The 54,760-nt window shown below is 74.7% G+C and carries 54 protein-coding genes (1 of these 54 cut by a window edge); 23 read left to right on the forward strand and 31 right to left on the reverse strand.

Annotated features, from left to right (window positions below):
- On the forward strand, positions 1–1,751 hold a 1,751-nt coding region (locus AC1UE5_RS13600), incomplete at its 5' end, for a helix-turn-helix transcriptional regulator (RefSeq protein ID WP_482924253.1).
- 54 nt (positions 1,752–1,805) lie between these two features.
- A complete protein-coding gene (locus AC1UE5_RS13605; protein WP_482924255.1) occupies positions 1,806–2,585 on the forward strand; it encodes an FAD-binding oxidoreductase in 780 nt (259 codons plus the stop codon).
- On the opposite strand, the gene AC1UE5_RS13610 is transcribed toward AC1UE5_RS13605, so the two are convergent.
- A complete protein-coding gene (locus AC1UE5_RS13610; protein WP_482924257.1) occupies positions 2,582–3,625 on the reverse strand; it encodes an alpha/beta fold hydrolase in 1,044 nt (347 codons plus the stop codon). The genes AC1UE5_RS13605 and AC1UE5_RS13610 overlap by 4 nt on opposite strands.
- A gap of 97 nt (positions 3,626–3,722) precedes the next feature.
- On the opposite strand from AC1UE5_RS13610, the gene AC1UE5_RS13615 reads away from it, so the two are divergent.
- From AC1UE5_RS13615 to AC1UE5_RS13625, 3 genes are all read left to right on the forward strand, one after another.
- Positions 3,723–5,102: an FAD-binding oxidoreductase gene (locus tag AC1UE5_RS13615; protein WP_482924259.1), complete on the forward strand. Its 1,380-nt coding sequence runs from the start codon at positions 3,723–3,725 to the stop codon at positions 5,100–5,102.
- An 89-nt stretch (positions 5,103–5,191) separates the two neighbouring features.
- Positions 5,192–5,860, forward strand: a complete 669-nt coding sequence (locus AC1UE5_RS13620; RefSeq protein WP_482924261.1) for a response regulator transcription factor — start codon at positions 5,192–5,194, stop codon at positions 5,858–5,860.
- Positions 5,857–7,275, forward strand: coding sequence for a sensor histidine kinase (locus tag AC1UE5_RS13625; RefSeq protein WP_482924263.1), 1,419 nt, complete (start codon positions 5,857–5,859; stop codon positions 7,273–7,275). The genes AC1UE5_RS13620 and AC1UE5_RS13625 overlap by 4 nt, the downstream gene beginning before the upstream one ends.
- A 6-nt stretch (positions 7,276–7,281) precedes the next feature.
- Here the strand turns inward: AC1UE5_RS13625 and AC1UE5_RS13630 are convergent, their stop codons facing one another.
- Together AC1UE5_RS13630 and AC1UE5_RS13635 are read right to left on the reverse strand one after the other, a co-directional pair.
- On the reverse strand, positions 7,282–7,743 hold the full coding sequence (locus AC1UE5_RS13630) for an SPW repeat protein (protein WP_482924266.1): 462 nt from the start codon (positions 7,741–7,743) through the stop codon (positions 7,282–7,284).
- 83 nt (positions 7,744–7,826) lie between these two features.
- Positions 7,827–8,240, reverse strand: a complete 414-nt coding sequence (locus AC1UE5_RS13635) for a nuclear transport factor 2 family protein (RefSeq protein ID WP_482924268.1) — start codon at positions 8,238–8,240, stop codon at positions 7,827–7,829.
- Between the two features lie 78 nt (positions 8,241–8,318).
- Between AC1UE5_RS13635 and AC1UE5_RS13640 the strand changes: the two genes are divergently transcribed.
- Positions 8,319–9,083 (forward strand): class I SAM-dependent DNA methyltransferase, encoded by a 765-nt coding sequence (locus tag AC1UE5_RS13640; protein WP_482924270.1) that lies wholly within the window; start codon positions 8,319–8,321, stop codon positions 9,081–9,083.
- On the opposite strand, the gene AC1UE5_RS13645 is transcribed toward AC1UE5_RS13640, so the two are convergent.
- Complete coding sequence (locus AC1UE5_RS13645; protein ID WP_482924272.1) at positions 9,080–9,835, reverse strand: ArsR/SmtB family transcription factor; 756 nt, start codon at positions 9,833–9,835, stop codon at positions 9,080–9,082. The two genes, AC1UE5_RS13640 and AC1UE5_RS13645, sit on opposite strands and share 4 nt — an antisense overlap.
- Positions 9,836–10,193: 358 nt before the next feature.
- On the opposite strand from AC1UE5_RS13645, the gene AC1UE5_RS13650 reads away from it, so the two are divergent.
- Positions 10,194–10,592 carry an RNA polymerase sigma factor gene (locus AC1UE5_RS13650; protein WP_482925040.1) on the forward strand — a complete coding sequence of 133 codons (399 nt, stop codon included), beginning with the start codon at positions 10,194–10,196 and terminating at the stop codon, positions 10,590–10,592.
- A 56-nt stretch (positions 10,593–10,648) separates the two neighbouring features.
- Here the strand turns inward: AC1UE5_RS13650 and AC1UE5_RS13655 are convergent, their stop codons facing one another.
- From AC1UE5_RS13655 to AC1UE5_RS13665, 3 genes are read right to left on the reverse strand one after another with little or no spacing between them, the layout of a single operon-like run.
- Complete coding sequence (locus AC1UE5_RS13655) at positions 10,649–12,181, reverse strand: RNA polymerase sigma factor (RefSeq protein ID WP_482924275.1); 1,533 nt, start codon at positions 12,179–12,181, stop codon at positions 10,649–10,651.
- A complete protein-coding gene (locus AC1UE5_RS13660) occupies positions 12,159–13,247 on the reverse strand; it encodes a hypothetical protein (RefSeq protein ID WP_482924277.1) in 1,089 nt (362 codons plus the stop codon). The genes AC1UE5_RS13655 and AC1UE5_RS13660 overlap by 23 nt, the downstream gene beginning before the upstream one ends.
- A gap of 47 nt (positions 13,248–13,294) precedes the next feature.
- Positions 13,295–13,696: an FHA domain-containing protein gene (locus AC1UE5_RS13665; protein WP_482924279.1), complete on the reverse strand. Its 402-nt coding sequence runs from the start codon at positions 13,694–13,696 to the stop codon at positions 13,295–13,297.
- 151 nt (positions 13,697–13,847) lie between these two features.
- On the opposite strand from AC1UE5_RS13665, the gene AC1UE5_RS13670 reads away from it, so the two are divergent.
- Complete coding sequence (locus tag AC1UE5_RS13670) at positions 13,848–14,075, forward strand: hypothetical protein (RefSeq protein ID WP_482924282.1); 228 nt, start codon at positions 13,848–13,850, stop codon at positions 14,073–14,075.
- Here AC1UE5_RS13670 and AC1UE5_RS13675 read toward each other — a convergent pair.
- Genes AC1UE5_RS13675 through AC1UE5_RS13685 form a run of 3 tightly spaced genes read right to left on the reverse strand, consistent with a single transcriptional unit; the run spans position 14,072 to position 15,657 of the window.
- Positions 14,072–14,365, reverse strand: a complete 294-nt coding sequence (locus AC1UE5_RS13675) for a hypothetical protein (RefSeq protein WP_482924284.1) — start codon at positions 14,363–14,365, stop codon at positions 14,072–14,074. The genes AC1UE5_RS13670 and AC1UE5_RS13675 overlap by 4 nt on opposite strands.
- The gene (locus AC1UE5_RS13680) at positions 14,362–14,814 is read right to left on the reverse strand and encodes a MarR family winged helix-turn-helix transcriptional regulator (protein ID WP_482924287.1); all 453 of its coding nucleotides are present in this window, start codon (positions 14,812–14,814) and stop codon (positions 14,362–14,364) included. The genes AC1UE5_RS13675 and AC1UE5_RS13680 overlap by 4 nt, the downstream gene beginning before the upstream one ends.
- Positions 14,815–14,862: 48 nt before the next feature.
- Positions 14,863–15,657, reverse strand: coding sequence for an HAD-IIA family hydrolase (locus AC1UE5_RS13685; protein ID WP_482924289.1), 795 nt, complete (start codon positions 15,655–15,657; stop codon positions 14,863–14,865).
- Positions 15,658–15,770: 113 nt separating this feature from the next.
- Here AC1UE5_RS13685 and AC1UE5_RS13690 point away from each other — a divergent pair, with 113 nt between their 5' ends.
- The 4 genes from AC1UE5_RS13690 to AC1UE5_RS13705 are packed head-to-tail and all read left to right on the forward strand — an operon-like array spanning position 15,771 to position 19,372.
- Entirely contained in the window at positions 15,771–16,595 is an 825-nt protein-coding gene (locus tag AC1UE5_RS13690) for a hypothetical protein (RefSeq protein WP_482924291.1), read from the forward strand.
- Positions 16,596–16,856, forward strand: a complete 261-nt coding sequence (locus AC1UE5_RS13695) for a GW dipeptide domain-containing protein (protein WP_482924294.1) — start codon at positions 16,596–16,598, stop codon at positions 16,854–16,856.
- Positions 16,846–18,300 carry a sigma-70 family RNA polymerase sigma factor gene (locus tag AC1UE5_RS13700; RefSeq protein ID WP_482924296.1) on the forward strand — a complete coding sequence of 485 codons (1,455 nt, stop codon included), beginning with the start codon at positions 16,846–16,848 and terminating at the stop codon, positions 18,298–18,300. Before AC1UE5_RS13695 ends, AC1UE5_RS13700 begins: the two co-directional genes overlap by 11 nt.
- A 40-nt stretch (positions 18,301–18,340) precedes the next feature.
- The gene (locus AC1UE5_RS13705) at positions 18,341–19,372 is read left to right on the forward strand and encodes a GGDEF domain-containing protein (RefSeq protein WP_482924298.1); all 1,032 of its coding nucleotides are present in this window, start codon (positions 18,341–18,343) and stop codon (positions 19,370–19,372) included.
- Here the strand turns inward: AC1UE5_RS13705 and AC1UE5_RS13710 are convergent.
- Positions 19,369–21,087 (reverse strand): S8 family peptidase, encoded by a 1,719-nt coding sequence (locus AC1UE5_RS13710; protein ID WP_482924300.1) that lies wholly within the window; start codon positions 21,085–21,087, stop codon positions 19,369–19,371. The genes AC1UE5_RS13705 and AC1UE5_RS13710 overlap by 4 nt on opposite strands.
- 180 nt (positions 21,088–21,267) lie before the next feature.
- Between AC1UE5_RS13710 and AC1UE5_RS13715 the strand changes: the two genes are divergently transcribed.
- Positions 21,268–21,684 carry a hypothetical protein gene (locus tag AC1UE5_RS13715; protein ID WP_482924302.1) on the forward strand — a complete coding sequence of 139 codons (417 nt, stop codon included), beginning with the start codon at positions 21,268–21,270 and terminating at the stop codon, positions 21,682–21,684.
- A 4-nt stretch (positions 21,685–21,688) separates the two neighbouring features.
- On the opposite strand, the gene AC1UE5_RS13720 is transcribed toward AC1UE5_RS13715, so the two are convergent.
- A complete protein-coding gene (locus AC1UE5_RS13720) occupies positions 21,689–22,270 on the reverse strand; it encodes a DoxX family protein (protein ID WP_482924304.1) in 582 nt (193 codons plus the stop codon).
- Between the two features lie 234 nt (positions 22,271–22,504).
- Here AC1UE5_RS13720 and AC1UE5_RS13725 point away from each other — a divergent pair, with 234 nt between their 5' ends.
- On the forward strand, positions 22,505–23,851 hold the full coding sequence (locus AC1UE5_RS13725) for an HYR domain-containing protein (protein WP_482924306.1): 1,347 nt from the start codon (positions 22,505–22,507) through the stop codon (positions 23,849–23,851).
- Between the two features lie 53 nt (positions 23,852–23,904).
- Here the strand turns inward: AC1UE5_RS13725 and AC1UE5_RS13730 are convergent, their stop codons facing one another.
- The 8 genes from AC1UE5_RS13730 to AC1UE5_RS13765 form a co-directional block, all read right to left on the reverse strand.
- Entirely contained in the window at positions 23,905–25,365 is a 1,461-nt protein-coding gene (locus AC1UE5_RS13730; RefSeq protein ID WP_482924307.1) for an MlaD family protein, read from the reverse strand.
- A complete protein-coding gene (locus tag AC1UE5_RS13735) occupies positions 25,366–26,787 on the reverse strand; it encodes an MlaD family protein (RefSeq protein ID WP_482924309.1) in 1,422 nt (473 codons plus the stop codon).
- On the reverse strand, positions 26,784–28,322 hold the full coding sequence (locus AC1UE5_RS13740; RefSeq protein ID WP_482924311.1) for an MlaD family protein: 1,539 nt from the start codon (positions 28,320–28,322) through the stop codon (positions 26,784–26,786). The genes AC1UE5_RS13735 and AC1UE5_RS13740 overlap by 4 nt, the downstream gene beginning before the upstream one ends.
- Positions 28,319–29,863, reverse strand: coding sequence for an MlaD family protein (locus AC1UE5_RS13745; protein ID WP_482924313.1), 1,545 nt, complete (start codon positions 29,861–29,863; stop codon positions 28,319–28,321). Before AC1UE5_RS13745 ends, AC1UE5_RS13740 begins: the two co-directional genes overlap by 4 nt.
- Positions 29,860–31,518, reverse strand: coding sequence for an MlaD family protein (locus AC1UE5_RS13750; protein ID WP_482924316.1), 1,659 nt, complete (start codon positions 31,516–31,518; stop codon positions 29,860–29,862). The genes AC1UE5_RS13745 and AC1UE5_RS13750 overlap by 4 nt, the downstream gene beginning before the upstream one ends.
- Positions 31,515–32,897: an MlaD family protein gene (locus AC1UE5_RS13755; RefSeq protein WP_482924318.1), complete on the reverse strand. Its 1,383-nt coding sequence runs from the start codon at positions 32,895–32,897 to the stop codon at positions 31,515–31,517. Before AC1UE5_RS13755 ends, AC1UE5_RS13750 begins: the two co-directional genes overlap by 4 nt.
- 85 nt (positions 32,898–32,982) lie before the next feature.
- On the reverse strand, positions 32,983–33,858 hold the full coding sequence (locus AC1UE5_RS13760) for an EamA family transporter (protein ID WP_482924320.1): 876 nt from the start codon (positions 33,856–33,858) through the stop codon (positions 32,983–32,985).
- A 154-nt stretch (positions 33,859–34,012) separates the two neighbouring features.
- A complete protein-coding gene (locus AC1UE5_RS13765; protein WP_482924322.1) occupies positions 34,013–35,281 on the reverse strand; it encodes a hypothetical protein in 1,269 nt (422 codons plus the stop codon).
- 292 nt (positions 35,282–35,573) lie between these two features.
- On the opposite strand from AC1UE5_RS13765, the gene AC1UE5_RS13770 reads away from it, so the two are divergent.
- Together AC1UE5_RS13770 and AC1UE5_RS13775 are read left to right on the forward strand one after the other, a co-directional pair.
- Positions 35,574–36,371, forward strand: coding sequence for a hypothetical protein (locus tag AC1UE5_RS13770; protein WP_482924324.1), 798 nt, complete (start codon positions 35,574–35,576; stop codon positions 36,369–36,371).
- A 148-nt stretch (positions 36,372–36,519) separates the two neighbouring features.
- The gene (locus AC1UE5_RS13775) at positions 36,520–37,122 is read left to right on the forward strand and encodes a hypothetical protein (protein WP_482924326.1); all 603 of its coding nucleotides are present in this window, start codon (positions 36,520–36,522) and stop codon (positions 37,120–37,122) included.
- A 9-nt stretch (positions 37,123–37,131) separates the two neighbouring features.
- Here AC1UE5_RS13775 and AC1UE5_RS13780 read toward each other — a convergent pair whose 3' ends face one another.
- Together AC1UE5_RS13780 and AC1UE5_RS13785 are read right to left on the reverse strand one after the other, a co-directional pair.
- Positions 37,132–37,908, reverse strand: a complete 777-nt coding sequence (locus tag AC1UE5_RS13780) for a L,D-transpeptidase family protein (protein WP_482924328.1) — start codon at positions 37,906–37,908, stop codon at positions 37,132–37,134.
- Between the two features lie 22 nt (positions 37,909–37,930).
- Complete coding sequence (locus AC1UE5_RS13785; protein WP_482924330.1) at positions 37,931–38,566, reverse strand: hypothetical protein; 636 nt, start codon at positions 38,564–38,566, stop codon at positions 37,931–37,933.
- Positions 38,567–38,879: 313 nt separating this feature from the next.
- Here AC1UE5_RS13785 and AC1UE5_RS13790 point away from each other — a divergent pair, with 313 nt between their 5' ends.
- Complete coding sequence (locus AC1UE5_RS13790) at positions 38,880–40,097, forward strand: helix-turn-helix domain-containing protein (RefSeq protein WP_482924332.1); 1,218 nt, start codon at positions 38,880–38,882, stop codon at positions 40,095–40,097.
- A gap of 9 nt (positions 40,098–40,106) precedes the next feature.
- Here the strand turns inward: AC1UE5_RS13790 and AC1UE5_RS13795 are convergent, their stop codons facing one another.
- Positions 40,107–41,495: a hypothetical protein gene (locus AC1UE5_RS13795; RefSeq protein WP_482924334.1), complete on the reverse strand. Its 1,389-nt coding sequence runs from the start codon at positions 41,493–41,495 to the stop codon at positions 40,107–40,109.
- Positions 41,496–41,656: 161 nt separating this feature from the next.
- Here AC1UE5_RS13795 and AC1UE5_RS13800 point away from each other — a divergent pair, with 161 nt between their 5' ends.
- The 5 genes from AC1UE5_RS13800 to AC1UE5_RS13820 are packed head-to-tail and all read left to right on the forward strand — an operon-like array spanning position 41,657 to position 46,712.
- The gene (locus AC1UE5_RS13800; protein ID WP_482924336.1) at positions 41,657–42,106 is read left to right on the forward strand and encodes a MarR family winged helix-turn-helix transcriptional regulator; all 450 of its coding nucleotides are present in this window, start codon (positions 41,657–41,659) and stop codon (positions 42,104–42,106) included.
- Positions 42,107–42,147: 41 nt separating this feature from the next.
- Positions 42,148–43,614: a DHA2 family efflux MFS transporter permease subunit gene (locus tag AC1UE5_RS13805; RefSeq protein WP_482925042.1), complete on the forward strand. Its 1,467-nt coding sequence runs from the start codon at positions 42,148–42,150 to the stop codon at positions 43,612–43,614.
- An 18-nt stretch (positions 43,615–43,632) separates the two neighbouring features.
- Entirely contained in the window at positions 43,633–44,664 is a 1,032-nt protein-coding gene (locus tag AC1UE5_RS13810; protein ID WP_482924339.1) for a lysylphosphatidylglycerol synthase transmembrane domain-containing protein, read from the forward strand.
- Positions 44,665–44,697: 33 nt separating this feature from the next.
- Positions 44,698–46,389 carry a sodium:solute symporter family protein gene (locus AC1UE5_RS13815; RefSeq protein WP_482924341.1) on the forward strand — a complete coding sequence of 564 codons (1,692 nt, stop codon included), beginning with the start codon at positions 44,698–44,700 and terminating at the stop codon, positions 46,387–46,389.
- Positions 46,389–46,712 (forward strand): hypothetical protein, encoded by a 324-nt coding sequence (locus AC1UE5_RS13820; protein WP_482924343.1) that lies wholly within the window; start codon positions 46,389–46,391, stop codon positions 46,710–46,712. Before AC1UE5_RS13815 ends, AC1UE5_RS13820 begins: the two co-directional genes overlap by 1 nt.
- Here AC1UE5_RS13820 and AC1UE5_RS13825 read toward each other — a convergent pair.
- The 8 genes from AC1UE5_RS13825 to AC1UE5_RS13860 all read right to left on the reverse strand — a co-directional run bounded on the left by AC1UE5_RS13825 (position 46,709) and on the right by AC1UE5_RS13860 (position 54,442).
- Complete coding sequence (locus AC1UE5_RS13825) at positions 46,709–47,740, reverse strand: galactokinase (protein WP_482924345.1); 1,032 nt, start codon at positions 47,738–47,740, stop codon at positions 46,709–46,711. The genes AC1UE5_RS13820 and AC1UE5_RS13825 overlap by 4 nt on opposite strands.
- Positions 47,737–49,035 (reverse strand): UTP--glucose-1-phosphate uridylyltransferase, encoded by a 1,299-nt coding sequence (locus AC1UE5_RS13830; RefSeq protein WP_482924347.1) that lies wholly within the window; start codon positions 49,033–49,035, stop codon positions 47,737–47,739. Before AC1UE5_RS13830 ends, AC1UE5_RS13825 begins: the two co-directional genes overlap by 4 nt.
- Positions 49,032–49,826, reverse strand: a complete 795-nt coding sequence (locus AC1UE5_RS13835; protein ID WP_482924349.1) for a class I SAM-dependent methyltransferase — start codon at positions 49,824–49,826, stop codon at positions 49,032–49,034. The genes AC1UE5_RS13830 and AC1UE5_RS13835 overlap by 4 nt, the downstream gene beginning before the upstream one ends.
- Positions 49,827–49,851: 25 nt before the next feature.
- A complete protein-coding gene (locus tag AC1UE5_RS13840; RefSeq protein ID WP_482924351.1) occupies positions 49,852–51,264 on the reverse strand; it encodes a calcium-binding protein in 1,413 nt (470 codons plus the stop codon).
- Positions 51,265–51,368: 104 nt separating this feature from the next.
- Positions 51,369–51,677, reverse strand: coding sequence for a hypothetical protein (locus AC1UE5_RS13845; protein WP_482924354.1), 309 nt, complete (start codon positions 51,675–51,677; stop codon positions 51,369–51,371).
- A 71-nt stretch (positions 51,678–51,748) separates the two neighbouring features.
- Positions 51,749–52,459: an NAD-dependent epimerase/dehydratase family protein gene (locus tag AC1UE5_RS13850; RefSeq protein ID WP_482924356.1), complete on the reverse strand. Its 711-nt coding sequence runs from the start codon at positions 52,457–52,459 to the stop codon at positions 51,749–51,751.
- Positions 52,460–52,490: 31 nt separating this feature from the next.
- Positions 52,491–52,976 (reverse strand): hypothetical protein, encoded by a 486-nt coding sequence (locus AC1UE5_RS13855; RefSeq protein ID WP_482924358.1) that lies wholly within the window; start codon positions 52,974–52,976, stop codon positions 52,491–52,493.
- Between the two features lie 17 nt (positions 52,977–52,993).
- A complete protein-coding gene (locus tag AC1UE5_RS13860; RefSeq protein ID WP_482924360.1) occupies positions 52,994–54,442 on the reverse strand; it encodes a phytoene desaturase family protein in 1,449 nt (482 codons plus the stop codon).
- Positions 54,443–54,550: 108 nt separating this feature from the next.
- Between AC1UE5_RS13860 and infA the strand changes: the two genes are divergently transcribed.
- On the forward strand, positions 54,551–54,760 hold the 5' portion of the coding sequence (gene infA / locus AC1UE5_RS13865) for a translation initiation factor IF-1 (protein WP_482925044.1). The gene runs 9 nt beyond the window's last position; 210 of the gene's 219 nt are visible here — the first part of the coding sequence; the start codon lies at positions 54,551–54,553; its stop codon lies beyond the right edge, outside the window.

Raw genomic sequence — 54,760 nt, forward strand, 5'->3', positions numbered from 1 at the left:
AGGCGCTCGATGCCGATGACCTGCGCCGGCTGGGGCACTTCGCCGCCGCCGCGAGCGTCCCCGACGAGGGGGTTGCGGCTTCGTTTGTCGCGCTTGCCGGCGGCGCCCGCCGGCGCGGCGGCCACCCGTCCGCCGCCCGCGCCGAGCGCCGCGCCGCCGACCTCACGCCCGACCCCGACGTCCGCGCCCGCCGCCTGCTCGCCGCCGCCGACGACCTCGAACGGGCGGGCATCGTCGACGAGGCCCGCCGCGTCATCGACGAGGCGGCCGCGCTCGCCTGCGGGGGCGACACCGCCGCGCAGGTCCGCGGCCGGCTCGGCGCGCACCGGCTGGCGGCGGGCGACCCGCTCACCGCCCGCCGCGAGCTGCGCGCCGCGGCCGAGACGCTGCGCGCGAGCGCCCCGCCGGACGCCGCGCGCTTCCTGCTCCAGAGCGCGTGGAGCAGCATGCTCATCGGCGACCTCGACGGCTGGCGCGCGGGTGCGGCCGAGGCGCGCGAGGTGCTCGCCGACGGCAGCGACCCGCAGACCGCGCGCACCGCGATGGCCATGCACGCGTCCGCGCTGGTCGCGGCCGGGGACGTCGCGACCGCCGACCCGCTGCTGCGCGACGTCGAGGGCAAGCTGCTCGACGTCGCGCGCCGCCGCGTCCCGATCACCGGCGCCATCGAGGTCTACGGGATGATGGTGCGGACGCTGATCTGGCTGGAGCGGTGGATCACCGCCGACCGCCTGCTCGCGCTGCTCACCGAGGACGCGCGCGAGCTGGGCGCCGCCGGCTCGCTCCCCTACCTGCTCGGCGTCCGCGCGGAGCTCGATCTGCGGCTCGGGCGCTGGGACTCGTCCTCCGCCGCCGCGGACGAGTCGGTCGCGCTGGCCGATGCCGTCGGCGACGAGCACTTCCGCACCGACGGCCTCGGCGTGCGCGCGCTCGGCGCCGCGATGCGCGGGGACGCCGACGCGGCCCGTGCCGACGCCCAGGCCGCGCTGGAGGTCGGCGAGCGCGCCGCCCCGCGCCTGGCGGTCGACCCGCACCGCGCGCTCGGCCTCGTCGCGCTGGGCGACGGCCGGCCGGACGAGGCGGTCGAGCACCTGGAGGCCGCCGCGCGCATCCACGACGCCGCCGGGTTCACCGAGCCGGGCAGCCGCGCGCTGGAGGCCGACCTGATCGAGGCGCTGGTGCGCGTCGGCCGCACCGACGAGGCCGCGCGCCGGCTCGACGCGTGGGAGGAGGCCGGCGCGCGCACCGGCCGCAACCTCGCCAACGCGACCGCCGCGCGGCTCAGGCTGCTCACCGCGCCCGACGCCGAGCTCGACGCGCGCGCCGCCGTCGCGCTGGCCGCGCACGAGGCGCTGCCGATGCCGTTCGAGCGCGCCCGCACGCTGTTCGTCCAGGGCGAGCGCCTGCGCCGCGCGCGGCGCAAGACCGACGCGCGCCAGCCGCTGCGCGAGGCGCTCCAGGCGTTCGACCAGCTCCCCGCGCCCGCGTGGGCGGCCAAGGCGCGGACCGAGCTGCGCGCGACCGGCGGCATGGTCCCGCCGCGCGAGCGGCCCGGCTCCTCCGAGCTGACCGCGCACGAGCTGCAGGTCGCGCTGATGGTCGCCGAGGGCCGCACGAACCGCGAGGTCGCCGCCGCGCTCTTCCTCGCCCCGAAGACGATCGAGCACCACCTCAGCGCGATCTTCCGCAAGCTCGGCATCCGCCGCCGCACCGAGCTGGCCCACGCGCTGGCCGATACGGGCCACCGCTGAAGCTGGCCGGTTCGGGGGAAGTCGCGGGCGCGCCGAGCAGCGAAGCTCGGCACCATGGCCACCGAACCCGCACCGCCCGCCGCGCCGGCCCGCTGCCACGACACCGCCGACGTGGTCGCCGCCCTCGCCCGCGCGCGCACCGAGCACCGGCCCGCCGCGCTCGACCTCAGCCCGATGCGCGGGGTGACCGTCGACGCCGAGGCGCGCATCGCCTGGGTCCAGGCCGGTGCCCGCTGGGGCGACGTCGCGCGCGCGACGGAGCGCCATGGGCTGGCCGTGCCCGGCGGCGTCGTGTCGTTCGCGCCCGGCGGCCTGCTCGACAACCTCGTCGGGGCGGAGGTCGTCACCGCCGACGGCCGCGTCCTGCGCGCCACCGCCGGCGAGCACGCCGACTTCTTCGCGGTCGTGCGGGCGGGCGGCAGCGTGACGTCCTGGGCGGTGACCGCGCGCGCGTACCGGCTCTGCCCGGCCGAGCGCGCCGTGCTGAAGCTCAACGTCATGTACGCGATCGAGGACGCCGACGCGGTCATGCGCGGCTGGCGCGCGCTCGCCGTCCAGGCGCCGGCGGAGCTGACGGTGGAGTACGGCGTGTGGACGATCCCCCACGCGTCCGAGCTGCCGGAGGAGCTGCGCGGCCGGCCGACCGCGCTCATCGCCGGCACGTGGGACGGCCCGGTGCAGGACGGCTACGACGCGATCCGGCCCTACCGGACGCTCGCGCAGCCCGTGCTCGACCTGACCGGCCCGGGCGACGACCGCCTCGCGCGCGTCCGCGCGGTGTGCGACCCGGTCGACCTGCGCCGCGTGCGGCGCGGCGCCCCGAGCCCCTTCTAGAGCAGCTGCAGCCGCGCGGCCTCGGTGACCGCCGCCGTCCGCGTCGGCTGGCCGAGCTTGAGGCGGATGTTCGCGACGTGGCGGTGGACCGTGTGCGGGCTGAGCACGAGCGCCTCCGCGATCTGCTTGTCGCTCAGGCCGCGGGCGACCAGGCGCAGGATCTCGCGCTCGCGCAGGCTGAGCGGGTCGTCCCCGTCGCGCGGCTCGGCCGACGCCCCGGCCGCCGTGTCGCCGCCGCCGAGGAACGCCGCGACCGCGTGCAGGAGCGACGCGTGGTCGCCCTCCCACGGCAGGTGGTCGATCCCCTGGAGCGGCACGAACCGGGCGCCCCGCAGGCGCTGCGCGACCTCGATGCCGCACTCGTAGGGCACCGTGCGGTCGCCGCGCCGGTGGACCACGACCGCGGGCACGTCCAGGCCTGCGAGCTGCTCGCGCACGTTGAACTCGTAGACCAGCGCGAGCAGCTGCGCGGCGGTCTCGGGCGACGCCGCCTCACGCTGGAAGTCGGCGAACTCGCGCCGCCGGTCCGGCCCGCTCTCGGGGAGGAACAGCTCGGCCAGCATCCGCGAGCCCAGCCCCCAGTGGGCGCGGACGATCTGCACCATCGAGCGGCGCACCTCCGGCGGCGCGAGGCCGTCGCCGTGCGCGTACGTGCCGTACAACGACAGGCTCGCGACGCGTTCGGGATGCGCGTGCGCGAACGCCGACCCGATCGCCCCGCCGCACGACATGCCGAGCAGGTCGACGCGGTCGAGGTCGAGCGCGTCGAGCACCGCGCCGAGCGTGCGGACCTCCGCGTCCAGCGACCGGCGCTCGGGCGGCAGCTCCCGCTCCGACAGGCCCGTGCCGATCCGGTCGTAGCGGACGACGGTGCGGGTACGGGCGAGCGCCTCGATGAACCGGCGGAAGTGCTGGCTGCGCCAGTCGACCTCGACGTGGCTGACCCACCAGGCGGGGAGCACGAGCGGCGGGCCGCTGCCGGCGGTGGCGATCGCGACCCGCGCGCCGTCGGCGTCGCAGAAGCGGATGTGCTGATCCATGCAATCCCGACCCTAAGGGACGGGCACCCCCCTGGTGCAAGGGAACTGGGCGGACCCCCGATGCCCCGGGGCTCCGCGGCGGCGCAGGATGCGAGCCATGCTCTCTCCTGACACGATCGCGGCCGACGTCGAGGCGCTCGCCGCCCGCCTCACCGGCGACGTCTTCTCCCCCTCCTCCGCCGGCTACGACGAGGCGCGCGCTGGCTTCGTCCTGGCCACCGACCTGCGCCCCGCGCTCGTCGCGCAGCCCGAGACGGCGGCGGACGTGGTCGCGCTCGTGGACTTCGCCCGCGCCACCGGCCTGAAGGTCGTCCCGCAGGGCACCGGCCACAATGCGCACCCGCTGGGCGACCTCTCCGACGCGATCCTCGTCAAGACGAACCGGATGCGGAACGTCACGGTCGACGCGACCAACCGCGTCGCGCGCGCCGAGGCCGGCGCGTGGTGGATCGACGTCACGACCGCCGCGGCCGAGCACGGTCTCGTCGCGCTGTCGGGCTCCTCCCCCGACGTCGGGGTCGTCGGCTACACGCTGGGCGGCGGGTCGAGCTGGATGGTCCGCAAGCACGGGTTCGGCGCGAACAACGTCCACGCGATCGAGATCGTCACCGCCGACGGCGTGCTGCGCCGCATCGACGCGGACACCGACACCGACCTGTTCTGGGCCGTGCGGGGCGGCGGCGGGTCGTTCGGGGTCGTCACCGCGATCGAGCTCGACCTGTTCTCCGAGCCCGACATCTACGCCGGCTTCATGCTCTTCCCGGTCGAGCGCGCGTCCGAGGTGCTGCGGACGTGGCGCGAGCTGACGCGGACGCTGCCCGAGGAGGCGACGTCGATCGGCTCCATCCTCCACGTGCCGCCGCTGCCGGACGTCCCGGAGTTCCTCCGCGGCCGCTCGTTCGCGCGCGTCGAGCTGGTCTACACGGGCAGCGAGGCCGATGGCGCCGCGCTCGTCGCGCCGCTGCGCGCGCTCGGGCCGGAGATCGACCAGTTCGGGATGACCGACGGCATCGGCCTCAGCCGCCTGCACATGGATCCGGAGGGCGCGGTCCCGGCCGCGCTCAGCGACCACATGATCCTCGCCGACACGCTCGACGACGACGCCATCGACATGATCGTGGCGGTCGCCGGCGCGACGCCGTCGCCGCTCGTCATGTTCGAGCTGCGCCACGCCGGCGGCGCCGCGGCCCGATCGGGCGACGGCCACGGCGCACTCGACGCGGTCGCCGGCGAGTTCCTCACGTACGGCGTCGGCATGCCGGTCGTGCCGGAGCTCGAGGCCGCGATCCCCGCCGTCCTCGGCCGCATCCGCGACGCGCTCGCGCCGTACGACACGCAGCGCTCGTTCATGAACTTCACCGAGCAGGCCGTCGACACGCGGCAGATGTTCACGGCCGAGACCTACGCGCGCCTCGCCCGCATCCGCGCGCAGGTCGACCCGCAGCGCCTCTTCGTGGCCAACCACCAGGTCGGCTGAGCGACTCGCGGGGCTCGGCGGCTCCCTTCTCAGCCACCTCCCAGGAACTCTTCAGCGATCTTTAGCACCCTCACGCCAGCATGCCTGGCATGAGGGTGCTGGTCGTCGACGACGAGCCCGCCCTGCGCAGCGCCCTGGATCGCGCGCTGCGCATGGACGGCTACGAGATCTCCCTGGCCGCAGACGGCCAGGACGCGCTGGACGAGATCGCCGCCCAGCGCCCGGACGCGGTCGTCCTCGACGTCGCGATGCCCGGCATGGACGGCCTCGAGGTGTGCCGCCGCATCCGCCAGGGCGGCGACCGCACGCCGGTGCTGATGCTGACCGCGCGCGACGCGATCGACGACCGCGTGGCGGGGCTCGACGCGGGCGCGGACGACTACCTGGTCAAGCCGTTCGCGCTCAAGGAGCTGCTCGCCCGCCTGCGCGCGCTGCTGCGGCGGGCCGACGGCGGGGCGGAGGAGCTGGCGTACGGCGACCTGCGGATGCGCGTGACGTCGCACGAGGTCACGCGCGCGGGCCGGCGGATCGAGCTGACGCGCACCGAGTTCTCGCTCCTGCGGCTCTTCCTGGAGCATCCCGAGCAGGTGCTCACGCGGTCGCAGATCTTCGAGCGCGTCTGGGGCTACGACTTCGGCGCGACGTCCAACACGCTCGGCGTCTACGTCGGCTACCTGCGGCGCAAGGTCGAGGGCGACGGCGAGGCGCGCCTGCTGCACACCGTCCGCGGGGTCGGGTACATCCTCAGGCGACCGTGAGCCTGCGCCGCCGCCTGGTCCTGCTGACCGCCGGCACGGTCGGGGTGACCGTGCTGCTCGCGTCCGTGCTGTGCTGGTTCGCGATCAAGGGCCAGCTGCGTGGGGCCATCGACGACACGTTGCTCGAGCAGGGCGAGGCCGCGCAGGAGCGGATCGGGCAGCCGCGGCCGGCGGAGACGTTCGACCGGGCGCTGCGCGAGGGCGCGCTCCGGCTGCCGCCGCCGCGGCCGGGCGAAGGCGCGGGGCTCTTCCAGGTCCTCGACGCGGACGGCACGCCGAGCCGGCCGGTCGACGCCGAGCTGGCGCTCCCGGTCACCGAGGCGGATCTCGCGGTGGTGCGTGGGGACGCCACGCGCGCGCTCACCGACCGCCACGTCGACGGCGAGCACCTGCGCGTGCTGACCGTGCCGCTCGAGCGCGCGTCCAGGTCGTCGTACGGCCCGGCCGCGGTGCAGATCGCGCGGTCGCTGGAGAGCGCCGACTCGACCCTCGCGCGGCTGCGGCTCGTCCTGATCGCGCTGTGCCTGGCAGGCACCGCGTTCGCGCTGGCGGTGAGCCGGCTGGTCGCGCGGAGCGTCCTGCGGCCGGTGAGCGCGCTGACCGACGCGGCCGAGCACATCAGCGAGACCGAGGATCTCGGCCGCCGCATCGCCGCGACCGGCGACGACGAGGTCGGGCGGATGGCGCAGCGGTTCGACGCGATGCTCGACCGCCTGCAGTCCTCGCGCGACCAGCTCGCCGCGTCGGTCGCGTCGCAGCGTCAGCTCGTGGCCGACGCGTCGCACGAGCTCCGCACGCCGGTGACGTCGCTGCGCACGAACATCGAGGTGCTGATCGAGGGCGGCGTGCCCGAGGGCTCCGACGAGCGGGCGCGGCTGCTCGCCGACGTGCGCGAGCAGACCGAGGAGCTGGGCGCGCTCGTCGCGGACGTGATCGAGCTGGCCCGCGGCGACCAGCCGCTCGGCGCCGAGGCCGACGACGTGCGGCTCGATGAGATCGTGGGCGAGGCGGTCGACCGCGCCCGCCGCCACTGGCCCGCCGTCGGCTTCGACGTCGGCGTGCGGCCGGTGGTGGTGCGCGGCGCGTCGGACCGGCTGGGCCGCGCGGTCTCCAACCTGCTGGAGAACGCGGCGGGCCATTCGCCCGCCGGCGGCCGCGTCGAGGTGTCGTTGACGCGCGACGGCGTGCTGGAGGTGCGCGACCACGGCCCGGGCGTCGCCGACGCCGACAAGCCGCTCGTGTTCGACCGGTTCTACCGCGGCGAGACCGCCCGCTCGCGCCCGGGCTCCGGGCTCGGGCTGGCGATCGTCAAGCAGGCGGCCGAGGCGCACGGCGGGACGGTCGAGGTCGCCGACGCGCCGGGGGGCGGGGCGCTCTTCCGCCTCCGCCTCCCGGCCGCGGCGACGACGGCGTGAGCCGCGTCAGCGGACGTCGGTGGGAGTGCGATCGCGCGCCGTGGGCGCGACCCGCTCGCCGGTGCGCATCTCGCGCGCCGGCCCGGCGGCGTTCGCGGTCCCCCGCGGCGTCTCGCGGTGGCGCTGGGTCATCAGACCCGAGCCGATCAGGCCGAGGCCGACGACCACGTGCGGAAGCCACGCGTTCGCGCCCTCGTCGCTGAACCCGAGCACGAACGGCGAGGCCGCCAGGACGACGCCGGCGAGGACGTCCATCCCGAGGTGCGCAGGAAGCGGCAGGACGTTGGCGAGGCTCAGCTCGTAGTCGGTGATGAGGCTCTGCCCGATGATGAGCAGGCCGATGACGATCGGGACCACCGTCGCCTCGGTGATGTCGCTGAACCCGAAGATCCAGGGCGCGGCGATCAGGGCGAGGCCCACGGGGTAGTCGAGCATGCCGTGCATGCGGCTGGTGATGGGTCGGCTCATGACGACGGCATCCCCGCCGCCGACATCCGGCACCCGGCCGTGCCGGGGCCACCGTTGGTTTCGCACCGGCGAGTGACGCTCCGTCAGATCGCGTGCGACCGCGCCTGGCTGAGGTCGGAGAACGTCACCGTGTAGCGGATCGTCTGCGCCTGGATGCGTCCGTCCTCGATGAGGAACGTGTCCACGCCGTCCGCGATCTGCATCTCCTTGCCCGCGCACCGCCACTCCAGCAGCACGACGCGCTCGTCGGTCACGATCGAGGTGTACTCGTAGCCGTCCGTGTGGTGCACGGCCTCGTAGAGCAGGCGCGCGGACTCGCGGACCCCGCCGTGGCCCCGGTGGCAGCCGGTCGGGGTGAGCACGACCACGTCCTCGGCGTAGTTGCGCGCCAGGTCGCCGTCCAGGTCGCCGCGCTCGCGGCAGGCGAGGTGGTCGTCCAGCACGGCGCGGCAATCCCGCGCCACGCCGCTGCGTCCGTCCGCGCGGGTGGTGCTCATGCGCCAAGGGCTACCCACTTCGCGCGGCCCTGACAGGAGGTGCTGAAACGCGGTACGTCGCCGGCGGGTCCGCTCCGCATGGACACCTACGCCCCGCTCGCTGCCGCCTACGGCACGCTCACCGCCGCCTACGCCTACGACCGCTGGCTCGCCGTCATCGAGGCGCACGCCCACGAGGCCGGGATGAGCGGCAACCGCCTGCTCGACGTCGCCTGCGGCAGCGGCTCGAGCTTTCTGCCGCTGCTGGACCGCTACGACGTGACCGCGTGCGACCTCTCAGACGCGATGCTCGCCGAGGCCCGTGCCCGCGCGGGCGACCGCGTGACGCTCTTCCGGCACGACATGCGCACGCTGCCGGTCGTCGGGGAGTTCGACCTGATCCTGTGCCTCGACGACTCGCTCAACCACCTCCTCGAGCCGGACGGCGTGCGCGCCACGCTCGCGGGCATCGCGGCGAACCTCGCGGACGGCGGGGTCGCGGTGTTCGACGTCAACACGCTGCACACGCTGCGCACCGCCTTCAGCAGCGTCGCGGTGATGGAGAGCGAGGACCGGGACGAGCTCGTGCTGTGGCGCGGGCAGGGCCCGGCGGACCTCGCGCCGGGCGGCGTCACGAGCATCCGCATCGAGGTGCTGCGCTCACGCGGTGACGGCGGCCTCTACCGCCGCGACGCCTGCACGATCACCGAGCGCCACCACCCGGTCGAGGAGCTCACCGCGATGCTCGAAGGGGCCGGGCTCCGCCTCTTCCGCTGTCTCGGCCAGTCGCCGGGCGTGCGGATGTCGCCGGAGGTCGACGAGCTCGCGCACACCAAGGCGCTGTTCGTCGTGCGGCGGGCCTAGACGTCCTGGACGGGGCGGAGCGGGATCACCGGCGCGCTCGGGGCCTGCTTCGCACCGCGTGCGAGCAGCCGCATTCGCTCGGCGAGGTGCTCGACCCGCTCCCAGTCGATCGGGTCGTCCGTGACGATCGCGCCGTCCAGCTCGTCGAGCAGCCCGTCGGCGAGACGGCGCGGCTCATCGGCGGGCTGCGCCCGGGCGACACGCGGCTCGATCTCGGTCTGCTCGCTGGTGAAGAGCATCAGCGCCCCGGTCGCCTGGAACGTGTCGCCGGTCGGGGCCGGCTCCTCGGCGAGCTCGCCCAGCTCGTGGAACAGCCGGGCGAAGAGCTTGGTCAGATGCCGCCAGCCCGCCTCGTCGACGATGAGGTTCGTCCGGGTGAGGTGGATGTCCTCGCGGTCGAAGCCGCCGCGGTCGACCGCGGCCGTGGCGCGCGCGCCGAGGTTCGTGACCGTGAAGGCTGCCGCCGCGCGCTTGCTCGCGACGGGCAGCTCCCCCCACGCCTGGTCCCACAGCACGGGAACCATGAGCAGCTCGTAGGTGACCGTGCCGTCCGGGTGCTCCTGCTGCCCGACGTAGTTGAGCTTGCAGAGCTCGTCGAGGTGATGCTGAGCGACGGGCTCGGGGACGTCGAGCTCGCTCGCCAGGCCGATGAGCGTGCGGGGACCGTCCCCAAGCGCGGCGACGAGCCGGATGCGGATCGGGTGGGCGACCGCGCTTGCGTACTCGACCGCGATGCTCGTCAGCTCGGGCATTCCGCGCATGCTCGCTTGTCGGCAATCTCCGCGCAAGTCGTGCGAGGTCGTGAAACACAACCGGGCGCGGGCGGGTCTTCCTCTTCACACACTGCCTTGGGTCCAGGAGAGGAGGGAAGAGGGATGCACACCGTCTACACGCCGGTCTACACGCCGTAGTCCCATCACGCGGGCCCGGACACCTCGCACGAAACGTCCGGGCCCGCACCGTGCTTCGCAAATTGCGGCTTTCCATGCCTGCCACGACGCACCACGGCTTGCGCCCAAACTTCCCCAAACGTGACCATTCCTAGATGGATCTACGACGCCGTCATGGCACGAGGCACACCAGATCTGCCTCATCGAGACGCGCCGGCTGCTGGGCCGGGGCATGGATGCGGAGGACGCCGCCCAGGAGGCCCTGCTGCGGGCCTGGCGCTTCCTCCCCTCCGAGGGGTTCGGCGAGCGGGGCTGGCGCCCCTGGCTCGTCACCATCGCGCGCCGGGAGGCGCTCCGCCAGCGCGAGCGGCGCGACCGGACGCCGACGATCGACCCGGAGGACGTCGGCGCCGCGGCGGTCCCGGCGCCGCCGCCTGACCCGACCACGCGGCTCGCGCTGCGCGAGCTGAGCCCCGACGACCGGGTCGTGATGTACCTGCGCTACGTCGAGGACCTCGCCTACAGCGACATCGCCGCCCGGCTGGCGACGACGCCGGGCGCGGTGCGGCTGCGCGCGCACCGGGCGCGCGGGCGGCTGCGCGAGCGGCTCGAGGTGTAGCCGCCGCCGGGCCGGGGCCGCGCCGGAGGAGCGCGGCCCCGGTCCCCGGCCGCGGTTCAGGCCGTCGGCTCGTCGGGGACGGTCGGCGTCGGGGTGGTCGGCGCCGGTTCGGGCTCCGGCGCCGGCTCCGGCTCGGCGGTGGTGGGAGCCGTCGGCGCGGGCGTGGTCGTCGTCGTGGTCTGCGACGGCGTCGGCGTCGGCGTGGGAGCCGGCGTCGCCGCGGGCTCCGCCGGCGCCGCCTGCTCCTCGCCCGGCGGGCACCACGGGCGGCGGGTCCGCGCGCCGTCCGCGGGGTGGCCGTAGACATGGCGGTCGCCGCGCCCGGTCGGCGGCGTCCAACCGTCGTCGGTCTCGGCGAGCACCGCGTCCCCGTCCGCGTCGTCGCGCCACGCGTCGGCGTCCTCGTCGTCGCCGTCGTGCCAGCCGGCGGCGTCGTCCTCGTCCGCGCGGTCGCGGTCGCGGCTGCTCGCGGGCGTGTCCGGTGACGACCCGCTGCCGTCGCCGCCCGGGTCGGCGTCCTCGCGCGCGTCCGTCGCCGCCGCGCGCCGCGTCGTCGCCCGCACCGTCTCCGCGCCGGCTGCCACCGAGGCCGCCGCACCGGCCGTCTCCGTAGCGCCTGCCGCAGTCGCCGCCGGTGCCTCCGCCGCAGCGCGGCCTGCCCGGCCGGGCTCGTCGTCCGCATCCACCGCCGCGCGCTGCTCGGCCGGCGAGCGCCGCTCCTCGCGCGGCCGGTCGACGACCACCTGCTCCACCGACCCGGCCGCCGCGACCGTCGCGAGCGCCGCCGCCGCGGCCTTGGCGAACGAGGTCCCGCCGACGGCCGCCGCGCCGCCCGCGCCCGCCCCGGCGCCGGCACCCGCGCCCAGCACGGTCTGCAGCACCGCCGCGGCGGTCAACGGCGACGCCGGCAGGAGCAGCGCGAGCCGCCCCGAGCGCCGCCGGATCTCGCGCGCGAACGTCCGGCAGTCGTCGCACCCGCGCAGGTGCATGCGCACGCCGCGCCGCGACGAGCCGTCCGACAGCGTCCGCTGCACCGCGACGCACGTCAGGTCCCGCGCCGCCCGCTGCTCGTGCAGCGCGCTGCGCGCCGCGAACACGGCCTGCCGCGCCGCCAGCGGCGTCGTGTCGAGCGCCACCGCGATCTCGCCGTACTCCAGCCCCGACAGCTCCCGCAGCACGAGCGCCGAGCGCTGGTGCGTCGTCAGCGCCTGCAGGTCGGCCACGAGCGCGCCGAGCGCCTCCCGCTCGGCGACCGCGTCCGCCACGTCGCGCACGGCGACGTCGTCGTCCTGCAGCGCGACCGCGGCCACCGACCCGCGCCGGCGCAGCAGCGACACCGCCTCGTTGTGCGCGATGCGGAACAGCCACGGCCGCACCGGCCCGCTGCACCCACCCCGCCGCAGCGCGAGCAGCGCCTTCAACGCCGCGCTCTGCAGGGCGTCGAGCGCGTCGTGCTCGTTCCCCGTGATCGAGCGGCAGTACCGCAGCAGCGCCGGGTGGTGCCGGTGGTAGAGGACGGTGAACGCCCGGTCGTCCCCGGCGGCCGCCTGCCGCGCGAGGCGGTCGTCAGCCCGCGTACGTGACAGCAAGGCGATAGCTCCCGCTCCCGGACCGGCGCTTGACGGTCACCGTCACCTTCTCCGCGTCGTCGACGCACGCAGCGCCGTAGGTCAGCCGGTCCTGGGCGCCGCGCGTCGACGTCGCGCCCTGCTGCTTGCCGTTGCTCCGCACCACGAGGTCGAAGTCCGCCCCGCGGGGCCCGCTGAGCCGGAACGCGAGGGCCCCGTCGAGCCGCAGCGTCACGGTGTGCGAGCGGCTCGTCCGCGCCCCGTTCAGCTGCCCCCTGAACGTCCGCTTGCGCGGGGTCGTCCACGGCGTCGCGACGTCCTTGCGCGCCGCGACCTCGGACAGCGCGGTCGGCATGAGCAGGCGGGTGAAGCTCCACGCGACGCTCGGGTACTTGAGCTGCGCGTACTGCTCGGCCCACGCCTCGCCCGGGTTCGCCGTGTACGCCTCGCCCTCGTCGCCCGGCGCGAGCCGCCCGTCGAGCGTGTACGTGCAGACGTTGGTCTGCGACGCCCACTGCTTGGGCCCGAAGTCGAGCGCCGAGAACGGCGCGTTGGAGCGGTGGTTGGCGACGTGGTGCCCGTACTCGTGCGCGACGACGTACGAGGTCGTCACGCCCTGCGCGTTCTCCGGCAGCTCGTCGCCGGGGACGACCATCAGGTCCTGCGTCGGCAGGTAGCAGGCGAGCACGCCGCTGTCGCTCGCCGCCCCGCAGTTCGCCGCGACCTCGGCCGACGGGACGATCCGCATCGTCAGCTCGCCGAGCTCCCCGCCGTGGGCGAGCCCGCCGACGAAGTCGACGTACGTCTGCGCGACCGCGTCGTCGGCGACGTACGCGTCGGAGAGCTGGACGCCGACGGTGTGCCCGTCGCTCGTCTTGTACGCGCGTGCGGTGTCGCTCGCCGCGGCCGCGCGGGCATTCAGCGCGCGGGACGGCTGGTCGACGACCGCGTCCTCGAACGTCGCCCCCGCCGCGGGGGCCTCGTCGACGAGCGGCAGGGCGGAGCGGGAGGCGGCGGACGCGGGGGCAGGGACGACCACCGCGAGCGCGGCGACGGCGCCGGCGGCGAGAAGGGCGGAGCGTGGCATCACCTTCCACCACGTTCCGCAGGCCGCCGGCGTTAGATGAACGTCGGCTAAGAGTCGCGCGCGTCGAGGAACCGGAGCCTGATGGCCCCCAGCTCCACGAGGTCGCCGTGCTGGAGCGGCGCCTCGCGGATGCGATCGCCGTTGAGCCACGTGCCGTTCATGGAGCGGTCGTCCAGCAGGACGAACACCCCCTCGCGCTGGACAACCAGCGCGTGACGGCGGGAGACCGTCGGGTCGTCCAGGTGCACGTCGGCACTGAGGCTGCGGCCGAGCCGCGTCACCGCCCCGGTCAGCGGCAGGTGGACCACCTCGTCGCCGCTCTCGATCGCCAGGTAGCACCCGGGAGCGGGCGTGGAGCCGGACGCCGCAGCCTTGCGGCGGTCGCGCTCGTTCAGGCGTGGGAGGCTTCCGGTCTCCTGGCCTGTCGTCGTCCGAAGCTCACCGATCACGGCGCGAACCTTCCCCTTTCAACCTGAAGATGCCCTCAAGGAACTCTCAGCGAACGCCGAGAAGAGCCTTGGAGATCCGTGGGTTCCCCCAGAAGTCGGGGGATATCCCCCATGCGAGGGACTCCGCCGATTCGGGAGGATCGTCAACATGATGAGCGAGCAGAGCCACCCCACCGAGACCGCCGCGGAGGCGCTGCTCCGCCTCGCCGACCTGCGCTTCGAGCGCGCGATCGCCGGCCCGGCCGGCCTCCTGGACGACCCCGAGTACCTCGCCGACCTCGACGAGGACATCGCGGCGTCCGAGAAGACGTACATCGGCCTGGCCGTCACGGAGATCGCGGCTCTTCGCGCCGAGCTGGGCTCGCCGCTCCTCGGCTAGAGCACGCCCTCGACCTGCCGCCACCACGCGCGCTCGGCGGCGGTGACGGCCGCGGCCGCGCGGCGCGCGACGAACATCTGCAGCAGGAGCAGCGGGTGGCCGACGGCGAACGACTTGCCGCCGAGCACCGCGTAGCGGCCGTTGGCGAGCCGGACGACCGCGCCCTGCCCGTCCGGGCGGGTCAGCAGGCGCTCGGCGACCGCGACGCCGTCGACGTGGGTGGCGTCGGCCGGGAGCGTCGTCGCGGTCCAGGGGCCGGAGCGGAACGGGGGGATGAGGTGGCGCTTCACAGGTCCTCCATGGCGTCGGCGAGGCGCTGCAGCAGGCGGGTCGCCTGCGCGCGCTCCTCGTCGGTGAGCAACTGCGCGACGCGCTGGCGCATCGCGCGCACCTCGCGCTCCTTGGTGGTGAGCGCGTGGCGGCCGTCGTCCGTCAGGGCGACCAGCACGCAGCGCCGGTCCTCGGCGCTGGGCTGCCGCTCGACGAGCCCGGCCTTCGCGAGGCCGTCGAGCGTGCGGGTCGCCGTGGGGGCGCTGATGCCCGCGGCGGACGCGAGCTCGCTGACCTTGTGCGGGCGCTCGGTCAGCGGCTCGATGAGCTGGAACTGCGGGAGGGACAGGCAGGTCCCACCGGCCCCCGACCGGGTGCGCGCGCTCCGCGCGGCGCGGAAGAAGCTCTCCCACGCGTCGCTGAACGCGGTCTCCGAATCGGGGGTGACGGTGCGGGTGCTGGGGGGCACGCGGAGAAGTTTAGCGCGCTAACTGTTCGCGCCGCAACTACTCGCGTGCTAACTGTCGCGGTGCACCACCAGCTCGTCGACCAGGTCGGCGACCGAGTCGACGATGCGCGAGGGGCGGAAGGGGAAGCGCTCTGCGCCCTCGCGGTCCATCACGCCGGTGAGGACGAGGATCGCCTCCAGCCCCGCCTCGAGGCCCGCGACGATGTCGGTGTCCATCCGGTCGCCGATCATCGCGGTCGTCTCGGAATGCGCGTCGATCGCGTTGAGCGCCGACCGCATCATCAGCGGGTTGGGCTTGCCGACGTAGTAGGGCTCGACACCGGTCGCGCGGGTGATGAGCGCCGCCACGCTGCCGGTCGCGGGCAGCGGCCCCTCGCGGGACGGGCCGGTCGGGTCGGGGTTCGTGGCGATGAAGCGCGCGCCGCTGGAGATCAGCCGGATGGCGCTCGTGATGCGCTCGAACGAGTACGTCCGCGTCTCACCCAGCACGACGTAGTCCGGGTCGCGGTCGGTCATCGTGTAGCCCGACTCGTGCAGCGCCGTCGTCAGGCCCGCCTCGCCGATGACGAACGCGGTGCCGCCGGGCCGCTGGTCCTCGAGGAACTTCGCGGTCGCCAGCGCGCTCGTCCAGATCGACTCCTCCGGCACGTCGAGCCCGCTCGCGCGCAGCCGCGCCGACAGGTCGCGCCGCGTGTAGATCGAGTTGTTCGTCAGCACCAGGTGGGGAGCGCCGATCTCCCGCAGCCGCCCGAGGAAGGCGTCTGCTCCGGGGATCGCGTGCTCCTCGTGGACGAGCACGCCGTCCATGTCCATCAGCCAGGAGAGGGTCTCGCGCCGTGCCATGTCGGCCGCAACGATAGGGCCTCGCCCGATGTGCTCCGGAGGAAAGTCGAGGACCTTGGGTCCCAGAACCGGTCTTGTCGTGGGCAAGCCCCGTTCTCCACCCAGGAGCCCCGATGATCCGACCAGTCCTCACCGTCCTCGCCACCGCCGCGATCGCCGCCACCGCGGCCGTCCCGGCCGCCGCCGCCCCGCCCGCCGGGAAGATCGAGCACACCGTCACGACGACCGAGGTCACCGGCACACCGGTGAAGGGCCTCGTCCCGCGCCACCAGCGTGAGGAGACGTGGCTGACGGCCGGCGCGTTCCGCCAGCTGGTGACCGACGTGAAGACCGGCGCGGTCGTCGCCGAGACCGCCGTCGACGCGACCTGGTGGCTGACGTTCAAGGGCGACGACAACGAGATCTGGAAGTCGCCGCTCGACCCGCGCCTGCGCGAGCTGCCCGTCCAGACGCGCGTCGACCAGGGCGCCGAGCTGCGGCGCTCGGTCGAGCAGGGCCGCCGCAGGGTGACCGGCGAGACGACGTACGGCGGCAAGCCGGCGCTCGTGCTCGAGCTGGTCGACACGCAGCGGCCCGACGCCGACGACCTGCGCTCCACCGACATCGTCGACCCGGCGACGTACGCCCCGTACGAGACCGTGACCAGCGGCGCCGACAGGTACGGCGCGCGGGCCGGCAAGCCGTTCCGCTCGGTGACCCGCTGGGTGTCGACCGAGGTGCTCGACCTCGCCGGCAACGAGCGGCTGCTGCGCTTCGGCGACCACCCGGGCGCGACGCTCGTCGACGAGGAGGAGCGGCAGCGGCGCGCCGACGCGGCGGCGGCGCGGGCGAAGGCCGCGCGCCAGGCCAAGGCGCGCAAGGCGAAGGCCCGCAAGGCCGCGAAGGCCAGGGCCCGGGCCAAGGCCAAGCGCGCCGCGCAGCAGCGCACCCGCGCCTAGGTGCGCCGCCGGCTCGTCACCTCGGCGCTGGCGGCGGGGCTCCTCGCCGCCTGCGCGCCGCCGGCCGCGGCCGCGACCGTCGAGCGCGTGTGCCGCCCGGCCGCGGTGCTCGACAGCCCGCGCGGGCTGCCGATCGGCGTGCTGTACGACGGCACCCGCGTGCTCGTCCTGCGCCGCGACCGCAGCCGCAGGTGGGTGCGCGTGCGGTCGAGCGGGCCGATCGTCGGCTGGATCCAGGAGCGGGCGCTCCGTGGCTGCTGACGCGCGCGTTACCGGCCGGCGCGGCGACGCCGACGCCGACCTCGTGGCCCGCATCCGCGCCGGCGACGAGGCTGCGTTCGCCCTCCTCCACGCGCGGTACGCGCGGCGGCTGGAGCGGTACGCGGCGCGCATCCTCGGCGGCCACCGCCACCACGCCGAGGACGTCGTGCAGGAGGCGCTGCTGCGCGCCCATCGCGCGCTGCGCCGCGACCACCGCCCGATCCAGCTCGGCCCGTGGCTCTTCCGGCTCGTCCGCAACTGCTGCCTGGACGAGCTCAGCCGCGCGAAGCTCACCGCGGTCCCCCTGCTCGACGACGGCGATCCGGCGGCCGGTGTCGCGCCCGCGCCCGACCTCGTGCTGGAGGAGCGCGACGCCGTGCACGCGCTGCTCGCCGACATCGCCGCGCTGCCGGCCGACCAGCGCCACGCGCTCCTGCGGCGGGAGCTGGACGGCGCCGGCCACCCCGAGCTGGCCGCGGAGCTCGGCATCACGCCGCGTGCGAGCAAGGCGCTCGTGCACCGCGCGCGGCTCAACGTCGTCAAGCGCCGCGACGCGCGCGACGCGAGCTGCACCCTCGTGCAGGCGGACCTGCTCGCCGCCCACGACGCGCGCCGCCGGGCCGCCGCCGCGACCTACCGCCACCTGCTCGGGTGCCGCGACTGCCGCGCCTTCCGCGAGCAGCTGCGCGCCGTCCGCCGCGGCGCGTCGGCGCTCGTCCCGCCGCTCGGGCTCGGGATCGTGCTCGGCGTCCTCGGCCTCAAGGCCGGCGGCGCCGGGAAGGCCGCGGCGGGCACCGCGACGGCGGCGCTCGCCACGTCCGCGCTCGTCGCCGCACCGCTCGTGTTCGGCCCCGGCGACCCGGCGCCGGTCGACGTCCGCTCGCGCGCGGTGCCCGGCGGCGCGCTTGCCGCGGGCGACCCGCTCCCGCGCGGGACGGCCATGGTCACGCGCGCGATCACGCTCGCCCCCGGCGGCCGGCCGCCCCGCGCCGTCACGGTCACCTGCCCGGCCGGCACGCGGGTCGCGGGCATGGTGCCGCCGCGCGGCGTGCGGCTGAGCGTCGGCTACGCACCCGGCACGACGGTGGGGGCCGACACGACGGCGCGGCTGGTGTTCGCGGCGCCGGCGCCGGTCGCGCAGGGCGGGACGGTCGTCGTCGGGACGCTGTGCCGCCGGCTCGACGCGCGCGGCTCGGTGCTCGCGCCGGACGGTGTCGCCCGCGCGGCCGCGGCCCGCCCCTGGACGAAGGCCTGCGCGCCGCACGCGTACCTGCTGGCGGCGCCGCGGACGGGCGCGCGGACGACCGGCTCCGCCAGAACCCAGCAACCTGTCCAACTTCTGCGCGCCAGGAGCGCGTGGGCGGAAGTCCGCACGGACACAGGGGAGCGCGGGTGGGTGCGCAGCGCGGTGCTGTGCCCGTCAGCGGTGGTCAAAGCTCCATAACCCTCAACTTCCGGACGGAACGCGCCGATGCACAGCGTGCATGAGCGCGCACGCCCTGCCCCGCCCCCACGACGACGAGGCCGTCGTGATGGCCCGCACGTCCGGGTGGCTGTGGCTGTGCGCGTGCGCGGTGAGCCTGCTGGCGCTGCTCCTCCCCGGCGCCGACCAGGAGCACGTCGCGATCATGGTGGCGCTGATGGTGCCGATCGGCATCCACGGCGTGCTCTGCCTCGTCGGCGTCGGCTGGACGCACGTCTCGAAGGACGTCCACGGCGTCACGGCGGCGGTCCTGTACCCGGTCGTGGGGCTCGCGATCTTCGCGACCGGCGACACCGACTCGTTCGTCCGCCCGCTGCTGAGCCTGATCGCGATCTACCTCGGCTACTTCTTCGGGCCGCGCTGGCGCTGGTTCCTCACCGCCGAGCTGATCGTCGTCGCCGGCACGCCGCTCTACCTCGACCCGCAGGGCGCGATCGACGACCACTACGACACGTGGCTGTTCGCGTTCGCCGCCGCGACGATCGCCACGACGTTCGCGGTCGCGAAGCTCAAGGAGCGCCTGGTCCTCGCCGAGCGCCGCCAGCACACGATCGCCCACCGCGACGCGCTGACCGGGCTGGCGAACCGCCGCGCCTACGACGCGGCGCTCGCGGACGGGGTCGCCGCCGGGCGCCCGTTCGCGCTCTTGTTCATCGACCTCGACGACTTCAAGGGCGTCAACGACCGCCACGGCCACGTCAACGGCGACCGCGTCCTGCGCGAGGTCGCGGTGCAGACCGCGGGCGTCGTGCGCGAGGACGACATGCTCGCCCGTATCGGTGGGGACGAGCTGGCGGTGATCGCGCCCGGGGCCCGCGCGTGGGGCGCGGACCGGATGGCCAGCGGCCTGACCCAGGCGGTCGCGCATGTCTCGCGCGGGCCGGGCGACGGCCCGATGCGCGCGACCGTCGCCGCCGTCCTGTACCCGGACGACGGCGACACGGTCGAGCAGCTGGTCACCGCGGCCGACACCGCCCTGCACGAGCGCAAGCGCGCACGCACGGCGGCCGCCGCGGCGCCGGTCGGCTACTAGCGGAGCGACACCGCCCGCAGCGCGTTCACGAGGCCGTCGCCGAAGAAGCCGTTGCGCTCCGGCGTGCCCTCGCAGGTGGCGGTGTACGTGGCCGGCAGGTTCGGGTAGACGAACGTGCGCGGCTCCGGGCACGGCGTGTCGACGGCGGTCCCGGTCAGGACCCGCTCGACGAACCGCGGCGCGAGGCCCTTGCCGCCGTCGCGCTGCCGCTGGCCGTACTGGCTCACGATCAGCGCCGCGACGCCCGCCGCGTGCGGCGAGGCCATCGACGTGCCCTGGAGGTACTGGTAGTAGCCCGACCCGTCCTGGACGACGAACGGCGTGTTCGGCGTGCCGTCGGGGTTGAGCTCGCCGTTGGCCTCGGCCAGCGCCTTCGGGTACGGCGCGAGGATGCCGGCCTCGGCCAGCGCGGCCGGCGCGGCCGGGTGGTCGCGCGTGTCGCCGCCCGGCGCGGCGACGTCCGCCTGCTCGATGCCGTAGCTCGAGTAGTACGCCTTGCGGCCGCTCGGGCCGACCGACGTGACGGCGACGACGCCCTCGCCCTCCGCGGGGAGCGTGAGGCACGAGTTGTCGACGTCGCGCGGGTACTCGGCGCCCGGCGGGTAGTCGGGCGAGGCCTCGTTCTCGGACGGGTCGCCGAGGTCGATGTACTGGTTGCCGGCGGCCGCGATCAGCGTCACGCCGCGGTCACGCGCGTAGCGCAGCGCCCGCTGCGTGGCCTCGATGATCGTCCGCTGCTCGAGCTGGTCCTCCGGCGTGTCCGCCGGGTTGCTCGTGCAGTTGAACAGCCACGGGTCGATGTAGAACGACATGTTCACGACGTCGATGCCGTTGTCGGCGGCGTACGTGAGCGCGTCGACCGTCGGCTGCAGGAAGAAGTAGCCCGAGTCCTGGCCGGCGCGCAGGTTGACGAGCTCGACCTTCGGGGCGACGCCGCCGATGCCCTGGCCGTTGAGCGGCGAGCCGATCGTGCCCGCGACGTGCGTGCCGTGGCCGTCCTCGTCGACGTTCGCCGGGTCCTCGCACGAGCCGTCCGGATCCTCGGCGCACGGGCCGTCGACCAGCGGGTCGTCGGTGGTGAAGTTGCGGCTGAGGCCGGCGTTGAAGTTCGGCGCGATGTCCGGGTGCGAGCCGTCGACGCCGGTGTCGATGATGCCGACCCGCACGGCGCGGTCGCCCTGCTGCTTGCGGTAGGAGCCGTCGGCGTCCGCGTCGATCATCGCCATGTCCCACTGCCGGTCGGCGAGGGGGTCGGGGACGACATCCCGCCCACCCCCGCCGCCGCCGTGGCCCGGGCCGCCATCGCCATGCCCCGGCCGGCCGCCGCGCCCGCGCTGCTGCTTGCGCGCGGCGTCCTGGCGCTCGAGCTCCTCCTCCTTCGGGCGCTGCGACGGCGCCTGGCCGATCGAGCGCTCGCTGGCCGCGCCGCGGACGGCGTCGGACTCGGCCACGGTCTCCGTGAACTCCGCGTTCGTCGAGGTCACCCGCGCGACGCCGACGGCGCCGTTCTCCTCGACGAGCGTGCCGCCGGCCTTGGCGATCGCGTCGCGGGCGGCCGCAGCGTCGGCGCCCTCCGCGTAGAGCACCACGTACGTGCGCTGCTCTGCCTGCTCGGCGCCGTCCCCGGCCGCGATGGTCTGCGACGCCGTGGCCAGCGCGACGACCCCCAGCAGGGACCCGGCGGCGAGCAGCCGCCTCCGAAGGCGTTCGGACATCCGATCCTCCCAGATCGTTGGAACTTGATCTGCGGGGTCCGGCGGGTTTCCCCTGCCACACCGGACCGCGCGAAGGCGGGAACGCTACACCTTTCTGGCGGCAGCCGACTCCCATTGGTCAGCTCGCTGATCCAACTGGCGCGTTCACCGTCCCGGGCGCGGTTGTGCGATAACCCCTGCGTGGCCGAGCGCGATGCGGGACGGGTGCGCATGACGCGGCGCGAGCGCCGGTTGGCGGCGCTGTTCGCAGCCGGCGTCGTCGTGTTCGCCGTGGTGACGGTCGTCGGCCTGGCGCGCACCTCGGAGCCCGACCAGCACCTGAGCACCGGGATCGCCGCGGGGGTGATCGTCATCGCGGCGGCGACGGGGCTCGCCGCCTACGCGCTGCTCGCGCACGCGATCGTGTCGTCGCGGGAGGAGCAGGCGCGGCTCGACGAGCTGGAGCGGCGGGCGCGGGAGGAGGGCGCGCGGCGGCGGGCCGAGGCGGCGGCCGCGGCAGCGAAGGCCGCGGCGCAGAAAGCGGCGGCCGAGCGCAAGCCGCGTGACGCCTCCGCGCCGCCCCCGCCCGAGCCCGACCCGCCGCCCGCAGCCGAGTGACGCCTCAGGCGGTGCCGTTGCCCGCCGCGACGGTCGACTGCTCCTGCGCCTGGCCGGCGTCGTCGTCCAGCCCGCGCGCGCCCTGCGGCTCGGGCGGCGCCGACTCGGCCAGCGGGCCGTCGGTCGCCAGGTAGGAGCCCGCGACGCCGGCGGCGAGCGCGAGCAGCGCCCACTTCGCGCCCTTGAAGTTCGGGAACAGCGCGGCGTCGACCGACAGCTTGCCCGGCCCCTTGTCCGCCAGCGCCATGGCCGCCGCGATCAGGACCGCGTTGTACTCGTAGCCGCCCTCCGTCACCCACGGGCCCTTGCTCGCGTGGACCTTGCGGATGGCGGTCGTCATCGTGCTCGTGACGAGCGTCGCGGCGACCGGCGTCAGCGCGCCGGCGGTGAGCAGCACGCCCGCGCCGAGCTCGGCCGCTCCTGCCGCGGTCGCGTGCCGCTTGCCCGGCCGCAGGCCGAGCGACTCGAAGAAGCCGGCGGTGCCCTCCAGGCCGTGGCCGCCGAACGCGCCGAACAGCTTCTGCGCCCCGTGCCCGATGAAGAACGGCCCGACCGTGCCGCGAACGGCGAGTGCTCCGATGCCCATGTCCGTGTTGCCTCCAGTGAAGTCCGTGTGGGGCCAAGGGTGCTCGTTGCCCGCGCAACCGAAACGCCGAGGGCAGCCTCGCGGTTGATCCCGCCACGCGACCCGCTGTCGTCCGGAGGTGAACCCCGGCGTCCCGCTCAGGGGGTCGCCGTGGGCACTTCCCGGACGCCGTGGCCCCGGGTGCGCGCCGACGATGCGCGGCGTTGTGCACGCCCCCACGGAAGGACCCGTCGCATGCCCCTGACCCTCGCCCGCCGCGCCCTCGCCGGCGGCGCCGTCTCGCTCGCCGCGCTGTCGCTCGCCGCCCCCGCGGACGCCGCCTACACCCCGGGCATCCCCGGCCACATCGGCGTTGCCGCGCACTTCAGCACCGCGAAGACCGCGTACCCGACCAGCAACCCCGAGGCGCCGACGTACGCGTCCGACCGCAAGCTCGGCACCGACGCCGTCTCCACCAGCACGCCGAACTGGCCGCCGCTCCCCTCGCCCGGTCCGCCGCCGGGCACCGCCTGCCCCGGCGGGTGCGCCGCGTCGGACGCCACCGCGTTCGCCTCCGCCCAGGCCGGCGGCGTCCTGCAGACGTACGGCCGCTCGACCGCCGCCACCTCGGGCCTGTTCCGCGCCAGCGGGCTGTCGGAGACCGACGCCTACCTGGACGACACGATCACGGTGAACCAGGCGACCACGGTCGTGCTGCGCGGCCGCATCCGGGCGCGGATCGACGCCGGCCGCGACCGCGACCGCGCCGGCGCGATGACCTGGGTCCGCATGGGGATCCGCGTCGGCCACTGCGACGGCGAGAACTGCATGCCCGAGGGCCGCGGCATCTGGGAGACCTTCGACTCGCGCGGGACGGTCGACAGGACGTTCGAGGTGCCGATCGAGATCCCCGAGGGCACGTCGCCGGTCAACGCGCGGCTCGAGAGCCACGCCAACAGCTGGGCGAGCGAGGACACCAAGCAGGAGGGCTCGGCCAACGCGCACGCCAAGGCCGACGCGACCGAGACGAACAGCGACGTCGACAAGCTCGAGTTCGAGATCGTGGTGCCCGACGACGTCGTCGTGACGTCCGGCTCGGGCAAGCTCCCGGTCGTCGGCGGCCGCGACCCCGAGCCGACCGACACGACGCCGCCGGTGATCAACGTCCCGGCGCCGATCACGACCGACGCGACCGGCCCGGCCGGCGCGACCGTCCGCTACAGCGCCACCGCCGTCGACGAGACGAGCGAGGCGAAGCTCGCGTGCACGCCCGCGTCCGGCACCCGCTTCGCCGCGGGCACGACGACCGTGACCTGCACCGCGACCGACGCCGCCGGCAACACGGCCACGAAGACGTTCCCGGTCACGGTCCGCTCCGCCGCCGACCTCCTCGCGGCCCTCCGCACGCAGGTGGAGTCGCTCCCGCGCTCCGCCCGCAACGCGCTCCTCCCGCTCATCCCCGCGGGCACACGCCCGACCTGCGGCCGCATGCTCCTCTTCGGCGCCCGCACCCTCACCCTCGTCCCGCGCCAGCTCGACCTCTTCCGCGCCCTGCGCCTGGTCGAGTCCGCCACCCGCGTCGCGCGCGCGGCCGGCTGCTGACGCACCGCGATGTCACCCCACCCTCGCCCGCGCGGCGAGGGTGCGGGTGCGCATCACTGGCCGTCGGGACGCTTGGTGAGGCCGCCGCGGGCGGCTTCGGTGACGTGGGGGTAGCGGGAGGTGGTGCCGCCGGAGGTGACCGGGCCCTGGACCCAGCAGCCCGGGCCACCGCTGGAGGGCTCCTTGGGGCCGTTCGTGTTCTTGCAGTCCCAGGCGGGCGGGGTGAGGTACTTGCCCGCGTTGTCGTTGCCGAACAGGAGCGCGTCGGGGGCGAAGTACGCGTTGCCGCGGTTGTCGGCGCTGCGCTGGGTGGCCGGGAGCGACTGGGAGCCGAGCATGATCATCTGCGGGAGCGCGTGGCCGTTGGTCTGCTCCTGGCCCGCCGGCGGGGTGACCTTCATGCCCGCCGCGTTCGCGCCGATCGAGATGAAGTTCGTGAACGTCGCCTGGTAGAGCTCGAGGAACTCGAGCACCGGGTTGAGCTGCTGCAGCAGCGGCCCGACCTTCTCGAGCGTCGGGTCCAGGCCCTGCAGGACGCGGGTCAGCGCGGGCAGGCCCTCGTCGCCCGCGCGGATCAGCGCGGGCAGGTCCGCGAAGAGCTTCTCGGTGTCCGGCGCGACGCCGGCCAGCGACCGGAGCGTCGGCTGCGCGTCCTCCAGCACCGGCTCGACGTCCTTCAGCAGCGGCTCGGTGTCCTTCGCGAACCGCTCCATCCGCGTCAGCGTCTGCCGCGACTCGTCGAGGAAGGTCGGGAAGATCCGGATCGACTCGCTCAGCGCCTCGCGCCGCGAGGACAGCGTCGTCAGCACCTGGTCGCTGCGCGTGATCGTCCGCTGCAGCGCCCCCGCGTCGCGGTTGAGCGCGTCGAACGTCGTCCCCGTGTCCTGCACCACCGCGCGCAGCGTGTCGCGCCGCCGGTTCAGCACGTCGACCAGCGTCTGCGCCCCGTCGGTGAACCGCGGCAGGTTGCCCAGCGCGTCGCTCAGGTCCTCCTCGCGCCCCGCGGTCGCGTCGGACGACACCGCCTGCCACTTCTGCAGCGCCTTCCGCGTCGGCTCGTCGAACGTCGTCAGCAGCTCGTCGAACTCGACGGCCTCCTGGACCTGCCCGTCCTTCAGCCGCCCGCCCTCCGGCAGCTCGCGCCCGCGCCGCGTCCCGAACGTCAGCTCCACGTACGTCTCGCCGAGCAGCGTCTTCTGCCGCAGCAGCGCCCGCGCGTCGGTCCGCACCGGCGCGACCTGCTCCTCCAGCTCGATCGTCGCCAGCGTCCGCCGGCCGTCCGGCGCCAGCTCGCGCTTGACGACCTTGCCGACGTTGACGCCCGCCACCCGCACGTCGGCCTGGTTGGCCAGCGTCGCGGCATCGGGGAACGCGACCTGGAAGCGGTAGCCCTTGGGCTGCAGCGGCACCGAGCCGCCGAACGCCAGCCAGAGGTAGAGCAGCAGCCCGAAGCACGACAGCGCGAACCCGGCGATGATCGCCAGCCGCAAGGGGGAGATCGCCTTCTTCGGCACCTACTTCCCCTCCTTCTTCGCGCTCGCCGGCAGCGTGCCGAGCGGGAACAGGTCCTGGATCGGCTTGGGCAGCGCCCCGATCAGCGCCTCCAGGTCGATCGACGTCGTGTCCGGGTTGCCGCAGAGGTTGGCGAGGATCGGCGACAGGTTGAGCCCGAACTCCGCCAGCGGGTTGTCGTTGACCAGCGACGTCAGCGTCCCGCAGGTGCCGGTCAGGAAGATCGGCCGCATCGGCCCGTTGGCGTCCTCGACGTTCTGCAGGTTCACGCCCTGGTGGAACAGCCACCCGAGCCAGAACAGGAAGCCCTCCTCGCGCCCCGACACGCCCGGGCCCTGCGCGCCGTCGGGGTTCGAGGCGAGCATGTTGAAGAACCGGTTCGCGACCTTGCCCGAGCGCGTCACCTCGGGGATCGCCGCGGACAGGTCGGTCGCCGCCGGGCCCAGGTCCGCCACCAGCGGACGCGCCGCCCGCGCGAACGGCCGCAGCTCGCTCGACACGACCGGCCGCGTCTTCTTCGCGAACGGCTCGAGCTTCTCGTTCGCGTCGTCGAGCGCCTGCACCGCCGGCACGAGCTCCCGCGACAGCGGCCGCAGCTCCCGCGCGAACGGCCGCACGGCCTGCAGCGTCTGCGTCGCCTTGCGCAGCGTCGGCGGCAGCTCGCGCAGCGACTCCTGCAGCCGCTCGTCCTCGGACGCGAACGCGGTGAACGTCGCCGCCGACGTGTCGACCAGCTCGGCCAGGTCGTCCGGGTCGCGCGCCAGCTCCTCGTTGAGCGACGCGATCGACGTCACCAGCCGCCGCAGCGCCCGGTGCTCCTGACCGACCGCGCTGTTGACGCGCCGCAGGTCCGCCGCGGTCGGCTCGAAGCGCCGGAACACCTCGGCCAGGTCGCTGCCGCGGTCCTTCAGGCCGGTCCCAGCCCCCTCCGCCAGCAGCACGAGGTAGTCACGCGTGCGCTCGTCCAGCGTCCCCAGGATCTCGTCGAGGTCGACGTCGGTCGTCGTGTTGCGGACGGGGATCGTGAAGTCCTCCCCGGCCGCCTTCGCCGTCCGCGACCCCGGCAGGATCTGGATGTACATGTCCTTCAGCGCCGTCCGCGGGCGCAGCATCGCCCGCGCGTCGGTCCGGATCAGGCCCTCGTTGCCCTGCTCGATGTCGAGCGCCACCCGCGCGCGCCCGTCGATCAGCTCGACGCCCGAGATGAGCCCGATCTTCACGCCCGCGACCTGCACGCTCTGCCCCTGGCCCGGCGTGACGGCCTGCGCGTTCTCCAGGTCGACGTACATCCGGACCGGGTCGTCCTCCCACGGGAAGCGCAGGTTCTGCTGCCCGAGGATGTAGCCGGAGACGAGCGCGGCGAGCACGATCAGCCCGAAGATCGTCGCGACGGGGCGCCAGAACTTGCGCAGGATGCGCCTCATCGCGACGACCCCCGTGCGGCCTGCTTGGCGGTCGCGTCCCGGTCGACGACCTTGGTCTTGTCGCCCTGCAGCAGGTTCTGGATCTGCGTCAGCGCGAGCGCCACCGACCGCGCCTTCTCGGAGCGCGCGTCAGCCGCCTTCGACCGCGACTGCGTGGACTTCGGCGGGATGCCCGGCTTGGTCTCCAGGTTCGGCAGCTCCTGCGTCTCGCACGGCGTGTCCGGCCGGTAGGGCGGGATCGAGCGGTCCGGCGGCGGGTTGACGCCGACGACCGGCTGCAGCGCGGTGCCGAACAGCCCGTTGCCGAGGTCGAACGTCTCCGCCCCGCCCTGGCCCATGACCTTGAACCACTGGCCGTTGGCGTCGAACGAGCGCGACTCGCCGGCCAGGCCCGGGAGGAACTTGCCGGCCTCCTGGTAGATCGGGCCGGACGCCGGGAACGCCTTGTCGGGCACGGTCAGCTTGCCGAACGGGACGAGGACCTCGCTCGTGCACGACGCCAGCGGGCGGATCTGCTCGAGCAGCGGCACCGTCTCCTTGGACAGCTGCGCGAGCGGCGGCGTCGCGGTGCGCAGGTCGGCGGCCAGGCCGCGCAGCTCGTCCTGCGAGACCAGCCCGCGCAGCTCCTTCACCAGCGGCGTCATCGCGCGCGCCGCCGGGCCGGTCGAGCGCACGCCCGGACGCGCCTCGCGCGCCAGCCGCCGCACGGCCGGGAACGACGCGTTGAGGTCGGCCAGCGCCGGGAGCGCCTGCCGCAGCGTGCCGGGCAGCTCGTCGATCGTCTCGCGCAGGTCGCCCTCGCTCTCCGCGAACGCCGCCATCGTGCGGTCGAAGTCCTGGACGAGGGTCTGCAGCCGCTCCGGGTTGCGGTCCAGCCCGCCGGCGACGTCGCCGGTCTTGTCGACGAGCTTGGCGAGGTCGCCCGGCGTCTCGCCGAGCATCGCGTCCGCCACGACCGCCGACCACCGGTACGCGCCCGGCTGGTCGTCGAGCGAGCGGTTGAACGCCTGCGGCGCCCCCGCCTTCTCGGCCTCGCCCAGCTCGTGGAACGTCGTCTTGAGGTGCTCGCGCACGTCCTGCCGCAGCGCCTTGAGCACCTGGTCGAGCTGCACCGGCGTGCTCGTGCGCGTGACGGGGATCGTGTCGCCGTCCTCCATCTCCTCGCCGCTCGGTGTGCCGGGCGAGAGGTCGACGAAGAAGTTGCCCTCCAGGAAGATGCGCGGCCGGATCGTCGCGCGCGCGTCGTCCTTGATCGGCTTGCCCTTGTCGAGGATCGACATCGTCACCGTCGCGGTGCGCGCGCCCGGCTTGGTGTGCTCGACCTTGCGCACCTCCCCGACCTCGACGCCCGCGATGCGGACCGGCGAGCCCGGGCGCATCCCGCTCGTGTCGCGGAACGCCGCCTTGATCTCGTACGGCTCGTTGACGTACGGGATGTCCTTGGTGAAGCCGAAGTAGACGGCCACCGCGATGACGATCAGCAGCAGCGCGCCCGCCTGCGCCCGTCCCAGCCCACGCCGCTTGCCCGGCCTCATCGGCCCGCCACCTTCGGAGCGAGCCCGGTCGGCTCGGCGCTGAACGTCTGGCCCTCGGGCACCTTGGACCGGCCGGTGTAGGTCGGGCCCTGGTTGCCCGGCGTGCGCGGCGAGACCGCGATGTCGAGCTCGGGGTGGAAGCCCTCCGGCGCGAGCCGCCGCGGGAAGCCGCGCTGGCCGGTCTCGCAGTCGGCGTTGCCGTTCTCGTCGACCGCGCGGCCGTACGGCTGCGCGTGCAGGTTGACGCTGTCGCCGAGCGTGCCGATGCCCGGCAGCGTCGGGAGGTTCTCGCCGCCGTTGGCCGGCGCGGTCGCCCCGAACGACGCCGGCCCGTTGGGCTGCAGCGGGTTCGACATCTTCACCTGGATGCGCTGGACGGTGCCGGAGTCGACCTCCTCGGCCATGTGGTCGGAGAGGTACGTCCACCAGTAGTTCCAGTAGTTGCAGACCGTGACGTGCGGGCCGACCCAGCGCAGCGTGTGGTTGAGCGTGTTCGTCGTCGTCGCGAGGCCGTCGAGCGTGAGGTTCGTCGTCGGCGACTTGGAGAGATCGCGCAGCGCGGTGAACGTCGTGCCGAGCTTCTCCGACAGCGGCGGCGTGTCGGGCAGCACCGCCGTGCCGGCCTTCAGCGCGCGGCTGGTCGGCGCGACCGAGCGGCGCAGCTCGGACGCGGTGCCGGCGATCTCGTCGGAGAGGTTCGCGAAGCGACGCAGGAACGGACGCTGGCCGACGAGCGCGGGCGTGCCCTCGCGCAGCGTGCGCGGCGACTGCGCGATCGTCTGGTCGAGCGCCTCCGGGTCGGCCGAGATCGCGTCGAAGACGTCGGCGCCCGCGGTGAACCCGTGCGACAGCTCGCGCGCGACCGGGAGCGTGATCGCGGCGGTGTCCTGCAGCTCCTCGAAGAAGCGGACGAGCTGCGTCCCCGGGTCCGACAGCGTGCGCATCACCGGCTGCACGTCCTCGAGCAGCGGGTCGAGCTTGAGCAGCGTGCGGTTGAGGTCCTTGCCGCGGCTCGCCAGGCCCGCGCCGTACGTGCCGAGGTTCTCCGCGACGTCGCGCCGCGTGTCCTCGGTGAACGTGTCGAAGAGGTCGTCGAGCTCCGGCCGCGCGGCGCCCTCGGTCGCGCGCAGCGTCGCGCCCTCGGGCAGCAGCCGGTTCGACCTGCCGGGCGTGATCTCGACGTACTTGAGGCCGAGCGTCGACCGCGGCCGGATGACGACCTTGGAGTCCGCCGGGAGCGGCCCGACGCTCTCCTCCAGCGCGAGCGTCAGCTGCGCGCCGGCCTTGCCGCCCTTGACGCGGATCGTCTTCATCTCCTTGACCTGGCCGACCCGGTAGCCGCCCTGCATCACGTCGTTGCCGGGCACGAGCCGCGCGGCGTTCGGGACCTCGACGTCGATCTGGTACGTCGGGACGAACGGCAGGCCGCTGTTCGCGTTGTAGGCGAGGAAGACCGCCACGACGACCACGAGCAGGGTCACCGCCCCGACGAGGACCGGGTTGGCCACGATGCTGGATGCCGCGCGCCGCCGTCCGCTCATGGCCCGAGGAGGTAGTCGAGGAGGCCCTGCGCCGCTTCCGGGTCGGCAGGCTGCTGCTGCTCGGGCGCCGGCTTCTGGCCGGGGAGCAGGTCGCGCAGGCCCTCGAGCACGTCGTCCAGCGGCGACGCGGGGGCCTGCGGGGCGGGGGTCTGCGGCGCGGGCGCGGGGGCCGGCGTCGTCTGCTGCTGGTCGGTGGCCTGGGGCTGCGGGGCCGGCGCGGGCGCGGACGGCGTCTGCTCGACCTGCTGCTCCTCGGTCGCCTGCTGGCGCGGCCGGCGCTCGGTGCGGCCGCGCGCGCGGCGGGTCGAGCGTGAGCGCTTGCGCGCGGCGGCGGGCCGGGCGACCGAGGGGTCCGGCGTCGTGATGCCGGGCTGGTTCGGCCCGAGCCAGGCGTTGCACTTCTTCGTCCGCTCCGGCGTCCGCTTGGCGGTCTCCGCGTTCGTGTAGCCGCTGCACTCGTTGACGAGCGCGTTGAGCTTGAGCGTGTAGCCGCGGCTGTCGAACAGGTTGATCGCCTGCGACTGCACGAACGGGTAGCGGAGCATCGCCTCCAGGCCGGTGAAGCCCTGGCCGCCCGGGCTCACGGGCGACTTCTCGACGGCGTTCTTGCGGTCGTCGATGTGCTCGAGGACGAAGCGCAGGTTCGTCGCGGGCTCCTTGGCCTGCTGGCCGAGCGTGCGCGCCTTGGCGATCGTCGCCCGCGCCGGCACGACCGCCTCGGTGCCCTTCTTCGACGCCTCGCCCAGCGCGTCGATCGCCGGTGTCGCCGCGTCGGAGAACGGGCCGAGCCGCTCGAGGAGGTCCTCCAGGTCGTCCGCGGACGCGCGCAGGTCCTTCAGCGCCGGCGTCTGCTTCGACGCGACCGTCTCGAGGTCGTCGAGCGTCGGGCGCAGCTCGCGCAGGAAGCCCGGCAGGCGCCGGATCGACTCCGCCAGCTCCGCGCGCCGGTTGGCGGAGATCGCCGCGGTGTCGCGCGCCTCCGTGACGAAGCGGCGCACGTCCTTGCGGTTGTCGGCCAGCCGCGCGAGCACCGCGTCCGCGTCGACCGTCAGCTGCTGGAGCGTGCGGCGGTTGTCGCCGAGCAGCCGCAGCACCGCGTCCGTCTCGCGCAGCGCCGGGATCGCGCGCTTGATGACCGACCGCAGCTCGGGCCCGCGCGACGCGAAGCCGGCGCCCAGCTCGGAGATGATGATCCCCAGCTGCTCGCGCTGCGGCTGGCGCATGACGCTCTGGACGAGGTCGGGCGGGATCGTGCCCGTCGTCTGCTCGACCGGGATCTTGTCGCCCGGCTGGAGCTTGGCCTTCGTGCCGGGCTGGCAGTCGAGGAAGTACTCGCCGATCAGCGACTGCGGCTCGACCGAGCAGCGGGCGTCCTTGCGCAGGTCGCCGAAGTCGTCGCGGTCGACCGAGATCTCGACGAGCGCCCGCGCGGTCCGCTTGTCGACCCGCAGCTTCCGGACCTTGCCGACCTCGACGCCGGCCGCGCGCAGCTCGGCGCCCTCGGTCAGGCCGAACGCGTTGTCGAGCTCCACCGTGTACGTCGGCACCTCGTCGCCGCCGCCACGCAGGAAGAGCGCCCACACCGCCGCGGCCACGACGAGGATGGCGAGGAGGCCGGGAACGACCCGGCGGATGGTCACGCGCACGCCGCTCATGACCCCGGCGGCACCTGCTTCTCGTCGCAGGGGTAGTCCTTCGACGGCTTGTACGGGTTGGAGCCGTCGGGCGCCGCGCGCTCGGCCGAGCCCGGGCAGCGGTTGTTGCGGCCGGTGACGAGGCCCTCGCCGAGGACCGTCTTGCGCAGCTCCGGCGGGATCGGCAGCAGACCGGTCGCCGGGTCGAGCGTGAAGCCGTTGAGCTGCAGGCCGGCGCGCGAGAAGCCGCCGAGCGCGTCGTACATGCCGGACGTCGAGAAGTCGTCGAACCAGCCGACGAGGTCCGGCGCGTACGGGCGCAGGAACGCGACCTGCGGGATGACGTCGTCGGACGCGGCCTGGCTCGCCTTGAACGCGCCCTCGCGCTGCTTGCCGTTGCGCTCGGCCTTCTGGTTGGCGATCCGGTCGACCGCCGGCTGCGTCTTCAGCAGGTCGATCAGGTCGTTGTCCGCGCCGGCCGCGTCGATCGTCCGCGACAGGTCGCGCAGCGTCGGCGCGGCGTCGGCGGCGAACGGGCGCAGCTGGTCGAACAGCGGCCGCACGTCGTTCTTGACGACCGGCTTGGCGTCCTCGACGAGCGGGTCGAGGTCCTGCAGCGCGGCGCGCAGGTTGACGAACGTGGAGTTCGAGCGGCGCAGGAAGGCCGGGAGCCGCTCGATCGCCTCGCCGAGGTCCTCGCGCTCGCTCCCCACGGCCTCCATCGTCTGCCCGAGGTGACGGACGAGGCCGGCGAGCTGCTCGTCGCGCGCCGCGAGGTCGCCGGTCAGGCGCGCGGTCTGCGTGATGAACGACTCCAGCTCGCCGCGGTCCTGCGTCAGCTCGGCGAACAGGCGGCTGGAGGACGCGAGCGCGGGGTTGAGGTACTGGAGCGCGGCGTTCGCCTCGTCGGTCTTGCCGGCGGCGAACTCCGAGAAGCCCTCGATCGTGCGGCGGATGGCGGGCCGCGTCTTGCCGTCGAAGATGTCGAAGACCTGGTCGAGGTCGACGGCCTCGACGACGTCCTGTGCGGGGATCACGCCTCCGTCGTCGATCTCCTTGCCGGTCGCGCCGCCGAGCTGGAGATCGACGTAGCGGTTCGCCTGGCCGGAGACGGAGAGCTGGCGGACGATCGCGCGGGTGCCGCGCCGCAGCGGCGCGTAGTCGTCGTCGATCGCGAGCACGACCTCGGCCTGCGAGTCCGGGGTCACCCGGATCTCCTTGACCGTGCCCACGCTCTCGCCGGCGACCGTGACGCGATTGCCCTTGACCAGCTGGCTGGCCGATTGCATCCGTGCGGTCACCTGGTACGGCTCGCTGCCGCCGACCACGACGATCGCCAGGACGACGATCCCCGCGGCGAGCGCCGCGAACGCGATGATCCTTCCGCGCTTGTCCCTCACCCAGTGCGGAAGATGGCAAAGGTCGGGTGGGGTACGCGCCGGTTCCCCGACGCGCCAACTCCCCAGGCGGGGTCGCGATGTTCCGTTAAGCGGTGGCTGCCCTCGCGCGCGTGCGCGGGACGTTGAGCGCCACGACCGCCGCGAGCACCAGCGCGCCCCCGGCGAGCTGCAGCGCGGTGAGCGCCTCGCCGAACGCGAGCGCCGCGAGCGAGACCGTCACGGCCGGCTCGAGCGTCGAGAGGATGGCCGCGGTCGACGGCCCGACGCGCTGCAGGCCGGCGAAGAAGAGGAGGATCGCCGCGACCGTCGAGATGAGCGCGATCGCCGTCAGGTAGAGCCACGCCTCGGGGGCGAAGTCGAGCGCGGGGCCGCCGGTGCCGAACGCGACGGCGGCGAACGTGACGGTCGCGCCGGTGGTGACGAGCGCCGACAGCGCGAGCGGCGGGACCCCGCCCACCACGCGGTCGCCGGTGAGGATGTAGGCGGTGTAGGCGACGGCGGCGCCGAGCCCCATCGCGGTCGCGAGCGGGTCGAGCGCGCCGGTCCCCGCCCCCGCGAGCAGCAGCGCGGTGCCGGCGCTGGCGATGGCGAGCGCGGTGAGCCGCGCGGGCGTCGCGGAGTCGCGCCCGATCACGATCGCCGCGCCGGTGACGAGCGCCGGGTACGTGTAGAGCAGGAGCGCCAGCAGCGACGCGTCCATCCGCTCCAGCGCGAGGAAGTAGAGCCCGGCCTGGGTCGCGTAGCCGACCGCGCCGAGCAGCAGGCCGGCGGTCAGCTCGCGCCGCGTGAGGCCCGCGACGCCGCCCCGGAACGAGACGATCGCGGCGAGCACCGTCGCCGCGATGCCGAAGCGGAAGAGGAGCAGGGCGTCGGTCTCGACGCCCGCGTCGTACGCGAGCTTCCCGAAGATCGCCATGACGCCGAACGCCGCGGCGGAGAGGAGGCAGAGCGCCGGTCCCATGCGTCAGATCTTGGGGCCGGTGAACCGTCACGACAAGCGAAGGTTCGTGACGGTTGTCGTTCAGCCTGGCTACATGAACGCGACCGGCCGGCGCGGGGATCGGGTCATGCCATCCGCGCCGGCCGGCCGGTTGTGCCCTACGGGGCTTCGTCGTCTAGCGGACGCGCACCGCGCGGCGCTTGCCCTTCACCTTCGGGTAGCAGCCGCCGTTGGAGCCGCGCTTCACCGAGGCGCTGCGGGCCCGGAGGACCGGGTAGCAGTGCTTCTTCGGGAAGAGCTGCTGCTGGCTCGCGCCGCCGCCCGTCTGCTGCTGGCCGACGGCCGACTGCTGCTGGCTCGCGCCGCCGCTGCCGCCGCTGGTCTGCTGCTGGGCGCCGCCCCACCAGCCGCCGCTCTGCTGCTGGCTGGCGCCGCCGCCGGTCTGCTGCTGCGCGCCGTGCGACTGCTGCTGCGAGGCGCCGCCGCCACCACCGCCGCCGCTGGTCTGCTGCTGGCCGGTGTGCGACTGCTGCTGCGAGGCGCCGCCGCCCGTCTGCTGCTGGGCGCCGTGCGACTGCTGCTGCGACGCGCCGCCACCGGTCTGCTGCTGGCCGGTGTGCGACTGCTGCTGCGACGCGCCGCCACCGGTCTGCTGCTGGGCGCCGTGCGACTGCTGCTGCGACGCGCCGCCACCGGAGCCGGCCGCCGCGACGTCGCTGCCGCCGCTGCTGGTCTGCTGCTGGCCCGTGCGCGACTGCTGCTGCGAGGCGCCACCGCCCGTCTGCTGCTGCGCGCCGTGCGACTGCTGCTGCGAAGCGCCACCGCCGGTCTGCTGCTGGGCGCCATGCGACTGCTGCTGCGACGCGCCACCGCCGGTCTGCTGCTGGCCCGTGTGGGACTGCTGCTGGGAGGCGCCGCCACCCGTCTGCTGCTGCGCGCCGTGCGACTGCTGCTGCGAAGCGCCACCGCCGGTCTGCTGCTGCGCGCCATGCGACTGCTGCTGGGAGGCGCCGCCACCCGTCTGCTGCTGCGCGCCATGCGACTGCTGCTGCGAGGCGCCGCCGCCACCGCCACCACCGGTGGTGGTCTGCTGCTGCGCGCCCGGCGACTGCTGCTGCGAGGCGCCGTTGCCGGTCTGCTGCTGCGAGCCGCCGCCGTAGCCGCCACCGCCGCCGCTGTACGCCGCGCCGCCGCCACCGCCGCCGCCGTTCATCGGCGGGCCGCCGTGGTGCTTGGGGTACAGCTGCTGCTGCGACGCGCCGCCGCCCGTCTGCTGCTGGCCGACCTTCGACTGCTGCTGCGACGCACCGCCGCCCTCGCCGCTGGAGGTCTGCTGCTGCGCACCATGGGACTGCTGCTGGCTGGCGTCCGCCATCGCAGCACCCGGCGTCGCGGCCAGCGCTCCCAGTACGGCGAGCGGGATGACCTTGGTCGTGTTCTGCATGCGATGTGCCTCCTTGCGGGGGAGTCCGCGACGTTCGGCGGATCGGGGTGATTGGGGCTGCGGGCCGGCTTCGGGGGTGGGCCAAGCACGCAGACCGAGCAGAACAGCTCGCCGGGTTCGGGGACAACGAGCGGTGCCGGGGGCCGTCAGAGCGCCGACCGCCCGCACGGTGACGGGTCGGCACACGAACCGTCGGGCCCGCGGACGGTCAGACCGCGCTCCTCCAGATGGGAGGCTCGCGCCGATCCCCATGCGGAACGCGACGCACCATCCCGAAGCGCATCGGCCCGGCGTGCCGCTCGAGACGCTCGTGCGCGACGTCCTGCGGCACCGCTACCCGGAGCTGGAGCCCGCCGTCGCCGAGCGGATCGTCGCGGTGACGGTCGACTCGGTCGCGGGGACCCCGGACGCCGAACGCTCCGCCACCGCCGTGCGCGCCGCGCTCGTGCGCGCGGGCCGCGAGACCGGGCGGCTCCCGGTGCGCAGCCGCGAGGAGCTCGACTGGCGCCTGGACGGCATCGACACGACGCTCGTCATCGCCGGCCCGCGGCCGCCGGTGCCGGACACCTACGAGGAGTGGGAGCCGTGGGAGCCCGAGCCCGCCCACGGCGGCAGCTGGGCCCGCGCGGTGACCGTCGTCGCGGCCGTGCTGATCGCGATGGAGGCGCTCGCCGTGGTGGAGCCGGGGACGCAGCTCGAGCCCGACAGCGCACCGCAGCAGGCGGCCCTCCTGCCGCCGCCGAGCGAGCGGTCGGCGGGGACCGAGCCCGAGGCCCCGGCCGCACTCGTGCGACGCGTCCGCGCGAAGCTGCGCGAGCCGCTCCGCCGGCGCCCGGCTCGCCGCTCACGCCCGCGTGCCGCGGCCGCCGCCGCCGGAGGGTCCTCCTCGTCCACGCCGGCCGCCGCCGCACCCGCCGCCTCCTCCGCGCCCGCGCCGGCCGCCCAGTCCGCGCCGGCCGCGCGCCCCGCTCCGGCGCCGGCCCCGGCTCCCGCCCAGCAGGCTCCGGCGCCCGCGCCGAAGCCCGCCCCGGCGGCGACGCCCAAGCCCGCCGCCGAGTCCGCGCCGCAGCGGTTCGACGACTCCGGCTGACACCGGACCGTTCGCGTGCGAACGGCGCCATCGTCCGGCGGTTCGCGTGCGGACCGCCCGGCGCCCGGACCGCCCCGGCCCCAGGCGGCGCGCGGCTTAGCGTGCGGACACGCTCCGCTCCGCGAGCGAGTCGACGAAGGGAGTTCCGATGACGCGCGCGCTGAGGGGCGTGCCTGCGACGATGGTCCTGCTGGCGCTGGCCGCGCCGGGGGCCGCCCAGGCCGAGGACGAGCCACCCGTGGAGGAGCCGCCCGTCGTGGCGACCGAGCCCGCGCCAGAGCCCGAACCGGAGCCGCAGCCCGAGCCGGTCTCCACCGAGCCCGAGCCCGAGCCCGAGCCCGAGCCCGAGCCGGACCCCGAGCCGGAGCCGGAGCCCGAGCCGGATCCCCAGCAGCAGCAGCAGCAGAACGGCGGCGGCTCCAGCGGCCAGCAGCAGCAGGGCGGCGGCCAGCAGCAGCAACAGCAGCAGCAGACCACGATCGTCTACGTCACCCTGCCAGGCGAGGTCATCCGCGAGCCCGCCACGATCACCGTCCAGGCGCCCGCGCCCGCGCCGGTCTACGTGAACGTCTACGTCACCGTCCAGCCGCCGGCGACGACGACCTCGTCCTCGACGAAGGCCAAGGCCGCCAAGAAGAAGGCCAAGAAGCGCGCGTGCACGACGACCGCGCGCCGCGCCACCCGCCGCGTCCGCGCCAGCGCCCCGAAGCGCGCCTGCGCGCCGCGCCGCGTGAAGGCCACGCGCCGCTGACGCGCGCCGTCAGACGATGGTCACCGGCGTCCCGACCGGCATCATCCGGGCGAGGCGCCGGATGTCGTCGTTGCGCAGCCGGATGCAGCCGTGCGAGATGCGGCCGGGGATGAGCTCCGGCTGGTTCGTCCCGTGGATGCCGACGACGCGCTCCCCCGGCCAGTCGGTGACCTTCGTCGACCGCGCCGACGTCCCGAACGCGATCGGCCCGTACGTCCCGCCCGGGTCGAGGTCGAGCAGCCGGCTGCGCACGTAGAAGCGCCCCGCCGGCGTCGGCGAGCCGCGCTTGCCGATGCCGATCGGCGCGCGCAGCACGACGCGGCCGGAGCGCACCAGCGCGAGCCTCCGCTGGCGGCGGTCGACGAGCACCCACGTCCGCACCTGGCGGTACCGCGTGAGCGCTGAGCGCGGCACCCATCCGGTCGTGCCGGTGGGCAGCAGCGGCGTGCGGACGCGGATCCACACGCGGCCCTCCTCGTCGCGGGCGCGCTGCAGCGCCATGACGAGCTCGGTCGTCCCGTCGCCGGTGCGCGTGTCGAGCCGCCCGACCCGCCGCGCGTCCACCGCGGGCGCGGCCCGGACGGTCACCGGGCGCCCGACGAACGCCCAGCGCGTCAGGTGGCCGGGCCGGCTGATGGCCCGGACGAGCGGGGCGCCGCCGGGCGTGGTCCCAGTCGTGCGCTGCACGGACCCCGACGTGGGCGGGGCGTCCGCGACCGGAGCCGACCCACCGCCGGGCTCGCCCGACGCCAGGACCACCGCGACGAGGGCTCCGCCGAGCGCCACCGCGGTGAGTCCCGCGACGGCGCTAGCCGAGGAACGGCGCCTCGCCACCGCGCCGCGTGTCGGTCACGGCCTCCTCCGGCGCGACCGCGGTCTCCGGAGCCTCTGCGGGGGTCTCGGCCTCCTCGCCGAGGGGCACGCTCTCGCCCTCGTCCTCGGCGGGCGTCGACGGCGTGCGGCTGTCCGGCGCGCCCGCGACCGCGGTCGTCGGCGTCACGGCCGGCGGCGCGCTCGACGGCGCGGTGCTGGTGACCGGCGTCGTGGTCGTCGTCGTGGGCGTCGTCGGCGTGGTGGGCGTCGTCGGGGTCGTCGGCGTCGTCGGCGTCGTCGGGGTCGTCGGCGTGGTCGGGCACGGGACGTTGACCTGCTGCTGCTGGCCCGGCGACTGCTGCTGCGAGACGCCGCATCCACCGCCGCCGGAGGTCTGCTGCTGACCACCAGGGCCCTGCTGCTGCGAGACGCCGTTGCCGGTCTGCTGCTGGGAGCCACCGCCCTGCTGCTGCGACACGCCCCCGCCCGTCTGCTGCTGCGCGCCGCCGCTCTGCTGCTGCGACACGCCGCCGGACGACTGCTGCTGGTCGCCGAACGCCTGCATCCCCGCGAGGGGGAGTCCGGCGATCGCCGTGGCCGCTGATAGCGCTGCCGTCCTCTTCGATGGCATGGTCGTCCCTTCCTGGTGGCGAGCCGGGCGTTCGGCCGACTCGGGCGGTTCTCCGACGGGCTCTGGCGCCCACTTCGCATGCAACCAGCGGCGCTCGGAGCCGTGTGCCGAATTCGGGCGTGACGGGTTCGGCGGCGGACCCGGAACCTCCCAACGCGCCTCCGACGGTCAGCGCGCGAACCGCTTCGGGCGCTTCACGGGCTCCCACCGGCCTCGCACCTTGTCCGCGCACCCCCACATCTGGGTTAGGTTGGAACCGAGCTGACGGGGCGCCCTGTCCGGCGCCGAACCATCGTCCTGGCAAGGAGGTCCGATGTCGCGCGGGTCCGCGGTTCGCAGCTCGGAGGTACCGGAAGGTCCGTCGCAGGCGACCGTCTCGACGACCGTCGGACGCCGTGGCGTCCGCGGCCTGGTGACGGTGGCGGGCGACTGCGACCTGGAGTTCGTCACGCCGCTGATCGGCGGGATCGACCGGCTCCTGGCGACCGACGTCGGCGAGGTCTGGATCGACCTGCGCCGCGTCACCGGGATGACGTCGATCGCGGCGTCGGCGCTCGTGCGCTCCCGCCGCCGGGCAGCGCGCTTCCGGGTCGGGATCGTGCTCGTCCCCGGCGAGACGGAGGCGCAGCGCGTGCTGGAGGAGGAAGGGCACCTGCGGAGCTTCCGCGTCGAGTCCGAGCTCCCCGCCGAGCTGACGCAGCTCCCGCTCGGGACGCCCGCGCCGCCGGTGGCTGCCGCGGCCGCGGCCGCCACCGCGACGCCCGCGGCGTTCCTCGACGACGTCGCCCCGCGCGTCGGCGCGCCGCTGCGCGCCAGCCCGGACGAGACCCATGTCCTGCTCGAGGACACCGAGCTCGCCGCCGGCCTCGAGGGCATGGGCCTGGCGTCCGCGCGCGAGCGACTACGGGCGCGGGTCGTGACGCTCGGCAAGGGGCTCTGGCGGCCCGCCCCCGACGTGGACGGCGGGCTCGGCCTGCTCATCCTCGACGGCATGATCGTGCGCCGCGTCGGCCACGCGGGCGCGGCGGGCGCCGAGCTGCTCGGCCCCGGCGACGTCCTGCGCGGCGGCGCCCACCCGGGCGAGGACGTCTCGCCCTGGTTCTCGACCGCGCTGCGCGTCCTCTGCCGGGCGCGCGTGGCGGTGCTCGACGCGGGCTTCACGACGCAGCTGAGCGCGCACCCGGCGGTCGTGCAGAACCTGCTCGACCGCGCGATGGCCCGCGCGCACGGCCTCACGGTGTCGATGGCCGTCGCGCACTACCCGCGCGTCGACCGGCGGCTGCTCGTGCTCCTCTGGTACCTCGCGCAGCGCTGGGGCCGCGTGAGCGCGCGCGGCGTCGTCCTGCGACTCCCGCTGACCCACTCCGTGCTCGCGGACCTGACGGCCGCGCGCCGCCCGTCGGTGACGCTCGCGCTGCGGCAGCTCGAGCAGGCGGGCGAGCTCGTCCGCGAGGGGCGCGACTGGATCCTCATCGGCGAGCCGCCGGCCGAGGAGTACGGCACGCCGGTCGACAGCAGCGCGGCGCGCTGAGCGCCGCGCTCAGCCCGCGCAGCTGACGGGCTTGGCCGAGCCCGGCTTCAGGCACGCGTCGCGACGCTGCGGCGCGGCGCCGGCGCGGATGCGGAAGCGCGTGTACTTGCCGATCCGCCCGGCCTGCGTGACGCGGATCTCCACGGTCGTTCCCGCGCGCAGGCGCGCGCCCGCGAGCCAGCCGACCTTGACCGTCTGCTGCTTGGTCGCGCGCACGCGGCTCGTGCTGCGCGGGCAGCCCTTCCCGCGGCAGCGCACGTCCACGGACGCGCTGCGCGGCGCGGTGACGGTCAGGAGCGTGATGCGCGCCGTGCGACCCAGCAGCTCTCCCGCGAGGCGGACGATCGGGAACGGCGTCATGAGCGTCGCCGGCGCCCGAGGCGTCGAGCTCGTCGGCTGGCGGTTGCCGTTGTTGTTCGCGGTCGTCGCGCCGCCGCCGGTCACCACGGTCGCGGTCGTGCCGGGCGGCCCGTTGACGACCACCGACACGGGCGGCGTCTGCGGCGGGCCGGCCGGCGGATCGCCCGGCGGGTTCCCCGGCGGCTGGGACTGCGGCGTGTACGTCCAGCTCAGGACGTTCGGGTCGCCGGTGTTGCCCGCGCGGTCGGTCGCGGTGACGCTCAGCGCGTGCGCGCCGGGGGTGAGCGTGATCGCGTCCCACATCGTCGCGCAGGGCGCGTCGGTCCCGTCGACCTTGCACGCGAACGTCACGTTGTTCTCGCTCGACCCGAGCCCGATCGCCGGCGCGGCCGAGCGCTCCAGATCGGCGGGCGGGAAGAACTTGACGGTCGGCTTGACCGTGTCGAACTCGGTGAACACGGCAGGCGCCTCGGGACCGACGCCGACGGCGTCCTTCGCACGAACCGTGAGCCAGTGCGCGCCCTCGAACGCGTCCGTGAGGTCCCACGGTGAGGTGCACGGCTGGAACGTCCCGATGTCGAGCCGGCACTCGAACGTCACGTTCGCCTCGCCGGTGAAGACGAGCTTCTTCTCCTTCGTGTGGCTGTTGTGCACGGGCGCGGTGATGACCGGCGCGGCGGGCGCGGCGGTGTCGATCGTCCACGTCCGGCTCGCCGTCGCCGTGCCCGTCTCGTTGGTCGCCGTGACCGCGAACGTGTGGCTGCCGTTGCCGAGCGTCCCGGTCGCGTGCGAGGAGGCGCACGGCGCGGGCGCCGCGCCGTCGACCGAGCACGTCGTCGTGGCCTCGGGAGGCGTCTTGGTGAAGGAGAAGGAGGCGGTCGCCGAGCGGGTCGCCGAGCCGTTCGCGGGGCCGCCGGTGATCGTCACCGTCGGGGCGGGCGGGGGATCCGGAGGCGGCGGGTCGTCCTGCGCCGGCGCAGCGGGCGCGACGGCCAGCAGGACGGCGATCGCGAGGGCCACGAACCGGGCAGCAGGCATGGGCCGACCCTAGGTTTCGGCCCGCGCCCGGGCGCGGGCGTGCGCGCCGTCGGGTCCGCGTGCGAACCGCCCGGCGCGACGGCGGTTCGCGCGCCGACGCTCCATCTGTGTGACGGATGTCGCACAGGAAAGAAGTTCGCGCCGCCGATATCTTCGCAAGCATGCAAGGACCCGGCGTCATCGGCGTCGACCGGCTCACGGACGACCTGTTCGACTTCCTCGCGCTGGCCGCGAAGGAGGACGAGGGCGAGATCTTCGACATCGCCCGCGAGCTCGATCTGACGCTCTCGCAGCTGTGCGCGCTGTTCGTCATCTCGCACACGGACCACCCGATGACGCTGACCGAGCTGGCGCCGCGGGTGCGGCTGTCCGTCGCGGCGACGGGCCGTCTGCTCGACGGCCTCGAGCGCCTCGGCCTCGTCGCCCGGTCTGAGGACCCGACCGACCGGCGCGTCAAGCGCCTCAGCCTCACCGCGAAGGGCGACGCCCTCACGGAGCGCTTCAACGCCGCGCGCCGCGACGCCCTGCGCGCCTTCACCAAGACCCTGTCCGCCGAGCAGCGCGAGCTCCTCTCGCGCGCGCTCGCATCCGTTCTCGAGGAGCACCGTTGAGCACAGAATCCACCAGCGACCAGGGGCTCGACAAGGGCCTGATGGCGATCGCGTGGGTCGTCGTCCTGGGATCGATCATGGCGATCCTCGACACCACCGTCGTGAACGTCGCCATCAACCACCTGACCCAGGACTTCGACACCTCGCTGTCGACCATCCAGTGGGTCATCACGGGCTACATGCTGGCGCTGGCGACGGTGATCCCGCTGACCGGCTGGGCCGCCCACCGCTTCGGCACCAAGCGCCTGTACGTCATCTCGATCGCGCTGTTCGCGATCGGCTCGGCGCTCTGCGGCGCCGCGTGGTCGGCCGAGTCGCTGATCGCGTTCCGCGTCCTGCAGGGCCTCGGCGGCGGCATGATCATGCCGGCCGGCATGACGATCCTCACGCAGGCCGCCGGCCCGCAGCGCGTCGGCCGCGTCATGGCCGTCGTCGGCATCCCGATGATGCTCGGCCCGATCATGGGCCCGATCCTCGGCGGCTGGCTCGTCGACGACGTCTCCTGGCGCTGGATCTTCTACATCAACCTGCCGATCGCGGCCGTCGCGCTGCCGTTCGCGCTGAAGGTCCTCCCCAAGGACGAGCCGCAGCACGGCGAGTCGCTCGACGTCCTCGGCCTCGCGCTCCTCTCGCCCGGCCTGGCCGCGCTGCTCTACGGCCTCGCCAAGACCGGCGAGGAGGGCTTCGGCCACGCCGGCGCCTGGGCGCCGACCGTCGTCGGCCTCCTGCTCGTCGTCGGCTTCGTGCTCCACGCGCTGCGCCACAGCAACCCGCTGCTCGACGTGCGGCTGTTCGCCAACCGCGCCGTCGGCTCCGCGGCCCTGACGATCACGCTGTTCATGCTCGCGTTCTTCGGCGCGATGCTGCTGCTGCCGCTCTACCTGCAGACCGTCCGCGGCGAGACCGCGCTCGACACCGGCCTGCTGCTCGCGCCGCAGGGCCTGGGCGCGATGGTGATGATGCCGGTCGCCGGCCGCCTCACCGACCAGATCGGCCCGGGCAAGCTCGTCCTCGGCGGCCTGCCGCTGGTCGCGATCGGCATGGCCTACCTGACGCAGGTCGGCGCCGACACGTCCTACTGGGCGCTCGGCGGTGCGCTGTTCGTGATGGGCCTCGGCATGGGCATGACGATGATGCCGACGATGTCGGCGGCCATCCAGCAGCTCAAGCGCGTCGAGGTCCCGCGCGCGTCGACGTCGCTGAACATCATCCAGCAGGTCGGCGGCTCGATCGGCACCGCGATCCTCTCGGTGCTCCTGACGAACGCGATCACCGACCGCATCCCGCAGGCCGAGGGCGGCACCGCCGGCATCGCCGCGATCCCGCCCGAGGCGCGCGCGCAGGTCACGCCGCTGCTGGCCGACGCGTTCGGCTCGGTGTTCGTGTGGGCGCTCGTGTTCATCGGGCTCGCCGCGATCCCGGCGCTGTTCCTGCCGCGCTCCAAGCCGGTTCCGGTCGACGAGGACGGCGACGCGGGCGACGCCCAGCCGGTCCTCATGCACGCCTAGCCGGAACCGATGTCCGCGATGCCCGCCACGACCCTCCCCGCCGACCAGGCCGTCGCGCCTCCGGCCGACGAGGGGAAGCGGTTGTGGCGGGGCATCGCGTCGCTCGTGCTCCTCGTCCTCCTGGTCGGCGCGCTGCTCCTCGCGGTGCCCGGCCTGGGCGAGGTGCGCGACGAGCTGCGGTCCGTCGCCCCCGGCTGGATCGCGCTCGCCGTGGTGCTGGAGCTGCTCTCCTGCCTCGGCTACGTGCTCGCGTTCCAGCACGTCTTCTGGCGCGTGCAGCGCCGGTTCGCCGCGCGCGTCGCGCTGAGCGAGATGGCGTTCGGCGCCGTCCTGCCCGCCGGCGGCGCCGGCGGGATCGCGATCGGCGCGTACATCGTCAAGGCGAAGGGCGGACCGCTCGGCCGCTTCGTCCAGCGCAGCGCGGTCCTCTTCCTCCTCACCTCCGGCGTCAACGCCGCCACGCTCGGCGTCGCCGGCGTCCTCGTGGCGACCGGCGTCCTCGACGCGCCCGGCTCGCCGCTCTACGGCCTGATCCCCGGCATCGCCGGGCTCGGCGGCGTCGCGCTCTTCGCCTGCCTGCCGCTGCTCGCCGCGCGCATCCCGCTCGGCCAGGAGCCCGGCCGCCTGCGCCGCTGGCTGCACGCGACCTCCGGCGTCGTGGCCGACGCGCTCCACGAGATCCGCCACCCGACCTGGCGGCTCGCGGGCGCGCTGATGTACCTGTGGTTCGACATCGCGATGCTGTGGGTCGCGTTCCGCGCGTTCGGCGAGGCGATGCCCGTCGGCGCCCTCACCCTCGCGTTCCTCATCGGGTACCTGGGGAACATCGTCCCGATCCCCGGCGGCATCGGGGCGCTGGACGGCGGCCTCGCCGCGGCGCTCGTCCTGTACGGCGCCTCGGCCACCACGGCGGCCGTCGCGGTGCTCGTCTACCACGCGCTCGTGCTCTGGATCCCGACCCTGCTCGGCACGATCGCGTTCCTGCTCGTCCGCCGCACGTTCGACGAGCCGATCGTCCTCCGCGCGCCGCTCCCGCCGCCGCGCGCGTAGCCCCGCCGGCCCCGAGCCGGGTTTGACGGGTGGATGGACGTGGCACGTTCAGCCGCAGTGCTCACGCTCGCCGACGCCCGTCTCGACATGAACGTGTTCGACTACGGGATCCTGCTCGTCTACTTCGCGCTCGTGCTCGGCATCGGCTGGATCGCCAAGCGCTACGTCAAGACGAGCCTCGACTACTTCCTCTCCGGAAGGTCGCTCCCCGCGTGGATCACGGGTCTCGCGTTCGTCTCGGCGAACCTCGGGGCGACGGAGATCCTCGGCAACGGAGCCAACGGCGCCCAGTACGGCGTCGCCACCGTCAACTACTACTGGATCGGGGCCATCCCGGCGATGGTCTTCCTGGGCATCGTGATGATGCCCTTCTACTACGGCTCCAAGGTCCGCTCGGTGCCGGAGTACCTGCTCAAGCGCTTCGACAAGCGCTCGCACCTGTTCAACTCGATCACGTTCGCGCTGGCGACCGTGCTCATCGCCGGCGTCAACCTCTACGCGCTGGCGCTCGTGCTCGAGCTGCTGCTCGGCTGGCCGATCCTCGTCGGCATCGTCGTCGCCGCGGGCATCGTCCTCGGCTACATCACGCTCGGCGGCCTCTCGTCCGCGATCTACAACGAGGTGCTGCAGTTCTTCGTGATCATCGCGGCGCTGATCCCGCTCACGGTCGTCGGCCTCACGGACGTCGGCGGGTGGAACGGCCTGAAGGACAAGATCCGCGAGTCCGACCTCGGCGAGGCGGGCCTGCACGCGCTGCAGGGCACCGGCGTCGGCGACGTCGTCAACCCGATCGGCGCGACGTGGATCGGGCTCGTGTTCGGCCTCGGCTTCGTGCTCTCGTTCGGCTACTGGACGACGAACTTCGCCGAGGTGCAGCGCGGCCTGTCGGCGCGCGACCTGTCCGCCGCGCGGCGCACGCCGCTGATCGCCGCGTACCCGAAGATCCTCATCCCGTTCGTGGTCGTGATCCCGGGCATGATCGCGCTCGTCCAGATCGAGGGGCTGGGGAGCGGCGAGGACCTCGCGTACAACTACGCGATCCCGCTGCTGATGAACGAGTACCTGCCGAACGGCATGCTCGGCATCGCGGTCACCGGGCTGATGGCGTCGTTCATGGCGGGCGTCGCCGCGAACGTCTCCGCGTTCAACACGGTGGTGACGACCGACATCATCGAGCCCTACCTCAAGAAGGACCAGGCGGACGCGTGGTACGTCTCGGCGGGCCGGCGGGTGACGGTGGGCGGGATCGTCGTCGCGATCGCCACCGCGCTGATCGCGTCCACGTACGACAACCTCATGAACTACCTGCAGGCGCTCTTCAGCATCTTCAACGCGCCGCTGTTCGCCACGTTCATCATCGGCATGTTCTGGAAGCGGATGACGCCGTCGGCGGGGTTGTGGGGGCTGATCGCGGGCACGCTCGCGGCGCTCTTCCTGTACGTGGGCTACAAGTTCCTCGACATCTTCAGCTTCGGCTCCGACCTCGACCAGTCGTTCTGGGGCGCGGGCGCGGCGTTCGTGGTGGACGCGATCGTCACCGTCGCCGTGACGCTCTTCACCAAGCCCAAGCCGCGCGAGGAGCTGCGCGGGCTGGTGTGGGGCATGTCGGTCACCGACACCGCGCGCGTGATCGTCGGCCGCGGGCAGCCGTGGTGGGAGTCGCCGATCGTCCTGGGCGCGGGCGCGCTCCTGCTGGCAACCGGCCTCACGGTGGTGTTCTTCTGATGGCGAAGCTCGAGGAAGCGAGCGACTCCGGCCGCGAGATGCAGGCCGCGAACCTGTTCGACCTGCGCCGGATCATCGGCGGGATGTTCGTCCTCTACGGGACGCTGTTGACGGTGCTCGGCATCTTCGACTCGGACGCCGAGGTCGAGAAGGCGGCGGGCGTGCGGATCAACCTGTGGGCGGGCCTGGGGATGCTGGTGCTCGCCGCGCTCTTCATCGCGTGGTCGCTGTGGCGGCCGCTCGGCAGGCAGATCGAGGACGCCGAGGCCGACGCGCGCGCGGCGGGGCACGACCCCGACGGCCCGCCGCCGCCCGGCCGCTAAGGGACGCGCAGGTGGGCGCCGGCGGCGGGGGTCACGACGGTGGCCCCTTCCGGCGGCGCCACGCCGGGCTCCAGCAGGCCGAGCACGTGGCCGCCGAAGCCGCCGCCGACCATGCGTGCGCCCGCCGCGCCGTGGGCCTTCAGCCCCGCGACCGCGCGCTCCACCATGGCCGTCGACGCCTCGTACTGGTCGCGCAGCGAGGCGTGGCTCTGGTCGAGCAGGCGCCCGACCTCCGGCAGGTCGCCGTCGCGGAGCGCCGCCACCGTCGCATCGACCCGCTCGCCCTCGTCGAGGACGTGGAGCACGCGCCGGCGCAGCGGGTCCGGGAGCCGCTCCGCCGCCGCCCGGTCGGCCTGCGCGACGTGCTCGACGCCCAGCCTGGCCGCCGCCTCGCGGCACTCGGCCCGGCGCGCGTTGTAGCCGCCGGACGCGTTGGAGTGCTGCTCGTGCGAGTCGACGGTGACGAGCGTCCAGCCGCGCATGTCGCACGGGACGCGCTGAACGTCCATCGTCGCGAAGTCGATCCGCAGCGCATGGCCCGGGCTGCCGAGGAGCGACGCGGTCTGGTCGAGCAGGCCGGTCTCCGCACCGACCCAGTCGTTCTCCACGCGCGAGCAGAGCGCGGCCAGCGCGGGCCGCTCCACCTCGGCGGGGTCGCGGCGCAGCAGCGCGAGCACGAGCGCCACCTCCAGCGCGGCCGACGACGACAGGCCCGAGCCGCGCGGCACGTCACCCGTGACCTCCAGCCGCGCGGGGCGCAGCTCGTGGCCGGCCGCGCGCAGCTCCGCCACGACGCCGCGGGCGAACGCGCGCCAGCCGTCAGCGCGCTCGACGCCGTCGAGCGCGAACCGGTCCTCCTCGCCGAGGTCGAGCGCGACGACCTCCACCGCACGTGAGCTCGAGGTCGTCGCCGTCACCGTGACGCCCTGGTCGATCGCGAACGGCAGCGCGAGCCCGCCGTTGTAGTCGGTGTGCTCGCCGATGAGGTTCACGCGCCCGGGCGCGAAGGCGACGACCCGGTCGCTCACCTGTGCACCTCCGCGTCGCCCTCGAAGACGGCGCCCGCGTCGAACGTGACGTCGCCGGTGACGGTGAGCGAGGTGGCGCGCCGCAGCGACGGCGGGCCGTGCGGGAAGCGCGCCTCGAAGTCCCCGAGCCGCTTGAAGTACCGGTCGTCGAGCGTCACCACGGGCGCGGCCTCCCGCGCGAACGCCGGCTCGACGCGCCCGTCCTCGCGCAGCGTGTACGCGTCGGAGCGGAGCACGAGCAGGTCGTTCGTCGTCTTCACCGGCACGAAGCGCGAGCGCGGCACGTGGATCGCGCGCGCCCCGTCGATCGCGCCGACCGCCGCGCCCATCGCGCTCTCCAGCTGGAGCACCGCGGGCGTCGAGGCGTCGGTCGGGTCGACGGTCTTGCGGTTGACGATCAGCGGGAGCTCCGGGCCCGCGGGCCGCTCCTCCAGGAGCGCGGCGAGCGCGCGCAGGTCGAGCCACAGGTTGTTCGTGTTGTACCAGCGCCACCGCTCGACGTCGGTGAACGAGGCGTCCCCGTCGGGCACCTGCGCGGTCTCGCGCAGCACGAGCCGGCCATCGCGGCGCAGGGCGAGGTGCCCGCCCTTGCGGTCGGCCGCGGTGCCCCGCACGACCTCCATCGCGAACGGCGCGCCGGTCTCCGCCAGCCACTCGGCGACGCGCACGTCCGCGACCGCTCCGAGGTTGTCGGCGTTCGACACGAACGCGTAGCGGTAGCCGCCGTCGAGCAGCTCGCGCAGCATCCCCGTCCCGGCCAGGGCGACGTACACCTCGCCGTGGCCGGGCGGGCACCACTCGAGCTCCGGGTTCGCCGGCCACTCCACGGGCGCGTGCGTGTCGGCCAGCAGCTTGGGCTCGCGGCCCTGCAGGAACTCCTGCGCTTCGGGGAGCGCGGCGCGCGACGGCCGGCTCGTCGCGCGCGAGCTCATGAGGACGAGCGGGAGCCGCGCCCCGGTCCGCTCGCGCAGCGCGCGGACCTGCCGCGCGATGACGTCGAGGAAGCTGAGCCCGTCCTTCGCCGTCACCGTCGACTTGGGCGCGGTGAGGCCCATCGACGTGCCCAGCCCGCCGTTGAGCTTGATGACCGCGACCGCGTCGAGCGCGCGCGGGTCGGCGTCCGCGGCGTCCTCGAGCGCGGGGACGTCGCCGACGGGCTCCAGCTCGTCGCCGGGCAGCAGCCCGGCGCGGGGGTCGTCCAGCGCGGCGAGCTTGGCCTCGAACGCCGCGACGGCCTGCGGCGACGCGCCGTCCGCCCGCAGCTTCGCGACCGCCGCCGCGCCGGCCCCACTCACGCCGGCACGTCGATCCGCGCGACGAGGAACGGGCTGTCCACGCGGAAGCGGTCCGGGTCCACGTTGCCCGCCGCGAGGATCGCGGTCAGCTCGTCGAGCAGCTGCTCGTAGCGCGCGGAGGGGAGCGCCGCGCGGAGCGTGTGCCACGACGGGTGGTCGCGGTCCTGCTTCTCGATCCACGCCCGCGCCGACGGGGCGGTGAACGGGAGCGCGTGCTCGGTGGTCGTCACGCGCGCGGGCGCGAACAGCCGCTCCAGCGTCTCCGGCGAGCCCCAGTCGAGGTGCTGCGCCTTGGCCCCGCCGGGCACCGGCGCGCCGGCGTCGCCGGCCTCCGCGGCCGCAGCGCGCGAGGTGCGCATCATGTCCGCGAGCGCCCCGCGCGCGATCCACGTGGCAAGCACGATCCGCCCGCCCGGGCGCGTCACCCGCAGCAGCTCCTGTGCCGCCTTCGCCGCGTCGGCGGCGAAGATCACGCCGAAGACGGAGAGCACCACGTCGAAGCTCGCGTCCTCGACCGGCAGCGCCTCCAGGTCGCCGGGGAGGAACGACGTGCGGTCGTCCACCCCGTCGGCGATCGCCCGCTCGCGGGCCACCCCCAGCAACCGCTCCGCGCCGTCGACGCCCACGACCTCCGCGCCGCGGGCCGCCGCGGCGAGCGCCGCGTTCCCGGTCCCGCACGCCACGTCGAGGACCCGCTGCCCGGCGGAGACGCCGGCCGTCTCGACCACCAGGTCGGAGGCCGGCGCCAGCTCCGCCGCCGTCGTCTCGTACTGCCCCGCGTTCCAGTCCATGCGGGGCCCAGCCTATGGCGTCCTTCTAGCGTCCTCGCGAGATCTGCACGACGATCGTCGTCCCGCTCGCGAGCTTCGTCCCGGCCTTGACGGCGCGCAGCCTGCGGCCCTTCTTGACCTTGAGGCCGACGACCCGGCCCTTGCGGACCTTCTTCGAGCTCACGCGCACCGTCCGCACCTTGCACCTGGCCTTGGTGAGCTTGCTGCGCGTCGGCTTGAGCAGCGCGCCGCGGGCGACCTTCGGGACGACGCAGCGGGCCGCGGCCCTGCTGCCGCCGCGCGGGGTCGTGCCGCCGCCGGGCGGGGTGGCGGGCGCGCCGCGGTCGACGTTCTCGCACGACTGGGCGACGGTGTCGATCGCGTCGGCGATGACGGTGTCGTTGCCGACGCCGCACTCGATCGAGTCCTGCTCGCCGTCGCGCGCGTGGACGGTGTCGTTGCCGAAGAGGCCGCGGCAGACGAGGAAGTTGCACGAGCCCGAGCCCGGCCCGGCGTTGACGTTGTCCCGGCCGGGACCGGGGTCGATCGTATCGTCGCCGTTGCCGGCCTCGATGTCGTCGTTGCCCGCGCCGCCGCGGATGACGTCGGCGTAGTCGTAGGTGCGCAGGCGATCCGGACCGGGCGAGCCGGTCAGCTCCGAGCCGCCCGCCCCGCTCTGCATGACCTCGAGCGTGACCGGGTCGGCGCCCGCGACGAAGCGCGTGACGACGTACGAGCGGTAGGTCTCGATGCCGACGACGTTGTCGCCCTCGCCGGGGCCGCCGTCGTTCGCGGCGCCGTCGTAGCTGAGGTCGATCCGCTCGACGCCGCTGTACGTGTCCTTCAGCGTGTCGACCCCCGGCCCGCCGTCGATGACGTCGGCGCCGCGGACGGTCACCGCGTCGCCGTCGAGCTCGTCGTTCCCCTCGCCGCCCCGCAGGACGTCGCTGCCGACGCGATCGGCGAGCGTGTCGTTCCCGGCGCCGCCGTCGAGCACGTCGTTGCCCTCGCCGCCGTGGAGCCTGTCGTCGCCGTCCTGGCCGTTGATCGCCATCCCGAGCCCGTAGCTGCCGCCGCTCAGGTCGTCGTTGCCCGGGCCGCCGTTGATCCCGATCTGGATGCCCTGCGGCGCGGCGGCGCTCGCGTCGAAGTGGTCCTCGCCGTCGCCCAGCTCGAAGGTGATGGCGGCGATGCCGGCCGGCGGGCACACGATCGTGCCGGCGGTCTCCTCCGTGCACTCGGGCGGGAAGCTCGCGATGCCCGCGGCGTCGCGGATCGACAGCTTGCCGCTGGAGAAGAAGTCCTGGTCGATCGTGATGCGGTTCGCCTCGCCCGGCGCGGCCTGCAGCTGCAGGGCGGAGCCGCTGCGGGTGACCTGCGAGGCGTCGGCCGCGGCGGGGAGGAGGAGGGCCGCGGCGCACGCTGCGCCGGCGATCGCCCTGAAGCTCGTGCGTGGCATGTCGGCGACCGTAAGCGCGGCTCTGGCGCGCCGCATCGGCGGAACCCCCGGACCCGGGCGCAGCGCCCCCGGCCGGCGCGTTCGGGCCGATGCGGCGCGACGCGTCAGAAGGTCGTCGTCGTGGTGGTCGTCTCGGCGCCGAAGGTCGCACCGAGCATGAGCGCGACGACGACGAAGGCGACGAACATCGCGCCGATCGCCACGCCGCACCAGCCCAGCGTCGACCCGACCGACGCGAGGTCCCGGTCGGCGCGCCGCCCGCCGTGGTGGTCCACGCGCTCGTGCGCGCGGCCGGCGAGGACGATGGCGAGGATGGCGAACACGAACGGGAACGCCAGCCCGATCGCGCCGAACACGACGGATGCGATGGCGCCCCGGTCGAGACGCGGCGGGAGGGACGTGGTGGGATGCATGACGTGCCTTTCGGGTCGTTGATGAGGCACGGCGTCAAGGGGCGGGGCGGCGGAGGTTCGCCCCCGCCGGGTCAGGTGAGCGGGTGCGTGGGGCGCCAGCCGCGGGACTCCGCGAGGGCGGTCGAGACGCGGCGGCCGCCGGCGTGCGGGAGCGGGGTGGCGACGTTGACCGGGCCGGCGGGCCAGTCGAGGGCCGCGACGGTGGCCGCGGCCGCGTCGTCGACGTGGACGAACGCCGACCAGGCGGGGTCGGTCGGCAGCGTCTCGGGCGTGTCGTACCACGTGCCCGGGCCGGTGAAGAACCCGAAGCGCAGGACGACGCCGCGCGGCATCTCCGCCACCGCGGCCTCCAGCGCCGCGACGCCGTCGTAGCCGCGCGCGCCCGGGTCGAGCGGCTGGTCCTCGGTCGCCGGGCCGTCGTCGCCGGCGGCGTAGAGCCAGGCGATCGACTGCGCGACCATCGCCTCGACGCCCGCCGCCCGCGCCGCGTCGACGAGGTTGCGCGTGCCGTCGATCCGCAGCCGCGAGTTGGCCGCGAAGTCCTGGTCGCCGAGGTCGGTGAGCTGGTGGACGACCACGTCCGGCCGCGCCGCCGCGACCGCCGCACGCACCGCGTCCGCGTCGAACGCGTCGGCCACCGTCGCGCCGGCGCCCGTGGCCCGGAGGTCGTCGGCGCGCGCGGCGCTCCGCGTCATGCCCGTGACGTCGTGGCCGGCGTCGAGGAGGAGCGGCACGAGCCGCCGCCCGATCGCGCCGGTCGCACCGGCGAGGAAGATCCGCATGCGGCCGACTCTAGGCCGCACTGGACCTCGATCAGGAGGCCAGTACCTCTTCGGATTCGAGGGCCACTTGCGGCAGCGCGTCGATCCGCCACCGCCCGCCCTCGCGCCGCAGCTCGACCTTCTTCCCGGTGAGCGCGACACCCGGCAGGTCCTTGATCGAGGCGGGCGGCTCGCCGTACGTCGCGGTGGCCCGGTCGCCGTCGACCTCGGCCGTCTCGGCGTGGTAGCTCGTCATCGCGTCGATCTGCTCGCGCGTCATGGTCTCGCGCATCGACGCCGCGGTCTGCCGCCACTGGTCGACGCAGTCCTTCGCGCCCGTCTGCGCGGCCATCTCGCGCCGCAGCCGCTCCGTGTAGTACGTGCACGTCGCGGCGTAGTCGCCGCGCGCGAAGGTGACGTTCGACTGCTTGACGGCCTCGAGCACGGCGGCCTCCTCGTCACCGGAGGAGTCCGAGCCGCCACATCCGGCGAGCGCGAAGACGACGACGGTGGCGGACACGGCGAGGCGGAGGTTCACGGGGCGGGACCGTAGCGCTACCGCCCCAGCACCGCCATCGCGGCGTTGTGGCCGCCGATGCCGCTGACGCCGCCGCCGCGCACCGCGCCCGCGCCGCAGATCAGGATCCGCGGATCGTCCGTCGCGACGCCCCAGCGCTCCGCGGCGGTGGTGGCGGGCGCGCCGTCCTCCCGCCAGGGCCAGGCGAGCTCGCCGTGGAAGATGTTGCCGGCCGGCAGGCCGAGCTCGGCCTCGAGGTCGAGCGGGGAGCGGGCCTCGATGCACGGGTTGCCGTCGGCGTCGAGCGCGAGGCAGTCGCGGATCGGCTCGTCGAGGAGCTCGTCGAGGTGGTCGAGGTAGCGCTCGACCAGCACCGCCTTCGTGAACTCCGGGTCGCGCCGGAACAGCGCGGCGGGGGTGTGGAGCCCGAACAGCGTCAGGGTGTGGAAGCCCGGCGGCACGATCGACGGGTCGGTGAGCGAGTGGCAGTACAGCTCGGCGGGCGCCGGGTCCGGAAGGTCCCCCGCCGACGCGGCGCGCCACGCCGCCTCCAGCTCGTCCTCGCGCTCGTGCAGCCGCAGCGTCCCCGCGAACGCCTGCTCGGGCGGGATGCCGCTCCGCAGCCGCGGCAGCCGCGTGAGGAGGAGGTTCACCTTCGTCTGGCACCCCTCCGCGACCGCGCGCACCGGCTGGCCGCGCAGCGCGTCCAGCACGGATGGCGCGACGTTGGCCAGCACCCACTCCGCCTCCACGGTGCGCTCGGCACCGGTGGCGTCGCGGTAGGTCACCGCGGTGGAGTCGACGTGGAGCACCTCGGCAGAGCGCTCGACGCGCGCGCCCGCGCGCGAGGCCGCCCGCTCCAGTGCCGCCGACACGGCGCCCATCCCACCGACCGGCACCCGCCAGGGCCCGCCGACCACGTGGTAGAGGAAGCACCGGTTCTGCGCGAGCGCGTCGTCGTACAGCGACGCGAACGTGCCGATCAGCCCGTCGGTGCCCACGACGCCGCGCACGAGCGACGAGTCGAACCGCGCGGCGAGCGTGTCGCCGAGGGGCGTCTCGACGAACGCGCGGAACGCGTCGGCGCCGACGGCGGCCCGGACCTCCGCCCGGGTCGGAAGCGGCGCGAGGACGGACGGGAAGAGCGCGGCCGCGAGCGCGTCGGTGGCGGCGTAGAACGCGTCCCACGCCTCCTGCTCCGGGATCCGTCCCGGCGCGAGCAGCTCCGGCGGCGCGCACGCGACGACCGGCCGCGTCCGCAGCTCGACGTCCACGCCGAGGTCCGCCGCGATCTGCCGCGGCAGCAGCGACACGAGGTACGCATACCGTGAGAGGCGCGCGGCGTGCCCCGCGAACGGCTCCTCGCTCACGGCGGCGCCGCCCACGGACGCGCGCCGCTCCAGCACCAGCACCGACTTCCCCGCCCGCGCGAGGTACGCGGCCGCGACGAGCCCGTTGTGCCCGCCGCCGATGATCACGACGTCCATCGCCGCGGACCGTAGCGACCCACGTCACAAAGCGTGACGACCGTCTCCCAAGGCCCCGCCGCCGCCGCCCTATCCTGGGAGGGTCGGCATGGAGGAGGTGATGAGCCAATAGCAGTTGAAGAGAAGGTCGCGTTCGAAGGCGAAGTCGTCGAGGCGCTGCCCAACACCATGTTCCGCGTGGAGCTGGAGAACGGACACCAGGTCCTCGCGCACCTCGCGGGGAAGATGCGCCGTTTCCGCATCCGCGTGCTTCCCGGGGACCGCGTGCGCGTGGAGGTCTCCCCGTACGACCTGGATCGCGGTCGCATCGTCTACCGC

Source organism: Parviterribacter multiflagellatus, assembly GCF_056863265.1.

Coding starts and splice junctions, on each gene's coding strand:
- AC1UE5_RS13605 (WP_482924255.1), top strand. CDS start 1,806: ATGGCCACCGAACCCGCACCGCCCGCCGCGCCGGCCCGCTGCCACGAC.
- AC1UE5_RS13610 (WP_482924257.1), bottom strand. CDS start 3,625: ATGGATCAGCACATCCGCTTCTGCGACGCCGACGGCGCGCGGGTCGCG.
- AC1UE5_RS13615 (WP_482924259.1), top strand. CDS start 3,723: ATGCTCTCTCCTGACACGATCGCGGCCGACGTCGAGGCGCTCGCCGCC.
- AC1UE5_RS13620 (WP_482924261.1), top strand. CDS start 5,192: ATGAGGGTGCTGGTCGTCGACGACGAGCCCGCCCTGCGCAGCGCCCTG.
- AC1UE5_RS13630 (WP_482924266.1), bottom strand. CDS start 7,743: ATGAGCCGACCCATCACCAGCCGCATGCACGGCATGCTCGACTACCCC.
- AC1UE5_RS13635 (WP_482924268.1), bottom strand. CDS start 8,240: ATGAGCACCACCCGCGCGGACGGACGCAGCGGCGTGGCGCGGGATTGC.
- AC1UE5_RS13640 (WP_482924270.1), top strand. CDS start 8,319: ATGGACACCTACGCCCCGCTCGCTGCCGCCTACGGCACGCTCACCGCC.
- AC1UE5_RS13645 (WP_482924272.1), bottom strand. CDS start 9,835: ATGCCCGAGCTGACGAGCATCGCGGTCGAGTACGCAAGCGCGGTCGCC.
- AC1UE5_RS13660 (WP_482924277.1), bottom strand. CDS start 13,247: ATGCCACGCTCCGCCCTTCTCGCCGCCGGCGCCGTCGCCGCGCTCGCG.
- AC1UE5_RS13670 (WP_482924282.1), top strand. CDS start 13,848: ATGAGCGAGCAGAGCCACCCCACCGAGACCGCCGCGGAGGCGCTGCTC.
- AC1UE5_RS13685 (WP_482924289.1), bottom strand. CDS start 15,657: ATGGCACGGCGCGAGACCCTCTCCTGGCTGATGGACATGGACGGCGTG.
- AC1UE5_RS13690 (WP_482924291.1), top strand. CDS start 15,771: ATGATCCGACCAGTCCTCACCGTCCTCGCCACCGCCGCGATCGCCGCC.
- AC1UE5_RS13705 (WP_482924298.1), top strand. CDS start 18,341: ATGAGCGCGCACGCCCTGCCCCGCCCCCACGACGACGAGGCCGTCGTG.
- AC1UE5_RS13710 (WP_482924300.1), bottom strand. CDS start 21,087: ATGTCCGAACGCCTTCGGAGGCGGCTGCTCGCCGCCGGGTCCCTGCTG.
- AC1UE5_RS13720 (WP_482924304.1), bottom strand. CDS start 22,270: ATGGGCATCGGAGCACTCGCCGTTCGCGGCACGGTCGGGCCGTTCTTC.
- AC1UE5_RS13725 (WP_482924306.1), top strand. CDS start 22,505: ATGCCCCTGACCCTCGCCCGCCGCGCCCTCGCCGGCGGCGCCGTCTCG.
- AC1UE5_RS13735 (WP_482924309.1), bottom strand. CDS start 26,787: ATGAGGCGCATCCTGCGCAAGTTCTGGCGCCCCGTCGCGACGATCTTC.
- AC1UE5_RS13740 (WP_482924311.1), bottom strand. CDS start 28,322: ATGAGGCCGGGCAAGCGGCGTGGGCTGGGACGGGCGCAGGCGGGCGCG.
- AC1UE5_RS13745 (WP_482924313.1), bottom strand. CDS start 29,863: ATGAGCGGACGGCGGCGCGCGGCATCCAGCATCGTGGCCAACCCGGTC.
- AC1UE5_RS13750 (WP_482924316.1), bottom strand. CDS start 31,518: ATGAGCGGCGTGCGCGTGACCATCCGCCGGGTCGTTCCCGGCCTCCTC.
- AC1UE5_RS13760 (WP_482924320.1), bottom strand. CDS start 33,858: ATGGGACCGGCGCTCTGCCTCCTCTCCGCCGCGGCGTTCGGCGTCATG.
- AC1UE5_RS13765 (WP_482924322.1), bottom strand. CDS start 35,281: ATGCAGAACACGACCAAGGTCATCCCGCTCGCCGTACTGGGAGCGCTG.
- AC1UE5_RS13775 (WP_482924326.1), top strand. CDS start 36,520: ATGACGCGCGCGCTGAGGGGCGTGCCTGCGACGATGGTCCTGCTGGCG.
- AC1UE5_RS13785 (WP_482924330.1), bottom strand. CDS start 38,566: ATGCCATCGAAGAGGACGGCAGCGCTATCAGCGGCCACGGCGATCGCC.
- AC1UE5_RS13790 (WP_482924332.1), top strand. CDS start 38,880: ATGTCGCGCGGGTCCGCGGTTCGCAGCTCGGAGGTACCGGAAGGTCCG.
- AC1UE5_RS13795 (WP_482924334.1), bottom strand. CDS start 41,495: ATGCCTGCTGCCCGGTTCGTGGCCCTCGCGATCGCCGTCCTGCTGGCC.
- AC1UE5_RS13800 (WP_482924336.1), top strand. CDS start 41,657: ATGCAAGGACCCGGCGTCATCGGCGTCGACCGGCTCACGGACGACCTG.
- AC1UE5_RS13805 (WP_482925042.1), top strand. CDS start 42,148: ATGGCGATCGCGTGGGTCGTCGTCCTGGGATCGATCATGGCGATCCTC.
- AC1UE5_RS13810 (WP_482924339.1), top strand. CDS start 43,633: ATGCCCGCCACGACCCTCCCCGCCGACCAGGCCGTCGCGCCTCCGGCC.
- AC1UE5_RS13815 (WP_482924341.1), top strand. CDS start 44,698: ATGGACGTGGCACGTTCAGCCGCAGTGCTCACGCTCGCCGACGCCCGT.
- AC1UE5_RS13820 (WP_482924343.1), top strand. CDS start 46,389: ATGGCGAAGCTCGAGGAAGCGAGCGACTCCGGCCGCGAGATGCAGGCC.
- AC1UE5_RS13835 (WP_482924349.1), bottom strand. CDS start 49,826: ATGGACTGGAACGCGGGGCAGTACGAGACGACGGCGGCGGAGCTGGCG.
- AC1UE5_RS13840 (WP_482924351.1), bottom strand. CDS start 51,264: ATGCCACGCACGAGCTTCAGGGCGATCGCCGGCGCAGCGTGCGCCGCG.
- AC1UE5_RS13845 (WP_482924354.1), bottom strand. CDS start 51,677: ATGCATCCCACCACGTCCCTCCCGCCGCGTCTCGACCGGGGCGCCATC.
- AC1UE5_RS13850 (WP_482924356.1), bottom strand. CDS start 52,459: ATGCGGATCTTCCTCGCCGGTGCGACCGGCGCGATCGGGCGGCGGCTC.
- AC1UE5_RS13860 (WP_482924360.1), bottom strand. CDS start 54,442: ATGGACGTCGTGATCATCGGCGGCGGGCACAACGGGCTCGTCGCGGCC.